Source organism: Streptomyces sp. NPDC044704 (assembly GCF_056433525.1).
This window is the reverse complement of the sequence record NZ_JBWKGY010000005.1, coordinates 25,599-82,082: the sequence shown is the minus strand read 5'-3', so window position 1 is coordinate 82,082 and position 56,484 is coordinate 25,599. Positions and strand designations below refer to the sequence as shown.

Below are 56,484 nucleotides of genomic sequence, written 5' to 3'. Positions count from 1 at the left end.
TCCGCGTCGTCGGTGAGGTCCGGTACGACGGCCACCGGGCCGTGCGCGTGCTGGAGGACGGCGTTGGCCACGGAGCCCATCAGCAGCGACCGCCGGCGGGGATGGTGGCGGCCCACGACGACGAGCGCGGCCGACCGGGAGGCCTCCACCAGCCGGCCCGCCGCGTCCCCGGGCACGGCCGCCTGCTCGACGGGCACGTCGGGCCGGCGGGCGCGCAGCGGTTCCAGTCGGCGCGTCTGGGAGCGCAGCATCTCCCGTTCGGCGGGCACCGCGTCCCCGTCGTCGGCGAGCGCCTCGGGCGGGATCACGGCGAAGGGGCTGTCGACCACCATGGTCGGCGTGGGCGGCAGATCGTACGCCGAGACCACCTGGACGGTGGTCCCCCGCGCGGCCGCTTCCGCGAACGCGAAGGTCAGTACGTCCTCGGGGGTCTCGGCGGCGTGCAGGCCGAGGACCACCCGGCCGGCGGAGGGCTCGGTCGCGGCGGCCCGCGCGTCGCGGTCGGCGTGCGGGACCACGACCACCGGGCAGGTGGCGGTGGTGGCGACGGCGCGGCTGTTCGAGCCGAGGAGCAGGGTCGCGAACCCGCCGCGCCCGCGCGAGCCCATGACCAGCATCAGCGGCCGGTTCTCGTCGGCGATCACCCGCAGGGCCTCGGGCACGGACCCTTCCAGGGCCTCGTAGCGGACCTCGCGGGGCAGCTCGGGGGCGGCCTCCAGGACGGTGCGGACGTGGTCGCCGATCGGGTCGGCGTACTGCGCGGGTTCGTTCGGATGGTGGAGGGCGGAGCGCCGGCCCGCGTACAACTGGGAGGCGTCGGGAAGCACATGGGCGACCATCAGGGCGGCGTCGTGCCGCAGGGCGGCCGTCCTGGCCCACTCCAGGGCCCGGAGGCTGTGCTCGGATCCGTCGACCGCCGCGATCACCAGTCCACTGCTCACCCGTCCAGCGTGCCGGGCGGCCGGGCGGGCCGCATCTCCGCCGTGCGACGCCGAGCGGTCGTGGCAGCGCGTAGCCTTTTGGGAGTGGGTCGCGAACAGCGGCCGTTGTCGCAGGTAGCAGGGTCGCAGGTCGCAGGTCGAAACCCGGCTGAGTCTTGGAGGATGTTGTGCGTTTGCAGGTAGTCGATCACCCCTTGGTGGCGCACAAACTCACCACGCTGCGCGACAAGCGCACCGACTCCCCCACGTTCCGGCGCCTGGCCGACGAGCTGGTGACCCTCCTCGCGTACGAGGCCACCCGCGACGTGCGCACCGAGCAGGCCGACATCGAGACCCCGGTGGGTCCGACGACCGGCGTGAAGCTGTCGCACCCCCGCCCGCTGGTCGTCCCGATCCTGCGCGCCGGTCTCGGCATGCTGGACGGCATGGTGCGGCTGCTGCCGACCGCCGAGGTGGGCTTCCTGGGCATGGTCCGCAACGAGGAGACCCTGGAGGCCTCCACGTACGCGACGCGCATGCCGGAGGACCTCTCCGGACGTCAGGTGTACGTCGTCGACCCGATGCTGGCCACCGGCGGCACGCTGGTCGCGGCGATCCAGGAACTCATCAAGCGCGGCGCCGACGACGTGACCGCCGTGGTGCTGCTGGCCGCGCCCGAGGGCGTCGAGGTCATGGAGCGCGAGCTGGCGGGCACGCCGGTGACGGTGGTGACGGCCGCGGTGGACGAGCGGCTCAACGAGCACGGCTACATCGTGCCGGGCCTGGGCGACGCGGGGGACCGCATGTACGGCTCCGCCGAGTAGGCAGCTGTCGGCTCCGCCGCATAGGCAACCGCCGGCTCCGCCGAGTAGGAGACTGCCGACTCCGCCGCATAGGCAACCGCCGGCTCCGCCGAGTAGACGCGCCCGGTCCCGGTCCCGGTCCGGTCCAGGGGACCGGACCGGGCCGGGATCAGCACTTTCCGGTGGGTGCGGGCGCGGGGTTGGCCAGGAGGGCCAGTGCCTTGTCCGCTTCTTCCTTGGGCTTCAGCTGCGTGAAGGCGTCGCCGATGATCAGGTCGATGTCCGCGCCCTCGCGCGTGTCGTGCTGCTGGGTGAGCCCGTCGACCTGGGTGCCGAGGACGGAGTAGGCCGCCTTGTCGGTCGTGGGCGCGCCGAGCAGTATCCCGGTGCCCGGGACCTTCTTGTCGAAGGTGGGCGGGGCGTTGCCGACCTGCCCGATGACGAAGCCGCGTTTCTCCAGCTCGTCTCGGACGGCCTTGGCGAGGCCCGCTCGCGGGGTCGCGTTGTAGACGTTGACGGTGATCTGGCCGGGCTGGGGGAGCACGACCGCGGGGGATGCGGAGGCGGCGGGTCCCGGTTGGGGAGCGGAGGCGGGTTGCGCGGCCTTGACGGGGCTGGCGGACGCGGTCGGGCAGTCCTTGCCGGCCGCCGCCGCATTCCGCTTACCGCCACCGTCGCCCCGGAACACCCCGATGAGCTGGAGCGCCCCGTAGCCGAGCAGGGACAGCGCGAGGAGCGAGCCGAGCAGGACGAGGACGACCTTCCGGCGTCGCGGCCGGCGGCTCATGCGGGGGTAGGCAGCTCCCGTAACGCGGTACTTTCCGCCCATGCCGGGGGGAGTGAGCATGCTCATGGGCGCAGCGTAGTGCCGCGCCGTGACGATGCCTACTAAATGATCTATTGATCGGGCAAGGCTGACCCGAAAGGCGCAATCAGTCCATTTCCAGGACGCGTGCGTGCAGCACCTGACGCTGCTGGAGCGCCGCGCGCACCGCGCGGTGCAGCCCGTCTTCCAGATACAGGTCGCCCTGCCACTTCACGACGTGCGCGAAGAGGTCGCCGTAGAAGGTGGAGTCCTCGGCCAGCAGGGTTTCGAGGTCCAGCTGTCCCTTGGTCGTGACGAGCTGGTCGAGCCGGACCGGGCGCGGGGCGACGTCCGCCCACTGCCGGGTGGTTTCCCTGCCGTGGTCGGGGTACGGCCGCCCGCTTCCGATGCGCTTGAAGATCACACGGAAAGCCTACCGGGCCCGCGCCTCCGGGCGCAGCCTCGCCGGGTGGGTGCAAAAGTGGCAGACAGGGCTATTCCGGGAGTGATGCATGAGCCAGAGCACCGACGCCGCCGTTCCCGCGGACCCCGCGGACCCGGCCGGAGCGATCGCCGCGGGGTACGCGTTCACCGGACCGGCGCTCGACCTGGGAGCCCTGATCTGGGACGGCGTCTGTCTGCCGGACCGGCAGATCCGCATCCCGCTCGCCATGCTCAACCGGCACGGGCTCGTCGCCGGTGCCACCGGCACCGGCAAGACGAAGACGCTCCAGCTCATCGCCGAGCAGCTGTCCGCGAACGGCGTGCCCGTCTTCCTCGCCGACGTCAAGGGCGACGTCTCGGGCATCTCCGCGCCCGGCACGGAGAACGACAAGGTCCGCGAACGGGCCGGCGAAGTGGCCCAGGACTGGCAGGCCACCGGCTTTCCCAGCGAGTTCTACTCGCTCGGCGGGATCGGCCCGGGCATCCCGCTCCGGGCGACGGTGACGGCGTTCGGGCCCGTCCTGCTGTCGAAGGTGCTCCAGCTGAACCAGACCCAGGAGCAGTCCCTCGGCCTGATCTTCCACTACGCCGACTCCAAGGGCCTGGACCTGATCGACCTCAAGGACCTGCGCGCGGTCGTCGCCTTCCTCGTGTCGGACCGGGGCAAGCCGGAGCTGAAGGGCATCGGCGGACTCTCCACGGTGACCGCCGGGGTGATCCTGCGGGCGCTCACCGCATTCGAGCAGCAGGGCGCCGCGCAATTCTTCGGCGAGCCCGAATTCGACAGCAGTGAATTCCTGCGGACGGCCGCCGACGGGCGCGGCACGGTTTCCGTACTGGAACTCCCGGCGGTTCAGGACAAACCGCAGCTCTTCTCCACCTTTCTGATGTGGCTGCTCGCCGACCTCTACACCGATCTCCCCGAAGTCGGCGATCTGGAGCGCCCGAAACTCGTCTTCTTCTTCGACGAGGCGCACCTGCTCTTCAACGGGGCTTCGAAGGCCTTCCTGGATTCCATCACCCAGACGGTCCGGCTGATCCGTTCGAAGGGAATCGGGGTGTTCTTCGTGACCCAGACGCCCAAGGACGTACCGGCCGACGTGCTCGCCCAGCTCGGCAACCGGGTGCAGCACGCGCTCCGCGCCTTCACCCCCGACGACGCGAAGGCCCTGAAGGCCACGGTGAAGACCTTCCCCAATTCCGCTTACGACCTGGAGGAGCTCCTCACCCAGCTCGGCACCGGCGAGGCGGTGATCACCGTACTCAGCGAGAAAGGCGCCCCGACGCCGGTCGCGGCGACCCGGCTGCGCGCCCCGCAGTCGCTGATGGGCCCCGTCGACGCGGCGGAACTGGACCGGGCGGTCAAGGCCTCCCTGCTGTACTCGCGCTACGCCGAGCCCGTCGACCGCGAGTCGGCGTACGAGAAGATCAGCGCCGAACAGGCGGCCGCCGAGGCCGAGGCGGAGGCCGCCGCCGCGGCGGCGGAGGCCGAGAAGCAGGCCAAGGAGGCGGAGAAGACGGCCCGGAAGGCCCCGAAGCCGGATCCCTCGCTGGCCGAACAGGTCGTGGGCAGCGGCATCTTCCGCTCGCTGGCCCGCTCGATCGGGACCCAGCTGGGCCGGGAGATCTCCCGCTCGCTCTTCGGAACGGCCCGGCGGCGCCGCTGACATGACGGGCCGTCCGCGCGGCCCCGCCCCCGGTCGAGCCGGAATCAAGTGCACCGGGTGCCGCTCGGGCGGCCGACGCTGACAGACTCGGGGGCATGCGGACCGAACTCACCGACACCACGTCCAGCAAGGTCGTCCGGGCCTTGCTCGAAGCGCGCCGAGCCGTCGGCAGCCCCGCCATGGGGCTGGTGCTGACCCTCGTCGTGGTCACCGACGAGGAGAACGCGTACGACGCCGTGCGCGCCGCCTCCGAGGCCTCCCGCGAGCACCCGTGCCGCATCATCGCGGTGATCAAGCGGACCAAGCGGGGCCCCAAGCGACTCCACCAGACCCGCCTCGACGCCGAGCTACGCGTCGGCACGGACGCCGGCTCCGGCGAGATCGTGCTGCTGCGCCTGCACGGCGAGCTCACCGACCAGGCGGGTTCGGTGGTGCTCCCGCTGCTGGTGCCCGACGCGCCGGTGGTGGCCTGGTGGCCGTCCGAGGCCCCGGCCGATCCGGCCCGCGACCAGCTGGGCGCGCTGGCCCAGCGCCGGATCACCGACTCCCAGGCGGCGCCCGACCCGGTCGGCGTGCTGGACCAGCGGGCGGCCTCGTACGCCCCCGGCGACACCGACCTGGCCTGGACCCGGCTCACCCCGTGGCGGTCCCTGCTGGCCGCCGCCTTCGACCACAAGCCGCTCCCGGTGACCGGCGTCGCCGTGGAGAGCGAGGCGGACAACGCGAGCGCCGAGCTGCTGGCCCGCTGGCTGGAAGACCGGCTCCGGGTGCGGGTGGAGCGGGTGCCGACGGACGGCCCGCTGATCACCCGCGTCCGGCTGGAGACCAGCGCCGGGGAGATAAGGGTGGACCGGCCCGCCGGAGTGCTGGCCACGCTGCTGCTGCCGGGCTGGCCCGACCGCAAGGTGGCCCTCAAGATCCGCAGCACGGCCGAGCTGCTCGCGGAGGAACTGCGGCGCCTGGACGCCGACGTGGTCTACGCGTCGGCGCTGCGCGGCCGGCCCGCCCAGGCCTCGCTCTCCGCGTAGTGGTTGTCGTAGACCGGTGAGCTGTCCTTGATGTCCTGGACGGTGGCCTCGCCCGCGCGGACCCGGCCGAGCAGGCGGTAGTAGTCGAAGCGGTGCATGCCGGGGGTGAAGCCGACGAACACCTCGGCCGTGTGGCCCGCGGCCGGGGCGAAGGCGTGCTTCACGCCGGGCGGGACGGTGATGAAGTCGCCCTTGCCGAGGGTGTGGACCTCGTCGCCGACCAGGACGTCGAGTCGCCCGTCGGTGACGTGGAAGAACTCGGTGGCCTTCGTGTGGAAGTGCACGGGCGCGCCGGCCGCCCCCACCTCGAAGCTCGCCGTGTTGCAGGTGAGCTCGTCGGTGTCGGTGAGCAGGGTGATGACGCTGCCCGGGCCGTCGGAGATCGATTCGGCGCCTGCCGCGCGCGTGAGGTTGCTGATCATCCGGCCGACCCTAAGGCAGGAACCTGCACCTCCGGTCCCCCGGCCGTACGGTCAACCCGGCCCGCGACCTGCTGCGACGCCCCTCACCCCGCGGCCTTCCCGGCCTTCGCCGCGGCCTTCATCTCCTGCTTGTACGCGCGTACCTTGGCCAGGGACTCCGGGCCGGTGATGTCGGCCGCCGACCGGTGGATGTTCGCCGGGCCGTAGCCGCCCGCGGCCTCCCGCCAGCCCTTGGGCCGCACCCCGAACCGCTTGCCGAGCAGCGCCAGGAAGATCTGTGCCTTCTGCTCCCCGAAGCCCGGCAGTTCCTTGAGCCGCTTCAGCAGTTCCTCCCCGGTCGCGGCGTCGGCCCACACGGCGGCCGCGTCCCCGTCGTAGTGCTCGACCAGGTACGCGCACAGCTGCTGGATCCGCTTCGCCATCGACCCGGGGTAGCGGTGCACGGCGGGCTTCTCGGAGAGCAGCGCCGCGAAGGCCTCCGGGTCGTGGGCGGCGATGGCGTGCGCGTCGAGGTCGTCGGCGCCGAGCCGCCGCGCGATCGTGTAGGGCCCGGAGAACGCCCACTCCATCGGCACCTGCTGGTCGAGCAGCATGCCGGTGAGCGCGGCGAGCGGGCTGCGGGCGAGCAGGGCGTCGGCCTCGGGCTGCTGGGCCAGCCGGATGGTGATGTCCATGCCTCCAGCCTCCCCCGCGCACGGGCTCCGCGCGCGGTCGGCGCGCGGTTGTCGGACCCCCCGCCTAGCGTGGGAACGACAGACGCGCATGCGGATACGACGACACGGGAGTCGATCGACCATGGCTGAGTTCCAGGAAGGCGCGCCCTGCTGGGTGGACGCGATGTTCACCGATGTGGAGGGCGCCAAGGAGTTCTACGCGGACGTGCTGGGCTGGACCTTCGGCGATTCCAGCAGCGAGTACGGCAACTACACGCAGGCCTACTCCGACGGGAAGGCGGTCGCCGCCGTCGTCCCGCCGATGCCGGGGGTCGACGCTCCCTCGCAGTGGTGTCTGTACTTCGCCTCGCCGGACGCGGCCGCCACGGCGGAGAAGATCAAGGCGGCGGGCGGCGAGCTGGTCATGGAGCCGATGCAGGTCGGCACGTTCGGCACGATGCTGATCGCGAAGGAGCCGGGCGGCGCGGTCTTCGGTGTCTGGCAGCCGGGCGAGCACAAGGGCTTCGAGAAGATGGGGGAGGCGGGTTCGTACGCCTGGGCCGAGGTCTTCAGCCGGGACGTGGCCAAGCCGGACGCCTTCCTGCCGAAGGTCTTCCCGTACGAGGCCCAGCAGATGGAGACGGGCGACGACCCGGAGACGGCCGGGATGGACTTCAAGGTCTTCAGCCTGGGCGGGACGAGCAACCCGGTCCTGGGCCGGATGGGCATGGGCGACGACTTCCCGCCCGAGGTCCCCTCTTACATCCAGGTCTACTTCGCGGTGCCCGACTGTGACGAGGCGGTCGCCAAGACGAAGAAGCACGGCGGGAAGCTGCACTTCGGCCCGATGGACAGCCCCTTCGGGCGGTTCGCGGCGGTGGCGGACCCGCAGGGCGCGGCGTTCGCGGTGATCGACCTGACGACGACGGTCGGGGAGATGCCGGCCTTCGAGTAGCGGGAGTTCCGTGGCCCGTGCCCACGCCGGTGATCACGGCGGGTCGCCGCAGTCGCCGCACCGGCGGGGGACCGGGCTGCGGAAGGCGCGGTCGCAGGCCGGGCAGGTCTGGAAGGGGTCCGGGGGGACGTACGCCGCCCGGACGAACTCGGGTTCCAGGAGGGGCGGCAGCTGATTTTCGAGCCGGTGGGCGATCAGGCCGGCCGGGTGGGCCGGGGGGTGGGGCAGGCGGGCCGTCAGCGCGGTGGTGATCGCGTCCGGGGTCGCCCCGCGTTCCAGCCAGGGCACGAGCCGCGGGGCGAGGCGGTCGATGTCCCGCTGCCCGAGGAGCAGCCGGGAATCGACGCGGCGCAGCCGGGCGAGGAGGTTCGCGGCCGCGCGCAGCAGCACCGGGTCGGGGGCGGGGTCCGGCAGCGGTTCGTCCTGGGGCTCTGGTTCCGGGTCCAGGTGCGGGAGCTGTTGCTCCTCCTGCTCCTGCTCCTGCTCCGGCGGGGGTGCGGCCTCCGGCTCCAGGTCGGGGCGGGGGTCCGGCTCGGGGGCCGGGTCCTGCTCAGGGTCCGGGGTGGGGTCCGGGGCGGGGTCAGGGGCCGCGGCCTGGGGGTCTGGTGGGGGCGGCGTGGTCGTGGTGGTCACCCCGCGGGGCTGGTTGTAGGACACCGTATGGGTGACGAACCGCCCGTCGGGCAGTTGTTCCACGGTCCGCTTCAGGTAGCCGTGGGCCTCCAGCTCGCGCAGGGCCGCCGCGATCCGGGCCGTCCCCTCGGGAACCTCCCTGGCCAGGTCCTTGATGCCGATGCCGGTGCCGGCGGGGAGGGACTGGATGTACGCGCCGAGGCCGCGGGCGGTCAGCGTCATCTTCGGGTTCTGGATCAGGTGGTTCCCGACGACGGTGAACCGGTTCTTGTGCCGGACGTTCGAGTGACGAACGCCGTACGGCGCGAGCGAGCGCGCGCTAACCTGCTGAGGAGCCATGGGAAGTGTGGACTTCCTACTTGGTCAGGCCCTCGTCCGGGATTGCCGTCCCGGCGGGGGCCGTCTTCGTTTGTGGGGTTGCGGGGCGAGCATATGCCCCGCAACCGGTCCGAAATCCAGCCGAGTTGGACTTGTTCACCCGTGTGAGTGAGCGAGCCTCGCGGGGAGGCTGGTGGGGTTGGGCAGGGGTTCTTTCTCCCGGTACTGCGAAGCAAAGAAACGTACGGGCCGACCGGAGTGCGTCCGGACGGAATCCGGTCGGCGCATCAGTGCGCGGGCAGCTGGTCGTAGGTCTTGTACGTGTATTCACCTGCCAGGGTGATCCGGTTCCCGGCGGCCGCCGGGAGGCCGAGGCGGTCGTTCACGAGCCGGGTCATCGGGCCGCAGCCGGTGGCGGCCGGGACGCCGAACGCGGTGTCGGTCGCGGCGTACTTGATGACCGGAGGGTTCTTGGACACCCGCTCGGAGTCGCCCACCCGCTTCAGGCGGATCTCGACGGGGGTGTCGCCGCCGCCGATGACGCAGTCCCGGGGCAGGAGCGGGCTCAGGACGCGGTAGCGCAGGGTGAAGAAGCCCATGCTGTCGCCGACGGAGTAGAAGTCGGACCGGCCGCCGTACTCCGGCTGCAGGGACAGCCCGAGCAGGGGGGACCGGTCGGCGGAGGCGTGGCCCAGGAGGCCGCCGGGGACGGGGGAGGGGGCGCTGCGCAGGGATCCCCAGACCTGGCCGGGGCTGCCGTCCGGCATCGGTCCCTCGGCGAAGGTGAGGGTCATCGGGGCCAGCGCGGGGACGTCGCGGCCGCCGAGGCGCAGCGAGCCGGAGGCGGTGTGCAACTCGCACTTCCAGCGTGCCGGGTCGACGTCGGAGGGGAGGGCCGGGCAGCCGGAGAAGTCATAGGAGGGTGCGGGTGCGGGCGCCGCAGACGCGCCGGCCGCGCCGGTGAGCGTGAGGACGGCGGCAGCGGCGAGGGCGAGCCCCGCGGTGGTGGTCTTCATGGCCCCTACGGTGCCGCCGGACGGGGTGCGGCGGCACCGGGGACGGCCCCCGCACGCCCCTGAGGTACCCCCGAGCCGGTGTCAGGGCCAACCGCGGTTCACCGTAGGGGTGGTTCGGCCCGCAGGGACGTGTGCGGGGCGGGTCAGCCGGCGGTCTCGTACACCCCCTGCGCGGTGAAGGCGGCGTACTCGTTCACCTGGAACGGCGCCGCGCCGGGCTGCGACTCCCGGTCCTTGCCGGTCCTGGCGTCCAGCACGATCGGGTCCGCGGGCCGGCCGTCCCGCACCACCCGGCCGTAGACGGCGCCGTGGAAGGCGGTCAGGAGCTCCGGTGCGCTGCGGCCCTCGGTGTCGGACGGCCCGCCCACCGTCCACAGGCGCGTGCCGCTCACGGCGTCGTATCCGGACAGCTCCCCGCCCTTGGTGGTGCGGGCGGAGCAGATCGTGGTCGCCCGCTGGTCGTGGACGCAGTCCTGGATCTCGTGGAGCCGCTCGCCGAAGCCCTCGATCTCCAGGGGCACGCCGTCGGAGAGGCGCACGACCTCGTCGGAGCCGTTGGCGTCGACGTTCCTGACGCGCGCCGCTTCCGGTGAGAAGGCGGTGATCCGGTACTGGGCGCCGGACCTCTCCAGTGCCTGCCACTGTTCCTTTCCGGTGGCCGCGTCCAGCGAGGTGACCCTGACGGAGCCGCCCGCCGAGTCCCTGCCGACGACGCGGCCGCCGAGGACGAGCTGACCCTCGAACCCGGGCCGGTCCCAGCTCACCCGGCCGGTCGCCAGGTCGACCCCGTACGTCGTGGGCGTACCGTCCTGGCTGCCGCCCAGGACGAGGACGGCCGTGGTGTCGGAGACCCCGCTGACCTGGCAGAAGTCCCCGCCCACGGCGATGCCGAGGGGGGCTTGGAGTACGGCCGTGCCGGTCGCGGCGTCCACCGTGACCAGTTCGTAGACCGAGGTGTCGGCGGTGGTCCCGCTCCCCTTGGACACGGTGGGGAAGACCCCGACGGCGACCCGCTTGCCGCCGGCCGTCCCGGCGCCCGGCCGCGTCCGCTCGCACAGCGGGGGCTTCTCCCCCAGGGTGTCCTCGCCGTAGTCCTCGGGCAGGTCCCCCTTGGGCCCGGCGCCGTCGCCGACGGCCTCGCCCGAGGCCAGGTCGGCGACCACGAGCTCGCCGTGGTCCTGCGCGTACCCGTACGCGTTCTTCCCGTCCAGGGTGGCCGCCGCGAGCCGCCGCGTGTCCAGGGCCCACATCCCTGCGGGCGCGAACTTCAGCGGTGGATCGTGCGCGACGAGCGGCGTCGGCGCCTCCTGCGGCCCGGCGGAACCGGACGCGCTCTGCGAGGGGGTGTCCTTCACCCCCTCCTGCCCGTCGTCCTCCGGCCCCCCGCCGCAACCGGCGACCAGCACCAGTCCCGCCAACGCGGCCGCCACGGCCGCCCTCCTGGGTAGCCCCCGGCGCATGCTTCCCCCTCCGACGCTCCGACTCGGTGTGCGCCGGGTCAGTTTCGGCGGTGGCGGCGCGGGAGGCCAGGGGGTGGGGCTCAGGAAACCCCGGCCAGCACCGGGACTTCGAGGGCGCCGAACCAGATGTGGGTGACCGCGCTGACGTACCGCGCTCCGCAGCGGTCCGTCGGGACGACGAGCTGGCAGCCGGCCTCGTCGAGGTCCTCGCCGTCGAGGCGGGTGGCCAGCAGGACCGGGCTGCCGCAGAAGTCGGGGTCCAACTCCGCCCAGGACAGCAGCGAGTGGTGGCCGTCCCCGCCGCTGACCGCCAGGACGAAGCGGCTGCGGTCCTTGCGGCGGCGGCCTTCGAGGTCCGGATGGGCGCGGGCGACCACGTCCCGCAGCAGGGCGCCTTCGAAGACGTGGCGCTGCGGGCCGTTCGTCGCGCAGTCGAAGGTGACCTCGGCCCGGTGGACGGGCCATTCCCGGAGGTCGGCGACGCTGAGGGCCGCCGGTCGGCCGAGGTCTCCGTGCAGCAAGAGTGTGGGCATGCCCCAGTGATGCCCGTCACGGCTCTTTCCGGAACCTCATCTGCAAGGTTCGGAGGTGTGTATGAGCCGCAGACCGGATGTCATTCGTGGGTTCCGCCTTGCAGCTTCCGGTTGATCTTCTGCCACACCACGTCACGGGTCACCGGCAGCTCCGTGAAGCGGACCCCCGTCGCGTCCCGCAGGGCGTTGGCGAAGGCCGGGGCGACCGGGTTGAAGGGGCTCTCGGACATGGACTTGGCGCCGAGCGGCCCGATCGCGTCCGAGGTCTCCATGAAGTGGACTTCCGTGCGCGGGACGTCCGCGTACTGCGGGAGGCGGTAGCGGCGGAAGGCGGCCGTGGTGACCTCCCCGCGCTCGTCCACCCGTACCGTCTCGAAGAGGGTCGCGCCCAGGGCCTGCGCGACGCCGCCCTCGACCTGGCCCCGGCACTGCATCGGGTTCATGACCTTGCCGGCGTCGGCTGCGTGCACGCTGCGCAGGATCTTCATCTCGCCGGTGTCCGGGTCGACGGCGAGGCGGAACCACTGGGCGTTGAAGGCCACCGAGCGGGGGGAGCCGCCCCAGTGGCCGTCCGCCGCGATCTCGTCGAGCCTGCCCTTGTCGTACGCGGCCTCGTACAGCTCCTTGAGGGTGAGGACGCGGCCCGCGCAGTCGAAGGACTCGGCCTGGAGCTCGCACAGGTGCCGGGCCACGCCCGTGTGCCGGGCGGCGAAGGTCCGCAGGCGTTCGGCGAGGGAGCCCGCGGCCAGCATCACGGCCTTGCCCGCCACCACCGTGCCGGCCGAGCCGAACGCGCCGGTGTCGTGGCGGACCACGTCCGTGTCCGACTGGCGGACCGTGATCCGGTCGACGGTGGTGTTCAGCGCCCCGGCGGTGATCTGCTTGTGGACGGTGGTGGTGCCGTTGCCGAACTCCGCCGTGCCCACCGCGATGTCGTACGTGCCGTCGCGCAGGAGGCTGACCCGCGCGTCGGCGAAGTGGCCGCCCGGGGGGCCGGTCGCGATCATCGCGACCGCCGAGCCCGTGCCGGTCAGCCAGCCCTCGGGGACGTCCTCGTGGCTGCGGTCTTCGGCGACGGCCTTGCGGACGACGTCCATGCACTGCTTCATCCCGTACGAGGCGATGAAGAGGTCCTCCTCGTGGCCGATCGGGGTGACCATGTGGTCTCCGGCGCCGATGACGTTCTTCTCGCGCAGGACCAGCGGGTCCATCCCGAGCCGGACGGCCAGCTCGTCCATCACCGATTCCAGGGCGAAGAGGACCTGGCCCAGGCCGTAGCCGCGGAAGGCGCCCGCCGGAACGCAGTTGGTGTAGACCGAGTACGCCTCCACCTCCTTGTTCGGCGCCTTGTAGACGGCGAAGGACTCGCCGACGCTGTGGAACATGACCGCCGGTCCGTGGTTGCCGTAGGCGCCGGTGTTGGAGAGCACGCGGATGCGCAGCGCGGTGAGGGTGCCGTCGGCCTTCGCGCCGATCTTGATGGTGATCTTGAAGGGGTGGCGGGTGGTGGCACCGTAGAACTGCTCGGCCCGGGTGAATTCGAGCTTCACCGGGCGCCGCAGCTTCAGGGCGGCGAGGACCACGATGTCCTCGGTCAGCATCTCCTGCTTGCCGCCGAACCCGCCGCCCACGCGGCCCGCGACGACGCGTACCTCGTCCTCACCCAGGTCGTACAGGGCGCACAGCGCCCGCCGGGTCAGGAACGGCGCCTGGGTGGAGGAGCGGACGGTGATGCGCTCGCCGTCGCCGTCCTCCTTGGGCTCGAAGTACGCGACGCTGCCGTGGGTCTCCAGGCTGGCGTGCTGCACGCGCTGGGTCCGGAACGTCTCCTCGTGGACGACGTCCGCCTCCGCGTACCCCTTCTCCATGTCGCCGAGGGTGTTGTGGACCTCGCCGCACACGTTGTTCTCGGCGCGGAAGATGCCCGCCTCGGGACCCTTGGGGTGGAGCACGGGGGCGCCCGGGAGCATGGCCTCCTCCGGGTCGATCACGTACGGCAGCTCCTCGTACGTGACGACCACGCGGCGGCAGCCCTCCTCGGCGGCCTGCTCGCTGTCGGCGACCACGGCCGCCACGCGCTGGCCGACGAAGCGCACCACGTCGTCCAGGACGCGGGTGTCCATCGGGTCCTCGGTGGGGTGCTCGTGGCGGGCGCTCGAATACAGCCGGTCGGGCGCGTCGTGGTGGGTGAGGACCGCGTGGACGCCCGGGACCTGGAGGGCGTCGGTGGTGTCGATGGAGACGATCCGGGCGTGCGGGTGCGGGGAGCGCAGCAGCTTCATGTGGAGCAGCCCGGGCACCTCCACGTCGAAGGTGTAGCGGGCCGTTCCGGTGACGACGAGCGGCCCGGCGGGGGCGCCCAGGGACTTGCCGACGGCCTGACCGGCCTCCGGGTCCTCCGTGTGCCGGACCCCGCGCACCGCGTCCTCGATGGCGCGGTAACCCGTACAGCGGCAGATGTTGCCCTTGAAGGCGCGCGGGAGGTCCTGGAGCTTGCCGTCGTCGTGGGCGGTGCCCTCCTCGGCCTGGAGGGCGGCGGTGGTCATCAGGAACCCGGCCGTGCAGAAGCCGCACTGGAAGCCCTGGGCGTCCAGGAACTGCCGCTGCGCCGGGTGGAGCTCACCGCCGGGCTTGGCGAGGCCCTCGACGGTGGTGACGCGGCGGCCCTCGGCGCGGACGGCCGGGTAGAGGCAGCTGTGCACCGGCTGCCCGTCGACGTGGACCGTGCAGGCCCCGCAGTCGCCCTGGTCGCAGCCCTTCTTCACACCGAACCAGCCGCGCTCGCGCAGGTAGGTGCGCAGGCACTGGCCGGCGCGGGGCTCGTCCTCGAAGTGCTGCTCGTTGATCTCGATCCGGTAGCTCATCGGGAGACCTCCTCGGGCGTGGAACCGGCCGTGAGTTCGCGGCGGATCTCCTCCGCCAGGAGCAGCGCCATGTGCCGGCGCCACTCGGGCAGCCCGTGGATGTCGTCGTACCACTCCTCGGGCCGGACGGCGTCGTCGATCACCGCCCGCAGCTCGCCGGCGGTGGGGGGCAGCGCGAACCAGAAGCGGAACGGGCGGGTGGTGGCGGCGCTGACCGTCACGGCCAGGGAGCCGTCCTGCGGGTCCGAAGCGCCGATCACGAGGGCGCCGGAGCGCCCGAGCCCGTAGAGGGAGGCCTGCCGGAAGGCCGTACGGGAGTCCAGGACGCGGGCGGGGATCCGTACGGAGCGCAGCAGCTCCCCGTCGCGGAGGTCCTTCACACCGGCGCCGCGGATGAACTCGGTGACGGGCAGCCGGCGGGTGGCGCCGTCCTGGCCCTGGAGCAGGACGGTGCCGTCGAGGGCGGCGGTGAGGGAGATCATCGGGCCGGCCGGCAGGCCGTTGCACAGGTTCCCGCCGACAGTGGCCATGTTCCAGATCTTGAAGCTGGCGAGGAAGGCCCGGCAGCACTGCTCGACGAGCGGGGCGGCGGTGGCGGGCAGGGTCCGGCCGAAGCGGGACAGCTCGGTGATCGTGCAGGTGGCGGAGATGTCGAGGGAGCCGTCCGGCTGCCAGGACAGCGGCGGCCAGCCCATCCGCGAGAGGTCGAAGAGGCGGCGGACGTGCGGCTGCGGTTCGGAGAAGAGGTAGGTCCCGCCGCCGAGCCACGCGTCGCCGGGCCGCCAGGGCTCCCGGCGGCGCGCGTCGCGCACGTCGAGCACCGTATTGAGGTCCATTTCGCGCCACCAGCCCTTCTCCGACGCGCTCCGTACATGTCTTCCGGCCAGTGAAGCAACGGGTGCGGGGGCGATACGACTGGTCTCGGCCACGGAAACGCACGGGGTTGCAGGGGTCCGCGCTGGATAATCATCCAAGAGCCTTAGGTGCCCATTGCCCTTGCATTTACGATGGGAATTCACGTATTCACCTGGCGAATGTGGGTCACCCCCACCGCAAGGAGTCCCCGCCATGCACGTCCTCGATCTGCTCCAGTCCGACGATCTCGGCCTCACCCTGCTCTGGGGCGAGGAAGCCCTTCTCGGCCAAGAGGTCAGCGGGGTCACCGCCACGGACCTGGAGGACCCGGGACGTTTCCTCGGCCCCGGCGAGCTGGTGCTGAGCGGGCTGGTGTGGTGGGCGGAGGGCGACCTGGCGAAGGCCGACCACTTCGTCTCCGCCCTCGCCCGGGCCGGCGCCACCGCCCTGTTCGCGGGCGAGGAGACCCACGGCCGGGTCCCCGACGAGCTGGTCGCGGCCTGCCGGACGCACCGGGTGCCGATCGTGGCCGTCCCGGCGAAGACCAGCTTCCGGGCCGTCACCGAGGCGGTGTACTTGCGCCAGTGGGGCGACCTCAGCCGCCGCCCCAACCGGATATTCGCCCTCCCCGAGAACGTGCGCGCCGAGCTCAGCCGGCTGCTCGAAGGCGGCGCCGGACCCGCCGAACTCCTCGACCGGGCCTGCGCGCACCTGGGCAAGGTGGCGTGCTACCTGCTGACCGCGAGCGGCCGCACGGTGGCCCGTACGCCCTCCGCTCCGCCGATCCCCGCCCAGCGGGCGGCCTCCGCGCGCGCCGGGCTCTCGCTGCGGATCGAGTCCGACAGCTCCCCGTACGACGCCTGGCAGCTCCACGTGCCCGACGCGGACGCCGCCCCGCCCCGCGTGCTGCACGAGATCGCCGAGGTCATCGCCCAGTACCGGGACGGACACACCCGCCACGGGGCCCCCGGGCGGGCGGCCGCCCGGGAGCTGGTCCGGCTGCTGTCGGCGGACGCCGACCCGGGGGCGCTGGAGGAGGCGCTGACCGCCGCCGGGCTGCCGGCCTCGGGCCCCTACCGGGTGCTGGTGGCCACCTCGGGCGAGGCGCTGGCCGAGGCGCTGGAACACCTGGAGGGCGTCCCGCGGGCGGCGGGCGGCCCCGTCGCGGTGCTGTACGAGGACCCGGGCGCGGCCGCCGACCACGTGGCCGCGCTGCGCGCGGTGTGGCCGCTGCTCCAGGCCTGCGGCGGCCCGGACGCGGACCTGCGCCTCGGCGCGGGCGCCCGGGCCGCGGGCCCCGACGCGCTGCGGTCCTCCCTCACCCAGGCCCGCTTCGCGCTGACGGCGGCCGACGCGGAGGGCCCGGTACGCGCCGTCGAGCAGCTGGACACCCTGGCGGAACTCCTGTCCGGGGTGCCGCCGGAGGTGCGCGGGGTGTTCGGCTCACGGACGCTGGGCGCGCTGGGCGACGGGATGCTGCGGGAGACCCTGGAGGTCTTCCTCGCCAACAACTGCTCGTGGGCCCGTACGGCCGAGGCCCTCCACCTGCACGTGAACACCGTGCACTACCGGATCGAGCGGGTGGAGGCGCTGACCGGCCGGGACCTGTCCCGCCTCGACCACAAGCTCGACCTGTACGCGGCGCTGCGCTGCGGTTGACCCGGGGCCTCCCCCGCCGCCGCACCGCCCCGCCGCGTACCGCGCCGGCTCACCAGATGCCGGTGACCCCGTCCTCGACCGGGCTGCCGACGGCCCGGCCGTCCCGCTCGACGGCGCGGACCTCCGGGTGCGCCCGCAGCGCGGCCAGCTGCGCCTCGTTCAGGTCGGCGGCGAAGCCCCGCACGACGCTGCGGTACACGAACCGGGCCTCGGTGACGCCGGTGTCGTCCATCACCCGCTGCGGATCGGCGTCCGGGACGAGGGTGACGATGTACGGCTCGCTCCGGCGGTCGTCACCCGCGCGCACCGACTCCACCCCCTGGGCGGCGTACGCGACGGGCGCCGCGCCCACCGGGGCGAGCAGGACGGCGGCGGCGATCAGAGCGGGACGCAGGAGCGGACGCATACGGGACTCCGTTTCGTAGCGGATCGGCTACCCGGTCCTTCGGCCACCACCCGCCGAACCTTGAACCCCCCTCCGAGCGTACGACGCCTCCCGCACGCGTGATCACCCGCCGCGGAGCCCGCCGACGCCCCGGTGCGCACCGGCTACGCGGGCATGACGCCCTCGATGCGCGACAGGCTGAAGGTCCGTTCGGCGCCCCGCAGGTGGCACCAGTCCTCCAGGAACGGCGGATCGAGCACGAGGCGGCTCAGACCCGCACGGTGCGTTCCCCCGAGGCGGCGACGTACTCGACGCTGACGGCCGATCCCTCGGAGATGGCATGGGCCAGCTGGCGGACGTCGCTGTACGTGAGCTGCTCCGTGTAGCCGGCCGTGATCTCCTCTCCTCGCCAGCCGCCGCGTCACGGCCGGGCCCGTGCGGCCAGCGGGACGATCCGCGCCGGGTCGCCGTGGTGCTCGCTCAGGGCGGCGAGCCGCTGCCGCCTGGTGGCGGGCGGCTTGACGCCCAACGCCACCAGCATCGCGCGCAGTTCGTCGGACGGGCTGTCGACCAGCAGCTCATCCAGCGGCAGGTCCAGCCCCAGTGGGGTCTCCCAGGCCCGCCGCAGCGGTGCGGCCGACCGGAGGTTCCCCTCGTCGTCCGGCCAGACGAGCGCGTGGTCCGCCAGCTCCCCCACCGTCCGCGGCTCCGGCGGGGCCGTCGCGTCCTTCCGGGCCGCGAGTACGCGCGCCAGCCGCGGCCCGTCGAGTCGGTACAGCCACGCCGCCAATGTGGATCCGGACACCACGCAGAACCCCTCCCCCGACCAAGTCCGCCCGGCGCCGCCCCCAACGCGTCGGCACCGCCCGCCCCCACGATGACGCACCGCCCCGCCCCCGCGCCCCGCTCCACGGCAGGTTCCACCTCACGGGGCACCCCCGCACCTGGACAACGCAGAAGGCCCCGGCCGGTTTCCCGGTCGGGGCCTTCAAGTGCCCGGTGAGGCACTGGCGGAGGATACGAGATTCGAACTCGTGAGGGGTTGCCCCCAACACGCTTTCCAAGCGTGCGCCCTAGGCCACTAGGCGAATCCTCCGCCGCAAACAATACAAGACGTTGAGGGGTGCTCGCGAACACGATCCGGATCACCCGTCCCGGGGTCCTCCCCGATCGGGTCGCGGGTGGATCCGGGTTCGGGGTCGGGTCGATTCCGGGGGCCGGGATCGGCTAGGGTGGGGCCAGCCCCTCACGTGGCGCTATCTCACCCAACTCCCCCAGGGCCGGAAGGCAGCAAGGGTAAGTGGGCTCTGGCGGGTGCGTGGGGGGCGCTTTGCGTTCCGGGACGGGTCCGGGGGCGTCGGCGGGCCGCCGTTGTCGGCGGGCCCGGATAACCTCGTAGACGTGTCGTCCCTTGCGCTGTACCGCCGCTACCGCCCCGAGTCGTTCGCCGAGGTCATCGGGCAGGAGCATGTCACTGTCCCGCTGATGCAGGCCCTGCGGAACAACCGGGTCAATCACGCGTACCTGTTCAGCGGTCCGCGCGGATGCGGGAAGACGACCAGCGCGCGCATCCTGGCCAGGTGCCTGAACTGCGAGAAGGGCCCCACCCCCGACCCGTGCGGGGAGTGCCAGTCCTGCCGCGACCTCGCCAGGAACGGCCCGGGTTCGATCGACGTCATCGAGATCGACGCCGCCTCGCACGGTGGTGTGGACGATGCCCGTGACCTGCGGGAAAAGGCCTTCTTCGGCCCCGCGTCGAGCCGCTACAAGATCTACATCATCGACGAGGCCCACATGGTCACCTCGGCGGGCTTCAACGCCCTCCTGAAGGTGGTCGAGGAGCCGCCGGAGCACCTCAAGTTCATCTTCGCGACCACCGAGCCCGAGAAGGTCATCGGGACCATCCGCTCCCGGACCCACCACTACCCGTTCCGGCTGGTGCCGCCCGGCACCCTGCGGGACTACCTGGGCGAGGTCTGCGGCCGCGAGGGCGCCACCGTCGAGGACGGCGTGCTGCCGCTCGTCGTGCGCGCCGGCGCCGGCTCGGTGCGTGACTCCATGTCCGTCATGGACCAGCTGCTGGCCGGCGCCGCCGATGACGGTGTGACGTACGCCATGGCGACCTCCCTGCTCGGGTACACCGAGGCGTCGCTCCTCGACTCCGTCATCGACGCCTTCGCCGCCGGGGACGGGGCCGCCGCCTTCGAGGTCGTGGACCGGGTGGTGGAGGGCGGCAACGACCCCCGCCGCTTCGTCGCCGACCTGCTGGAGCGGCTGCGCGACCTGGTGATCCTGGCCGCCGTGCCCGACGCCGGGGAGAAGGGGCTCATCGACGCCCCGGCCGACGTCGTGGAGCGGATGCAGGCCCAGGCGTCCGTGTTCGGGGCCGCCGAACTGTCGCGCGCCGCCGACCTGGTCAACACCGGGCTCACCGAGATGCGCGGCGCGACCTCGCCGCGGCTCCAGCTGGAGCTCATCTGCGCCCGGGTGCTGCTGCCCGCCGCCTTCGACGACGAACGCTCCTTCCAGGCCCGCCTCGACCGGCTGGAGCGCAGCGGACCCCCGGCCGGCGCCGCCGCCGCCTTCGCGGCCCCGCCCGCCATGGCCTACGTACCGTCCCCCGAGGCGCACGGCATGGCCCCGGCCGGCCCCGGCGGGGGCGTCGCCGCCGCGCGCGCCGCCGTACGGGCCGACGAGGCTCCCGCTCCGGCCGCTCCCGCCCCGGCTCCCGTGCAGTCCGCGCCGCCCGCCCAGGCCCCCGCGGCCCCGCCCGCCCCGGCGCCCGCTCCCGCTCCCGCCCCCGGCGCCTGGCCCGGCGCCGCGCAGCCCGGCAGCGGTACGCCCGGAGCCTGGCCCGGAGCCGCCGCCACCCCGCCGGCGGCCCCCGCGGCCCCCGCCGCGCCGGCCGCCCCCGCCGCCGGAGCCTGGCCCAGCGCCGCCGCCCCCGGCAGCGGGACCCCGGCCCCCGCACCGGCCCCCACCGCCACCGCCGCCCCGCAGGCATCCGCGCCCGCCGCCGCCGCGCCCTCCCCGGGCATGGCCGCCGGGGCCGGCCAGGTCCAGGCGATGTGGCCCGGGATCCTGGAGGCCGTCAAGAACCGGCGCCGTTTCACCTGGATCCTGCTCAGCCAGAACGCCCAGGTCACCGGCTTCGACGGGACCACCCTCCAGCTCGGCTTCCCCAACCCCGGCGCCCGCGACAACTTCGCCAGCAGCGGCAGCGAGGACGTCCTCAAGGCGGTTCTCGCCGAGCAGTTCCAGGTCAACTGGAAGATCGACGCCGTCGTCGGCCACGGCGGCGGCCCGGGCGGCGCCGCCCCCGTGGCGCAGGCTTCCTACGCGGCCCCGCCCGCCCCGGCCCACAACCCGCCGCCGCCCCCGCAGCCGCCCCAGGCGTCCGCTCCGCAGCAGCAGTACCAGCAGCCGCCGCGCCAGGAACCCCCCGCGCAGCAGCCCCCCGTACAGCAGGCGCCCCCGCCGGTGGCCCCCGAGGACGACGTCGCGGAGGCGGACGACCCCGACCTCGTGGAGAACGCCCTGACCGGACACGACCTGATCGTGCGCGAGCTCGGAGCCACCGTTGTGGAGGAATACACGAATGAGTAGCGCCCCGTAGTTGGGTGGCCGCACGAAACCGGCCGCGCCGTCCGGGCTACCCTGGGCGGCGTGAAGGTCCTCGTCATCGGCGGCGGCGCCCGCGAACATGCCCTGTGCCGCTCTCTGTCCCTCGACCCCGACGTCTCCGCGCTCTACTGCGCCCCCGGCAACGCCGGCATCGCCGAGGTGGCGGAGCTGTTCCCGGTCGACGCCCTCGACGGCGACGCCGTCGCCGCTCTCGCCACCGAACTCGGCGCCGGCCTGGTGGTCGTCGGCCCGGAGGCCCCGCTGGTCGCGGGCGTCGCCGACGCCGTCCGCGCGGCCGGCATCCCCGTCTTCGGCCCGTCCGCGGAAGCGGCCCGGCTGGAGGGGTCCAAGGCCTTCGCGAAGGACGTCATGGCCGCCGCCGGGGTCCCGACCGCCCGCAGCTACGTGTGCACCACCCCGGAAGAGGTGGACGAGGCCCTCGACGCCTTCGGCCCGCCCTACGTCGTCAAGGACGACGGCCTCGCGGCCGGCAAGGGCGTCGTGGTGACCGAGGACCTGGCCGCGGCCCGCGCCCACGCGCTGGCCTGCGACCGCGTCGTCATCGAGGAGTTCCTCGACGGCCCCGAGGTCTCCCTCTTCGCCATCACCGACGGCGTCACCGTGCTGCCGCTCCAGCCCGCGCAGGACTTCAAGCGCGCGCTCGACGGCGACGAGGGCCCCAACACCGGCGGCATGGGCGCGTACTCCCCGCTCCCGTGGGCCGACCCGAAGCTGGTCGACGAGGTCATGGAGCTGGTCCTGCAGCCCACCGTCGACGAACTCCGCCACCGCGGCACCCCCTTCTCCGGCCTCCTCTACGCCGGTCTCGCCATCACCAGCCGCGGCACCCGGGTCATCGAGTTCAACGCCCGCTTCGGCGACCCCGAGACCCAGGTGGTCCTCGCCCGGCTCCGCACCCCGCTCGCGGGCGTGCTGCTGGGCGCCGCCAACGGCACCCTGCACGCCGAGCCCCCGCTCACCTGGCGCGACGAGGCGGCCATCACGGTCGTCATCGCCTCGCACAACTACCCCGGGACCCCCCGCACCGGGGACCCGATCGAGGGCCTGGCCGAGGTGGCCGAGCAGGACGCCCCCGACGCCTACGTGCTGCACGCCGGGACCCGGCGCGAGGGCGAAGCCGTCGTCAGCGCGGGCGGCCGCGTGCTGTCGGTGACGGCGACCGGTTCCGATCTGGCGCAGGCCCGCGAGAAGGCGTATAAGGCCGTCGCGCGCATCCGGCTTGACGGCTCGCAGCACCGTACGGACATTGCGGCCAAGGCAGCCGAAGGCCGCTGACCAGCACGGCAGTGGCGAGGCGGGCCCGGCGCGCAGGACATGCGCACCGGGCCCGCGCGCACGTCCGCGTGCGACTGCATCCAGCCGCGTTCGAACGCACCCACCTTTGCCCAAAGCCATTCCATCGGGTGATCGTCACCCGGACCGCCTGACGTCCGCCCCCGCCCCAACTAGGGTGCGGCGCAAGCATTCCGGCACATGGCCCACCGGCATTGCGATGTCAGTGGCGGGTGTCACAGTGGGGGAGTGAGCTACGCCGCCGCAGGGCAGAGGGGGTGAGGTCCGGCCGTGTCCGGAACCGGTTCGATCGCAGAAGTGGGCGCGCCCTCCGCGCGTTCACGGGCCCTCGCCGTGCTGCGGGTCCGCAGCAGGGCGCTGGCCGCCGTACTGCTGCCCGCCGCCCTCGCGGTGGTGCTGGTGACCGCCCGGATGACGGGCCGGCTGGCCGGGGACCCCTGGCCCGTGGTGACCCTGGCCGTCTGCGCGGTCGCCGCGCTGGTGCTGCTGGCGGGCGGGGCCTTCGCCGCGGTGGTGCTGCGGGCGAGCCCCGCCGTGACGCCGACGGTGCCCCTCTCGGAAGCCGCCGCGCCCGACCTCTACCGGCTGGTGCGGGACCTGGCCGACCGGATGGACGTGCCCGCGCCCTCGGCCATAGCCCTCACCCCGGACTGTGACAGCTGGCTGGAGGACCGTACGCACGCGGCCCACCGCCGGGGCGCCATATCCGCCGGGCCGGAGACCGAGCCGGGCGCGGCACCGGTCCTGGTGATCGGCTCGCCGTTCCTGTGGTGGATGCGCGTCGCCGAACTCCGCGCCGTACTCGCCCCGGTCGTCGCCGGTACGGGCCCCTCCGCGCACCCGGACATAGCCGACGCGCGCGGCTTCGTCCGCGGGCTCGACGCCGCGGTGGACGTGGGCGGCCGCCCCGGCCTCGGCTGGATCGCCGCTCCGGCCCGGCTGCTGCTGCGGCTGTGCCGGACGGACGCCGCCGAGATGGAACGCGGCGTGGCCGCGGCCGCCTCGGACCGTGCACAGGGTGTGGACTACGGGCTGCGCATCGTCGCCCAGGAACAGGTCGGCCTCGCCTACGCGGGCTGGGACCGGCTGCTGACCCGTGTCGCCCTGCCCGCCTGGCGCATGGGCCGCTGGCCGGCGCACCTCGACGCCGGGGTGGTGTCCGCGCTGACCGAGCTGTCCCGCCGGGACCGGCTCGCCGACGGCTTCACCTCGCGCCTCGGCGAGCGCCCCGCCTGCGACCTGCTGGAGCAGCCCGGCGCGGTCGACGAGGCCGCCTCGCTGCTGGCAGCCCGGCTCTTCCACGGCGGCCCCGCCGAGACCGGCCCGGACTGGTCGCCGGTGGACTGGGCGGCGTACCCGGAGGAAGTCGTGGACCGCAAGTGGCGTACGGAGGCGGCCCGGCTGCACGCCGCCCTGGACGCACTGGCCGTCCCCGCGGGCCCCCCGTCGCCCGCACCGGCCCCGAACCCCGCCGACCCGGCACCCGCCGGCGCGCCCGGCGCGCCCGGCCCCACGAGCGCCGCCGGCTCCACCGCAGCCACGGCCGCCCGCACCGGCTCCGCCAACCCCGCCTCCGCCCGGAGCGCCCCGGCCGCCTACGCCTCCGCGTCCGCGTCCGGCCCGAAGGCATCCGCTCCGGCAGCCCCGGCCACGCTGCCCCCGGCCGTCCCCGCCGGGGACGTCTTCGCCGGCCCCACCCTGGAACGGGTCCTGGCCCACCTGACCGACCCGGCCGGCGACTGCGCGGCCGCCGAGGCCCTCGCCGGGCGCCTCAGCGGCGACCTGGCCCGCGAGGAGCACGCCGCGGGCACCCGCGCGGGTTCCGGCAAGACCCGGGGCGCCGACACGATGCCGCTGTTCCCGCTCCAGCCCCCGCGCAGCGGCCGGGACCTGCTCGCCGACCACGTCACGGCGCTCGTCTGCTGCGCCGCGGTGGACTCGGCCGGGGCCGGCCCCGGCCTGGACTGGCTGGACGGCCCCGTCCTGCTGGTCGGCGGCGAGCGCCGCGCCGACCTCGCGCCCCGGGTGCTGTCCCTCGTGGAGGACGGTGACCCGGAGCCCCTGCGCGACTGGCTCGCGGAGCTCGGCGTACGCCCGGAGAAGCCCGTCCGCCTGGTCTGACCGGCCGGCGAGGGCCCGGGCGGGCCCCCGCACGCCCGCCCGAAGCGGGGGCTGGCCTTCCACTCCCGTTCCGGCCACGTCAATTCACGACGAACGGTGACGGAGTGCGTGCGTAATGTGATGTGCTGGGACCGGTGGCGGCAGGGTGTCCGAAAGCTGTCGGCCACGGAAGCGAATTCGGAAGCGTTCGGGGGAGCGAGGGAGGGGAGCGGAATGGGTGCGGACCAGATCCGGCGTTGGGAGTCAGGTGCGCTCGCGCACGCGGTGAACGACCCCTTCGGACAGGGCCCCCTGCCCTGGTTCCGGGGCAGCGAGCTCTACTTCGACGACACCGGCCAGGTCGTGCCCTGGTACGTCGACCCGGCGGTCGCCGCCGGCCAGATCCCGCGCGCCCGCACCGGCGGCCCCCGTACCGCCGACGACGTGCACCGCCAGATCAAGGGGTTCGCCTCCACCGGCGCCGTCTCCCCCGGCGAGGCGATCGACTTCCACATCACGGTCGACCCGCCCCAGCAGTTCTCGGTCGACGTCTACCGGATCGGCCACTACGGCGGCGACGGCGCCTCCAAGATCACCACCAGCCCACGGCTGTCGGGGATCGTCCAGCCGCCCCCGCTCACCGCCGACCGCACGGTCTCCTGCCACCACTGGTGGCTTTCGTGGCGGCTCCAGGTCCCCTCGTACTGGACCGTCGGGGCCTACGTCGCCGTCCTCACCACCGCCGACGGCTACCGCTCCCACATCCCCTTCACCGTCCGCGACGACCACCCCGCCGACCTCCTGCTGCTGCTCCCCGACATCACCTGGCAGGCCTACAACCTCTACCCCGAGGACGGCCGTACCGGCGCCAGCCTCTACCACGCCTGGGACGAGGACGGCCGGCTGCTCGGCGAGCGGGACGCCGCCGTCACCGTCTCCTTCGACCGCCCGTACGCGGGCGCCGGCCTGCCCCTGCACGTCGGCCACGCCTACGACTTCATCCGCTGGGCCGAGCGCTACGGCTACGACCTCGCCTACGCTGACACCGCCGACCTGCACGCGGGCCGCATCGACCCCACCCGCTACCGCGGCCTCGTCTTCCCCGGCCACGACGAGTACTGGTCGGCCCCCATGCGCCGCACCGTCGAACGGGCCCGCGACCACGGCACCTCCCTCGTCTTCCTCTCCGCCAACACCATGTACTGGCAGGTCGAACTGGGCCCCTCCCCCTCCGGAGTGCCCGACCGCCTCCTCACCTGCCGAAAACGCCGCGGCCCCGGCCGCCCCAGCCTCTGGCGCGAGGTCGACCGCCCCGAGCAGCAGCTGCTCGGCATCCAGTACGCGGGCCGCGTCCCCGAACCCGCCCCCCTGATCGTCCGCAACGCCACGCACTGGCTCTGGGACTCCACCGGAGCCGCCGAGAACGACGAGCTCGACGGCCTCGTGGCGGGCGAGGCCGACCGGTACTTCCCGCGCACCCAGCTCCCCGAGCACCAGGACCGGATCCTGCTCGCGCACTCCCCGTACCTGGACAGCGAGGGAGCCAAGCGCCACCAGGAGACCTCCCTCTACCGGGCACCGAGCGGGGCACTGGTCTTCGCCTCCGGCACCTTCGCCTGGTCCCCCGCCCTGGACCGCCCCGGCCACGTCGACGAGCGGGTCCAGCGGGCGACCGCGAACCTCCTCGACCGGATCTGCAAGCGCGACTGAGGGGCCCGCGGCACCCCCTGGGCCGGGCACGGGGCCCCGTACGGGAGAATGAGTACGCGCTCGTACAGAACCACAGGGAGACCCCGTGTCCGGATTCGTCGAAAAGCCCGAGCCGGTCCAGGTGCCCGGCCTCGTCCACCTCCACACCGGCAAGGTCCGCGACCTCTACCGCGACGAGGACGGCCGGCTCGTCATGGTCGCCAGCGACCGCATGTCCGCCTTCGACTGGGTGCTGCCCACCGAGATCCCGGACAAGGGCCGCGTCCTGACCCAGCTGTCCCTGTGGTGGTTCGACCAGCTCGCGGACCTCGTCCCGAACCACGTCATCAGCACCGACCTCCCCGCCGGCGCCCCCGCCGACTGGGCCGGCCGCACCCTGATCTGCCAGAACCTCGACATGGTCCCCGTCGAGTGCGTGGCCCGCGGCTACCTCACCGGCTCCGGCCTCGCCGAGTACAAGGAGACCCGTACGGTCTGCGGACTCGGCCTCCCCGAGGGCCTCGTCGACGGCTCCGAACTGCCCGCCCCGATCTTCACCCCGGCCGCCAAGGCCGCCGTCGGCGAGCACGACGAGAACGTCTCCTACGAGGAGGTCGCCCGCACCACCGGCCCCGAGACGGCGGCGCTGCTGCGCCAGGCCACCCTGGCCGTCTACGGGCGCGCCCGGGACATCGCCCGCGAGCGCGGCATCATCCTCGCGGACACCAAGTTCGAGTTCGGCTTCGACGGGGACGGCACGCTCGTCGCCGCCGACGAGGTCCTCACCCCGGACTCCTCCCGCTTCTGGCCCGCCGACCAGTGGGAGCCGGGCCGCACCCAGCCCTCCTTCGACAAGCAGTACGTCCGCAACTGGCTGTCCTCCCCGGCCTCCGGCTGGGACCCCAAGGGCGAACTCCCGCCGCCCGCGCTGCCGCAGGACGTCGTCGAGCAGACCCGCGCCAAGTACGTCGAGGCGTACGAGCGGCTCACCGGCCAGACCTGGTCCTGAGGAACGACGAAGGCCCCGATCGGTGATCGGGGCCTTCGTCTTCTGAGCGGACAACGCGACTCGAACGCGCGACATCCACCTTGGCAAGGTGGTGCTCTACCAACTGAGCTATGTCCGCCTGTGCGCCGTAGCGCGAGGACAACTATACCCAACCCCGCTGGCGTGCGAGACGCACCGCCGTGTGCCGGTTCTCGGCCCCCAGCTTCGTCGCCGCCGAGGACAGGTAGTTCCGGACGGTCCCCTGCGACAGCGAGGCCCGTTCCGCGATCTCCGCGATCGGCGCCCCGTCCGCCGCGAGCTCCAGGACCTCCGCCTCCCGGGCGGTCAGCGGCGAGTCCCCCGCGCTGATCGCGTCGGCCGCCAACTCCGGGTCCACGTAACGGCCTCCGCCGTGCACGGTCCGGATCAGCTCGGCCAGCCGCTGTGCCGACACCGTCTTCGGAGCGAAGGCCCGCACCCCGGCGGCCAGGGCCCGCTTCAGGTGACCCGGACGCCCGTGGCTGGTCACGATCATGGTCTTGCAGTCGGGGAGTTCCGTCCGCAGCGATGTGGCCACACTCACACCGTCCGCGCCCGGCATCTGGAGGTCCAGGACCGCCACGTCCGGCCGGTGCGCGCGCGCCATCGCCAGCGCCTCCGGCCCCGAGGCCGCCTCCGCGACGACCACCAGATCGTCCTCCAGGGCCAGCAGCGCGGCCAGCGCGCCCCGGATCAGGTGCTCGTCGTCCGCCAGCAGTACTCGTACGGGATTCACGCCCGCGCCTCCACTCGTCGCAGTCCAGGACCGGGGACCTCGGCGCGCAGCCGGAACCGGCCGCCGTCCGCCGGCCCGGCCAGCAGGGTTCCGTCCACGGCCGCCAGCCGCTCCCGCAGCCCGGCGAGCCCGGATCCGGGCGGCCCGGCCGGGGCGTCGGGCGCCCCGTCGTTCTCCACCAGCAGCGTCACCGTGCCCGAGTCCCGCGGCGCCGTCAGCCGGATCAGGCAGCTGCGCGCGTCCCCGTGCCGCAGGACGTTCGTGGTCGCCTCCCGGACCACCCAGCCCAGCGCCGACTGCACCTCGGCCGGCAGGCTCCGCCCATCCGCGTCGAACTCGACGCGGCAGTCCATCCCGGCCGCGCTCAGCACCCCGCGCGCGCCCTCCAGCTCCACCGCGAGATCCGCCTCCCGGTAACCGCGCACGACGTCGCGGACCTCCCGCTGCGACTCGCGGGCGATCCGCTGCACCTCGATCATCTGGTCCACCGCCTCCGGGCGCTCCCGCCGCGCCAGCTGTACCGCGAGCTCGCTCTTGAGGGCGATCACCGCCAGGTTGCGGCCCATCACGTCGTGCAGGTCCCGCCCGAACCGCAGCCGTTCCTCGGCGACGGCCAGCTGCGCCTGGAGCTCGCGCGCGTGGTCCAGCTCGTACACGGTCTTCAGCAGCCACCCGGAGAACCCGCAGGCCATGGTCAGCAGCAGCGTGATGAACAGCAGCCCCACCCCGAGCCCGGCGGCCTCCCCCACGGGCCGTCCGGCGGCCAGGGCCAGACTCGTCAGCGCGGCCGTCGCGACCGGGGTGACCAGCGCCATGTGCCGGACCTTGCGCAGGGCCAGCGTCAGCGAGCCGGACGCGAAACCCGCCAGGTTGATCACGAGCATCGGGGCGACGTTCTCGTTGGGGAGGTCCCCGCTCGTCCGCAGGACCAGCACCGCCAGACAGACCGCGGACGTGACCGCCACCATCGCCACCGCGAGCCGCACCGGCCGCTCCCGCCGGCCCAGTACCCAGTCCAGCGCCCGGGAGGACAGCAGCCCGCACAGCCCGATCTGCGCGACCAGCGGCGGCACCAGCGCGGCGGTGACGGCCCCGCCGCCCGCCGGCACCAGTCCGATGAGGACGGCGAGGCTCTCGATCAGCACGAAGGAGTGGAAGGACCACCGCGTGTACAGCTCGATCTTCCCCGCGCTGCTGCGGTTCCTCCACCATCCGGTCAGCTTCGACACGTCGTTCCCACGTCCCCCGGTCGTGCGCCAGGTCCCCTGGTCGAAGGAGCTAGCGGCGCGGTTCCCAGCGGAACCACCGCTGGACAGCAAACACCGTCACCATGATCCAGGCCAGCGTGGTGACCGCGGCCGTCAGCATCTCCCCGCCCTCGACGCCGCCGCTCCAGCCGGCCCGGACGAGGGTCATCACGCCGCTGAGCGGCAGCAGTTCGCACACCGAGGCCACTGCGTCCGGCAGCGAGTCCAGCGGCAGGAACAGCCCCGACCCGAGCGCCGTGATCAGGAACAGCGGCAGCGTCGTGATCCCGGCGGTCTCCACGTTGCGGGTGACGACGCTGGTCGCGGCGGCCATCCCGGCGAGCAGCGGCAGCGCCGCGAGCACGGCCGCGGCCAGCAGCAGCGGGTTGGCCGGCAGGGGCGCGCCGAGGGCGGCCGCCCCGGCCAGGGCGAGGACGGTGATCTGCGCGAGGGCGATGACGGCGGCGGGCAGCGCGGTCCCGACGAGGATCTCCAGGTCACCGGCCTCACCGGTGCGCAGCCGCTTCAGGACGAGTTCCTCGCGCCGGGCGACGTAGGCGGAGACCAGGTTCATGTAGACGACGAGGACGAGCACCATGCCGATGCCGCCGGTCAGCGTGGCCTCGGCCACCGAGCCCACGGTGTCCTCGTCGAGCGAAGAACGCAGGACGAAGACCATCATCAGCGGCATGAGCAGGGCCACGCTCAGCGCGGCGCGGTTGCGCACGAGCAGCGTCAGCTCGGAGCGGCCGAGCGCCGCCAGCCGGCCGGGGTTCAGGGTCAGCGTGCTCATCGGTTCCCCGCCATCTCGTCGTTGCCGATGCTGATCTCGCCGCCGTGGTCCGCGGCGGCCTCGCGCCGGCTGCGCGCGATGTCCAGGAAGGCCTCCTCCAGGGAGGCGGAGCGGGCGTCCAGCCCGGCCAGTTCCACCCCGGTTTCCTCGGCCCACCGCAGCAGTTCGCCGAGCGACTGCTGGATGCGGTCCGTACGGATCTCCACGTGGGGCCCGTCCGCCGCCGCGCGCAGCCCCAGCGGCAGCCGCCCGGCGGGCACCCCGTCGGGCAGGGTGAAGCGGATCCGGGAGGGCCGGGTCGCGGTCACCTCGGCGGGGGTGCCGGTCAGGACGAGTTCCCCCTCGTGCAGGATCGCCAGGCGGTCCGCGAGGGCCTCGGCCTCCTCCAGGTAGTGCGTGGTCAGCAGCACCGTGGTGCCCTGCGCCCGCAGTTCCCGTACGAGGGCCCAGGTGTCCCGGCGCCCCTCCGGGTCCATGCCGGTGGTGGGCTCGTCCAGGAACAGCACCTCGGGCCGCCCGAGCAGGGCCAGCGCCAGGTCGAGCCGCCGCCGCTCGCCCCCGGACAGCTGCTTGACCCGTACGGAGGACCGCCCGCCCAGGCCGACCAGCTCCAGCACTTCCCCGGCCGGGCGGGCACCGGAGGTGACCCCGCTCCACATCCGGACGGTCTCGGCGACCGACAGGTCCGAGGGGAAGCCGCCCTCCTGGAGCATGACGCCGGTCCGCGGCCGGACCTCGGCCCGCCGGGCGTACGGGTCCAGGCCGAAGACGCGGACCTGCCCGCCGGTCGGCGCGGTCAGCCCCTCCAGGAGTTCCACCGTGGAGGTCTTGCCCGCCCCGTTGGTGCCGAGCAGCGCGAAGATCTCGCCGCGCGCCACGGAGAAGGAGACGCCCCGTACGGCCTCGAACCCGCCGGCGTAGCCGCGGCGCAGTCCCTCTGCCCGGATCACTGTGTCGGTCATGTCCCCAGCCTCGCGGCGCCCGGACCGGCCGGTCAGTGCGCGCTGTCATCGCCCCGGATGACATTTGTCATCGGAGGTGACCTGTGACACACAGCGGGAAGACGGGGGAAAGTGGTGTGACGGCATACGACGAAGGCCCCGATCAATGATCGGGGCCTTCGTTCGCTGAGCGGACGACGCGACTCGAACGCGCGACATCCACCTTGGCAAGGTGGTGCTCTACCAACTGAGCTACGTCCGCATGCTTGCACGGCACGAGTGCCGTGTGCTGCGAGCATCACTCTACCTGATCCACAACCGTGGCCGTCAAAGCGATGCAGAGCGGGTGACAGGGATTGCACACTGCGCCTCCCCCCTGGAAGGGGGGTGTTCTGCTACTGAACTACACCCGCACGACTTCGGGTTCCGGCCTTCCGGCTGGCCCCTCGGCGTGATCCACACACTAGCCGATCGGTGGGGGTGGTTGGCAAATCCGCTCTCAGTGGGCTGCGTTGTAGGCCTCGTAGACGCGCTTGGGGATGCGCCCCCGGGGCGGCACGTCGTGCTGGTTGGCCCGGGCCCAGGCCCGCACGACCGCCGGGTCCGGGGCGACCGCTGTGTGACGGAACACCTTCCCCGAACGGGACTGGCGGCGGCCGGCGGCCACGAAGGGGGCCAGGCCCTTCCGCAGTTTCTTTGCGTTGGCCACATTGAGGTCGATCTCGTACGACTTACCGTCCAGAGCGAACACGACCGTTTCCACCGCTTCTCCACCGTCGAGGTCGTCGGAGAGCGTGACTACTACGCGCTGCGCCACGGATATCGGTCCCTTCGTGCGCGGTCACCACTCGCTGACGTGCGGTGATGTCGCGTCTGTGGATGTTTCGGTGGAATGCATCAAACCGCCGGAATCCCGGCTGATTCCTTTGTACCGCGATTCTCATTGAATTGCGAAGCCCAGTTAATTCTCCCCGCGTGTCCCACCGCAATGCCGGGCGCGTGGTTTTCCGGTGGATTTTGCGAAGCGTTGGTGAAGCCGAAACGGCGGGGTGTCGGAGGGCTTCCGATATCTACCCGCGTAGAAATTTCGGCCGGGTACGCTGAGGGAACCGCCTTCGCACCAACCACCACACGGGAGTGCCAGTGGCACGCGTCGTAGTCGACGTCATGCTCAAGCCGGAGATCCTCGACCCCCAGGGCCAGGCGGTGCAGCGTGCACTGCCGCGTCTGGGCTTCGATGGGATCGCCGACGTCCGCCAGGGGAAGCGTTTCGAACTGGAGGTGGAGGGACCGGTCGACCAGGCCGCCCTCGACCGCATCCACAAGATGGCCGAAACCTTCCTCGCCAACACCGTCATCGAAGACTTCACCGTGAAGGTCGAGGCCTGAGGGTGACCACTCGCATCGGAGTCGTCACGTTCCCCGGAACGCTCGACGACCGTGACTCGCTGCGCGCCGTCCGCCTCGCGGGGGCCGAGCCGGTCTCGCTGTGGCACCGCGACAAGGACCTGCACCAGGTCGACGCGGTCGTCCTCGCGGGCGGCTTCTCCTACGGGGACTACCTGCGCGCCGGGGCCATCTCCCGCTTCTCGCCGGTGATGGAGACCATCATCGAGCAGGCCAAGGGCGGCATGCCCGTCCTCGGCATCTGCAACGGCTTCCAGGTCCTCACCGAGGCCCACCTGCTGCCGGGGGCGATGCTCCGCAACAACCACCTCCACTTCATCTGCCGCGACCAGAAGCTGCGGGTGGAGAACACGGAGACCGCGTGGACCGGCGACTACACCGCCGGCCAGGAGATCTCCGTACCGCTCAAGAACATGGACGGCCGGTACGTCGCCGACGAGCGCGTGCTCGACGAACTGGAGGCCGAAGGCCGAGTGGCCTTCCGCTACGTGGTCGGCGGCGACGCCGCTGACGGCTCCGGCAACCCGAACGGTTCGCTGCGCGACATCGCCGGCGTCACCAACGCCGCGGGCAACGTCGTCGGGCTCATGCCCCACCCCGAGCACGCGGTCGAGCCGCTGATCGGGACGGGCCGCACCGACGGCCTCCCGTTCTTCACCTCGGTCCTGAAGAAGCTGGTCAGCGCATGAGCCTCGACACCGTCAAGAACGCCACCGAGACCCCGGACGCGGCACAGCCCTGGCAGGAACTCGGCCTCAAGGAGGACGAGTACGCCCGGATCCGCGAGATCCTCGGCCGCCGCCCCACGGGCGCCGAGCTCGCCATGTACTCGGTCATGTGGTCCGAGCACTGCTCGTACAAGAGCAGCAAGGTCCACCTGAAGCAGTTCGGCGAGAAGGTCCCGCAGAACGACGCCATGCTCGTCGGCATCGGCGAGAACGCCGGCGTCGTCGACGTGGGCCAGGGCTACGCGGTCACCTTCAAGGTCGAGTCGCACAACCACCCGTCGTACATCGAGCCCTACCAGGGCGCGGCCACGGGCATCGGCGGCATCGTCCGCGACATCCTCGCGATGGGCGCCCGCCCCGTCGCCGTCGTGGACCCGCTGCGCTTCGGCGCGGCCGACCACCCCGACACCAGGCGCGTCCTGCCGGGCGTCGTCGCCGGCATCGGCGGCTACGGCAACTGCCTGGGCCTGCCCAACATCGGCGGCGAGGTCGTCTTCGACGCCTGCTACCAGGGCAACCCCCTCGTGAACGCCGGCTGCATCGGCGTCATGAAGCACGAGGACATCCACCTCGCCAAGGCCTCCGGCCCCGGCAACAAGGTCATCCTCTACGGCGCCCGCACCGGCGGCGACGGCATCGGCGGCGTCTCGGTCCTCGCGTCCGAGACCTTCGACGACACCAAGCCGACCAAGCGTCCGGCGGTCCAGGTCGGCGACCCCTTCCAGGAGAAGCTCCTCATCGAGTGCACCCTGGAGATCTTCAAGGAGAAGCTGGTCGCGGGCATCCAGGACCTCGGCGGCGCCGGGCTCTCCTGCGCGACGAGCGAGCTGGCCTCCGCCGGTTCCGGCGGCATGCGCGTCGAGCTGGACACCGTCCCGCTGCGCGACGCGACGCTCTCGCCCGAGGAGATCCTCATGAGCGAGTCGCAGGAGCGCATGTGCGCGATCGTGGAGCCGCAGTACGTCGAGCGCTTCATGGAGATCTGCGAGAAGTGGGACGTCATCGCCACCGTCATCGGTGAGGTGACCGAAGGCGAGCGCCTGGAGATCTTCTGGCACGGCGAGCAGATCGTGGACGTGCCCCCGGGCACCGTCGCCCACGAGGGCCCCGTCTACCACCGCCCCTACGCGCGCCCCTCCTGGCAGGACGCGCTCCAGGCGGACGACGCCGGCCGGCTGCCCCGCCCGCAGACCTCCGAGGAGCTCCGCGCGCAGGTCCTGGCGCTGGTCTCGTCGCCGAACCAGGCGTCGAAGTCCTGGGTCACCGACCAGTACGACCGCTTCGTGCAGGGCAACACCGTGCTGTCGCAGCCCGAGGACGCGGGCATGGTCCGCATCGACGAGGAGACCAACCTCGGCGTGGCCATGGCCACCGACGGCAACGGCCGCTTCGCCAAGCTCGACCCCTACACGGGTGCGCAGCTCGCGCTGGCCGAGGCCTACCGCAACGTCGCGGCGACCGGCGCGAAGCCGCTCGCGATCTCCGACTGCCTGAACTTCGGCTCCCCCGAGGACCCGGACGTCATGTGGCAGTTCGCCGAGGCCACCCGCGGCCTCGCCGACGGCTGCCTGGAGCTGGGCACCCCGGTGACCGGCGGCAACGTCTCGCTCTACAACCAGACGGGCGAGACCGCGATCCACCCGACCCCGGTCGTGGCGGTCCTCGGCGTGATCGACGACGTCAACCGCCGTACGCCGATGGCGTTCGCGGAGGCCGGCCAGCTGCTGTACCTGCTGGGCGACACGGCCGAGGAGTTCGGCGGTTCGGCCTGGTCCCAGGTCGTCCACGACCACCTCGGCGGCATGCCGCCCAAGGTGGACCTGGGCCGCGAGAAGCTGCTCGGCGAGATCCTGATCTCCGCCTCGCGCGACGGCATGGTCGACGCCGCGCACGACCTGTCCGACGGCGGCGTCATCCAGGCGCTCACCGAGTCCTGCCTGCGCGGCGGCAACGGCGCGCGCGTCGTGGTGCCGGAGGGCCTGGACGCGTTCACGTTCCTGTTCTCCGAGTCCGCGGGCCGCGCCATCGTCGCCGTCCCGCGCAGCGAGGAGCTCCGCTTCACCGACATGTGCGGTGCGCGGGGCCTGCCGGCCGCCCGGATCGGTGTGGTCGACGGTGACGCGATCGAGGTCCAGGGCGAGTTCACGCTCCCGCTGGCCGAGCTCCGCGAGGCCCACGAGGCGACGATCCCGGCGCTGCTCGCCTGATCCCGCCCCGCCCGCTCCACCTACGAGCCCCCGTCCGGTCCCTCCGGGCGGGGGCCCGTACGTTCCGGCCGGCGAAGGCCGCCCACGAGTAGGGTCAGGGCCATGCCGCCTGGGAAGAAGAAGCCGCGTACCTACGACCCCGCGAAGATCCGCGCGGCCGTCACCGCGCAGTTCGGGCACGTCGCCGAAGCCGTACGGGACCTCACGCCGGAGCAGCTCGCACGGCCCAGCGGGCTCGGTGACTGGACCGTGGCCGACCTCGCCGCGCACGTCGCGTGGATCGCCGACTCCCTCGCCGCCGGCCTCGCCCGGCCGCCCGCCGCCGTCGCCGAACTCCCGGCCGTCGAGTGGCCCTTCGCCACCGCGTCCCTCGCCGGGAAGATCTCCGAGGCCGCCCGCGAGACCCTGGACGGCGCCCCGCTGCCCGAGCTGTACGAGCGGGCCGCCGCCCGCATGGCCGACCAGCTGGAACGCAACCCCGGCGGCCGGGTGCTGGACCTGTGGATCGGGGACATGACCCTCGCCGACTTCCTGGTCACCCGGACCGTCGAACTGGTCGTCCACACCGATGACCTGAACCGCGCCGCAGGACTGGAGATCCCCGTCGAACGCCAGGCGCTGGCCGCCTGTACCCGGCTGCTCGCCGACGCCCTCGCGGTCAAGGCCCCCGGCGGCTCGGTGGAGGTACGGATCCCGCCGTTCGCGGTCGTCCAGTGCGTCGAGGGGCCCCGCCACACCCGCGGCACCCCGCCCAACGTGGTGGAGACCGACCCGCTCACCTGGATCCGGCTGGCCACCGGCCGTACGGGCTGGGCCGAGGCCCTGGACTCCGCGCGGGTCAGCGCCAGCGGGGAGCGGGCCGACCTGTCCGCCCTGCTGCCCCTGATGAGCTGACCGGAGCCGGCCGGAGCGGAGCGGCGGGGAAACCGTCCGGGCCCCCGGGGGAACCGTCCGGCCGGTCGCTCCGTCCCAGGAGCATGCGTACCCTCAGGCACCTCACGACCGGCCTGGCCCTCCTCGGCCTCGCCGCCTGCGGCCAGCCCGCGCAGAACGGGAGCCGGCTGCTCCCCGACCCCACGGGCTCCTGGGCCGTCGAGTCCCTGACCATCGGCGGCCGCACCCTCCACGCGCCCGCTGCCGCCCGCGTCGACCTGGCCCCGGACGAGGCCACCGGCAACTACGGATGCAACGGCTTCACGGCGAAGGTCGTCTCCGACGGCGCCTCCGCCCTCACCGTCACGCCCGGCGCCTCCACCACGATGGCCTGCGAGAACATGGAGTTCGAGACGGCCTTCGCCAAGCTGTTCACGGGCCGCCTCACCGTCGACCGCGGCCCCGACCGGCTGACCCTGAAGACCGCCGACGGGAGCACCATCGCCATGAGCTCCAAACCCCCGGTCCCGGACGCCCCGCTCGTCGCGTCCCAGTGGATCGTCGATTCGCTGATCAGCGGCGAGAGCGCCTCCTCCCTCGACGCGGAGGCCGCCGGCAAGGCCCGGTTCACCCTCGCCGCCGACGGCGCAGCGAGCGGCAGCCTCGGCTGCAACCGGTTCAGCGCCAAGGCCACCGTCGACGGCCCCTCCGTCACCTTCGGGCCGCTCACCGCGACCCGGATGGCCTGCGAGGGCCCGACGGGCGAGGTCGAGCGGACGCTGACCGCACTCTTCGGCAGCGGCCCGCTCGCCTGGAAGATCCAGGGCCAGTCCCTGACCCTGACCGCTCCCGACGGCAAGGGCCTCGGCGCGAAGGCGGCCACGGCCGTCGAATGACCGCCCGGGCGGAGCGGCGTCAGGCCGGGTAGGGCAGCAGTCCCGCGTCCGTCCTCTCCCACGCCGCCCGCAGCTCCGCCAGCCGGGCCGGCTCCACGGCCGCCTTGTCGGCCTGCTCCCGGATGTCCCCGGCCAGGTTGAACAGCTGGTCCCGGCCCGTCTTGCCCCGGTAGTACTTCCAGTCGCCGCGGCGCAGCGCCCGCTCCCCGCGGACCCGCCAGAAGATGTCCCGCTGCGCGGGCTTCTCGCCCCGCAGCAGGTACCCGGCGAGGCTCACCCCGTCCAGCGGGTACGCGCGGTGCGGCCGGGTGCCGGCCAGCTCCAGCAGCGTCGCCGTCCAGTCCGGGCTGAACACCGGGAAGTGGCTGACCTGCCCGCCGTCCACCCGGGCCGGCCAGCGCAGGATGTTCGGCACCCGGATCCCGCCCTCCTGGAGCGAGGCCTTGTTGCCCGACAGCGGCCAGTTGTACGAGAACCGCTCGCCGCCGTTGTCGCTGGAGAACACCACCACCGTGTCGTCCTCCTGCCCGGAACGCTTGAGGGCCTTCAGCACCTCGCCCACCGACCGGTCCAGGTCCTCCACCATCTGCCGGTACTTCTCGACCGAGCCGCCGTCCTGGTGCCACAGCGCGCGCCCGTCGCCCGCCTTGATGCGCCGGACGATCTCGGCGCTCTCCCGGGTGTCGCCCTCGGCGATCCACGGCCAGTGCGGGGTGGTGAAGTTCAGGTTCAGCAGCCAGGGCTTGCCGTGGTGGTCGCGGGAGACGTACTCGCTCGCCCGCTCGGTGATGATCTTCGTGTAGTAGCGCAGGTCCTTGTACTCGGCGTCGCCCTCGTAGAGGTCGTACTCGCCGCCCAGGCCCAGCTTGGAGTAGTACTCCAGGGCCCCGCCGAAGTTCCCGAAGAACTCGTCCCAGCCCGACTTGGTCGGGCTGTAGTCCGGCAGGTAGCCCGCGTGCCACTTGCCGATCAGCGCCGTGGCGTAGCCCGCCTCCTTCAGCAGGGAGGCCAGCGTCGGATGCGTCGGCTCCAGCCCCGCCGACTTGTCGGCGATCGGCTCCGCCAGCCCGCCCCTGGTCCGCGCCGGGTAGCGCCCGGTGTACAGGCTGAACCGGGTCGGCGAGCAGGTCGCGGAGCCCGAGTAGGCGTCGGTGAAGCGGACCCCCTGGCGGGCGAGCCGGTCCAGGTTCGGGGTCTTGATGTGCGGGGCGCCGTACGAGGACAGGTCGGACCAGCCGAGGTCGTCACCCAGGATGAACAGGATGTTCGGGCGCCGCGACTGCCGCCCGCGGGCGGCCCGGAACTCCCGCTCCTCGGGTCCGGCGTGCTGCGCCTCGACGGCCGCCGCCGGGGTCGCGCCCAGGCCCACCGCAGCGGCGGCCGCGGTCACCCCGACGGCGCCGCCGAAGGCGCGCCGGGACAGGTTCGATTCGTGCGAAGTCACAGGTACTCCAAGGCATGGCCGCCGGCCTGCCCGGAGGCGGCGCGGGACGGCGCGCGGCACGGCGGGGCAGGCTCGGTCAGGGCGGGAGGGCAGAGCGGAAGGGGCCGGCGCGGAACGCCGCAACTGGACTCAGCACGACGGGAAAAGCCGGAAGAACGGGAAACGCGCGCCGCGGCGCGCGGCGGTGCCTACGCGCAGCTGCGACAGATGGCGCTCGCGACACGGACCAGGTCCACGTGCCGGCGCTCGACGAGGGTGACGGTGCTGTCACCGAAAGGCTGCATGAGTCGGAACCTTGTACGAACCCACAGGCACCTGTCAACCAGGGCATTCCGGATATCGAGACGGCTCCCACCAGGCCTCTTTCCGGTCACCCTCCGCAGGTGTTACCCGACTGTCCGCACTGTGACGTTTCCGGGCGTTCCTCAATTCGGACCAGTGGTCGATCTCGCCTACACTCGGAGCCGTGCCTCGTGGTGATGGACGACTCAACCACGACCTGCTCCCCGGTGAGAAGGGCCCCCAGGACGCTTGCGGCGTCTTCGGTGTCTGGGCTCCGGGTGAAGAGGTCGCCAAGCTCACCTACTTCGGACTGTATGCACTGCAGCACCGCGGACAAGAGTCCGCGGGAATCGCTGTGAGCAACGGTTCCCAGATCCTCGTCTTCAAGGACATGGGCCTCGTTTCCCAGGTCTTCGACGAAACCTCTCTCGGCTCGCTCCAAGGTCATATCGCGGTCGGTCACGCCCGCTACTCGACCACCGGAGCCTCCGTCTGGGAGAACGCGCAGCCCACCTTCCGCGCGACCGCCCACGGCTCCATTGCCCTGGGTCACAACGGCAACCTGGTGAACACCGCCGAGCTCGCCGAGATGGTCGCCGACCTCCCCCGTCAGGACGGCCGCGCCACCCAGGTGGCGGCCACCAACGACACCGACCTGGTCACCGCCCTGCTCGCGGGGCAGACCGACGAGGACGGCAAGCCCCTGACGATCGAGGAGTCGGCCACCAAGGTCCTCCCGAAGGTCAAGGGCGCCTTCTCCCTCGTCTTCATGGACGAGGGAACCCTCTACACCGCCCGTGACCCGCAGGGCATCCGCCCGCTGGTCCTCGGCCGCCTGGAGCGCGGCTGGGTGGTCGCGAGCGAGACCGCCGCCCTCGACATCTGTGGCGCCAGCTTCGTCCGCGAGGTCGAGCCGGGCGAGCTCATCGCGATCGACGAGAACGGCCTCCGCACCTCGCGCTTCGCGGAAGCGAAGCCCAAGGGCTGTGTCTTCGAGTACGTCTACCTGGCGCGCCCGGACACCGACATCGCGGGCCGCAACGTCTACCTCTCGCGCGTCGAGATGGGCCGGCGCCTCGCCAAGGAAGCCCCCGTCGACGCCGACCTGGTGATAGCGACACCGGAATCCGGTACGCCCGCCGCCGTCGGCTACGCGGAGGCCAGCGGGATCCCGTACGGCTCCGGCCTGGTCAAGAACGCCTACGTCGGCCGGACCTTCATCCAGCCCTCGCAGACGATCCGCCAGCTCGGCATCCGCCTGAAGCTCAACCCCCTCAAGGAAGTCATCCGGGGCAAGCGCCTGGTGGTCGTCGACGACTCGATCGTCCGCGGCAACACCCAGCGCGCCCTCGTGAAGATGCTCCGCGAGGCCGGCGCGGCGGAGGTCCACATCCGGATCTCCTCGCCGCCGGTGAAGTGGCCGTGCTTCTTCGGCATCGACTTCGCCACCCGGGCCGAGCTGATCGCCAACGGCATGACGGTCGACGAGATCGCCACGTCCCTCGGCGCGGACTCCCTCTCGTACATCTCGCTCGACGCGATGATCGAGGCGACCACCATCCAGAAGCCCAACCTCTGCCGGGCCTGCTTCGACGGCGAGTACCCGATGGAACTGCCCGACCCGCAGCTCCTCGGCAAGCAGCTCCTGGAGACCGAGCTCGCCGGCGGCACGGACGCCGCCGACGCGCTGCGCCGCCCGTAGCCGGATCCCCGCGCGCGCCCGCTCAACCTGCGCGGGGCCCTGTCTTTGAAGCTTCTCCCAGGGCCCTGCACCACCCGCAGTAACGACACGAAAGCTCTCTCCTGTCATGACAGAGAAGACCACCGGTGCCAGCTACGCAGCCGCAGGCGTGGACATCGAAGCGGGCGACCGCGCCGTCGAGCTGATGAAGGAGTGGGTGAAGAAGACGCAGCGCCCCGAGGTCCTCGGCGGCCTCGGCGGCTTCGCCGGCCTCTTCGACGCCTCCGCCCTCAAGCGCTACGAGCGCCCCCTCCTGGCCTCGGCCACGGACGGCGTCGGCACCAAGGTGGACATCGCCCGCCAGCTGGGCGTGTACGACACGATCGGCCACGACCTGGTCGCGATGGTCATGGACGACATCGTCGTCTGCGGCGCCGAGCCGCTCTTCATGACGGACTACATCTGCGTCGGCAAGGTGCACCCCGAGCGTGTCGCGGCCATCGTCAAGGGCATCGCCGAGGGCTGCGTCCTCGCCGGCTGCGCCCTAGTGGGCGGCGAGACCGCCGAACACCCGGGTCTCCTGGGCCCGGACGACTTCGATGTGGCGGGCGCGGGCACGGGCGTCGTCGAGTACGACCGGCTCCTGGGCGCGGATCGCATCCGTACGGGTGACGCCGTCATCGCGATGGCATCGTCCGGCCTTCACTCGAACGGGTACTCGCTCGTCCGGCACGTCCTCTTCGACCGGGCCGGGATGTCCCTGGACCAGCACGTCGAGGAGCTCGGCCGGACCCTCGGCGAGGAACTCCTGGAGCCGACCAAGATCTACTCGCTGGACTGCATGGCCCTCACCCGTACGGCCGAGGTCCACGCCTACTCGCACATCACCGGCGGCGGCCTCGCGGCGAACCTCGCCCGGGTCATCCCGGACCACCTGCACGCGACGGTCGACCGAGGCACCTGGACCCCCGGCGCGATCTTCGACCTGGTCGGCAAGGCCGGACAGGTGGAGCAGCTGGAGCTGGAGAAGACCCTGAACATGGGCGTCGGCATGATGGCCGTGGTCCCGCAGCAGTCGGTGGAGGTGGCCCTGACCGCCCTCGCGGACCGGGGCGTCGACGCCTGGGTCGCCGGCGAGATCCTGGACCGGGGCGACCACGCCGAGGGTGCGACCCTGACCGGTTCCTACGCGGGCTGAGCAGCACGGAAACCCGGTCCGGGGCGATGCCCTGGACCGGGTTTCGATGTTTCGTCAGCTGACGCGGACGCTGCTGGTGCAGAAGATCTGCGCGTCAAGCCCCGCGACGGTGCGCCGACGGACCGGACTCTTCGTCCTCGTCCTCGTCGTCATCGCTGTTGTACAGAGCCGCGTACTTGGCGTACGGGTCGTCGTCGTCATCATCCTGATCGTCATCGACTTCGACCGGCGCGCTGATTGGCAGCGGCTCTGTCGGCGATGCGCCCAGCTCATTGGCCAGACGCGAGAGGTCAGTCCCGCCGCTGTTGTACTTCAGCTGGCGGGCGACCTTTGTCTGCTTGGCCTTGGCCCGGCCGCGCCCCATGGCTCGACCCCCTCGGTGACGGGGCTCGACGGCCCCAGAGTCTGACACGCGTTCATGGTTCGGAGCGGGCTCTCCGTGGAGAGACCGTCCGTAGGGGTTTAACGGTACCTGCTTCCGCGGCCATACGGTACGCCGCCCGCATGACGCGCCCCGGTGCAGAACCAGCGGGACACCCCGTACTCGCTGGTCAGCTGCGATTTTAACCCTTTCCTGGCGGGCGACCCGCCGAAGTGCAGTGAGTTCCGTCTCGCCGCACCCCGGCGGGTCCCCCTGCCGGATTAGGCCGTACGGGCGCCGCCGGCCCGGGCGGCGGCGCGCGCGGCGAGCGCCTCGGACATCCGCTGCTCGGCGATCCGGTCGGCCGCCGCGGCCGGCGGGATCCCGTCAGCCTTCGCACGTGCGAATATGGCCAGGGTGGTGTCGAAGATCTTCGACGCCTTGGCCTTGCAGCGGTCGAAGTCGAAGCCGTGCAGCTCGTCGGCGACCTGGATGACACCGCCGGCGTTGACCACGTAGTCCGGCGCGTAGAGGATCCCGCGGTCGGCGAGGTCCTTCTCGACGCCCGGGTGGGCGAGCTGGTTGTTGGCCGCGCCGCACACGACGGTGGCGGTGAGCACGGGCACGGACTCGTCGTTCAGGGCCCCGCCGAGCGCGCACGGGGCGTAGATGTCCAGACCCGGGGTGCGGATCAGGGCGTCCGTGTCCGCGGCCGCGGTGACCTTGCCGCCCGGGTGCTTGTCGAGGATCTCCTGGACGGATTCCGCGCGGACGTCGGTGATGACGACCTCGGCCCCGTCTTCGAGGAGGTGCTCGACCAGGTGGCGGCCGACCTTGCCGACGCCGGCGACGCCGACCTTGCGGCCGCGGAGCGTCGGGTCGCCCCACAGGTGCTGGGCGCTGGCGCGCATGCCCTGGAAGACGCCGAAGGCGGTGAGGACCGAGGAGTCGCCGGCGCCGCCGTTCTCGGGGGAGCGGCCGGTGGCCCAGCGGGTCTCGCGGGCGACGACGTCCATGTCGGCGACGTACGTGCCCACGTCGCAGGCGGTGACGTAGCGGCCGCCGAGCGATTCCACGAAACGGCCGTAGGCCAGCAGCAGTTCCTCGGTCTTGAGGACGGCCGGGTCGCCGATGATCACGGCCTTGCCGCCGCCGAGGTCGAGGCCGGCGAGGGCGTTCTTGTACGACATGCCGCGGGCGAGGTTCAGCGCGTCGAGCACGGCCTCCTCGTCGGAGGCGTACGCGTGGAAGCGCGTGCCGCCGAGGGCGGGGCCCAGGGCGGTGGAGTGGATCGCGATGACGGCCTTGAGGCCTGAGGCTCGGTCCTGGCACAGCACGACTTGCTCGTGGCCGCCCTGTTCCGTGCGGAACAGGGTGTGCAGGACGCCGTCGGTCATTTCGGTCACGGTGGTGACTCCCATGGAAGAGATGCGGCGGAAAGACGCCCGCCCTGCGGGTGGGGGAGGGCGCACTGGGAGCAGAGTAAGACCTGCGGGCCGCCCGGGTAGGGCCTGTCCGGGGATCGGAACACTCCCGTGTCCCGCCGCTTTCCGCACCTCCGGGCACCCCGGAGGTGAAGGAGCCCCGAAAAAGGGGGAGTACGACTGCGTGAGCGAATCCCCCGAGTTGCGGCCGCCGGCGGCGCGGCCTGCGCCGATCGTCCCGTACGCCTCCTACCTGCGTGTTTACGAGCCCCTCGCGGCCTTCGCGGAGCCGGAGCGTACGCACTGGGCGGACTACGCCCGGCGGGGGGTGGTGGCGACGGCGCAGGACGAACTGCGTCGGTCGCTGGCGGACTTGGTGCGGGTTCCGCTGGTCGGGGTTCCGGCGCACGAGAGCGCGGACGCGTTCACCGTGGTGCGGGACGGGGCGGTGCTGGTCTGTCCGTGGCGGACGCGGCTGCGGGGCTGGCTGGCGCTGCGCGAGCTGACGGAGTCGTTCCCGTTGCCGGTGCTGGACGCGGCCCTGCCGGCGGCGGCGCGGCGGCGGGCGGCGCGGGAGTACGAGGCGTGGCGGGAGCGGAACCCGGATGCGCGGCCGTGGATCCGTACGGGGGTCTGGCAGGTGCCGTTGCGCTGGTTCGTGCTGGTGGGGGACGAGGAGCGGGAGTACGTGCCGGGTGAGCGGCTGCGCTACCGGACGCCGATGGTGCAGGCGCGGCGGCGGCTGGCGCGGGGGTTGCGGACGTTACGGGAGGCGGAGGGGTACGGGCCGTTGGCGGAGGGGCTCGTGGAGGTCGGGAGCTGGCTGGAGGAGTTCCATCCGCGGTCGATGGTCGAACTGGATTACGGGGGGCTGCTGCACGCGTTGCCGGCTGACGCGCTGGCGGGCGACCGGTCGGCCCGCGATCTGGCGGCGGGGCTGGAGGCGCTGCGGGCGGGTGACCGGGAGGGGGCCACGGAGGTCTACGCGGAGCTGGCGCTCCGCTGGCGGGCGGTCCGGGAGAGACTGTTCGCGAACTGACGGCGTGCCGGGGGTGTCCTTCGCCACGGCCGTCGGGGGCCCCGTTCGGGCGCGGGGCGTATCGCCCGTATCGGTTGTATCGGTTGTATCGGCCGATCGGGCATAAGTTGCAGATCAGCGGCTTGATCGCCACATTAGGGTCTTAGTTCCAGGACCTTCGTCCCGATACGGGCCATTGGCCCAAGCGTGACGGACCGCACTATCTACACCCTTGCGCCCTTCCCCTACCCTCGTGCCAAAATAGGACAAGGAGTCCGGGGAGGGTTCCTTCCGTCCAACTAAGGGCGGAATGCTCGGTATTGCACTCTATGGGGGGTCTGACGACTCCTGATCGCTCTGTGACTGATCGTCACAGTGGGGTGACTGTCCGTTATGGGGCGGTCCATCGGCTTCCGCCGCTGATGAACACCTCGGAGGGCAATTCCATCGGTTTGGCCCTTGGGGCTGGACGGATGGTGTAGTTGTAGTGCCGAGGACAAGCCGTTCGTCCTATAACCGACTCGGCCTGCGTATGTCCATTTCGGGCAACGTGGGCCAAGGTGCAGAATTTAGAGGAAAGAACCGAGATGGTTCGGTTCTCCCGAGGAGGCCGCTCATGACCGCTCGCACCCCTGATGCCGAGCCGCTGCTGACCCCGGCTGAGGTTGCCACGATGTTCCGCGTGGACCCGAAGACGGTCACCCGCTGGGCCAAGGCTGGCAAGCTCACGTCCATCCGCACCCTGGGTGGACACCGCCGTTACCGCGAGGCCGAGGTTCGCGCACTGCTCGCGGGAATTCCGCAGCAGCGCAGCGAGGCCTGAGGTCCCGCAGCACCACCGCTTTAACCGGGTCTATATCGGGTCCCCCAATCCGATGAAACCCACAAGGCTTCAAGCGGCTGGGCCTGCCCCAACAGGCTCATCGCCGTTCGATCGCGCTGGACTCCGCCGGGTCCAGCGCGATCTTTTTTATGCCCGGACGGGGCGGTTTCGCGTGGACGTGCGGAGACTGCGGGGGTGGGGTGCCATTGCACATATTAAATCGAGGGGGCGTAGGTGTGCGATAAACGTGCGAGTCTCAAAAACTCGTGTGGTGACTCCCGTCACAGTTGATCACTCTTGTACATCCGGCAATGCACCCGTAAGGGGATGTCCACCGCAGAGCAACTCATGCGGACGGGGGATTTTGCCCCGTGCGGGCCGCGCGCGGACCGGGCCCCGCTGGAGGCCCGCTGAGGGCTTCGCCGGGCCGGTGGGGGGTCGGGGGCCGAACGGGGCCGCCGGGGCGCCCTGGAGGCCCTCCAGAGGCTTCGAGGGTGGCCGGATGATCATGGGGCGGGGCCGGCCGTCCTGCCGCCGCCCGCCCGGCCCCGGGAACGCGTCAGGGCCCGTATCCCCTGAAGGGATACGGGCCCTGACGTTTCTGCGAACCTGACGGGACTTGAACCCGCGACCTCCACCTTGACAGGGTGGCGAGCTAACCAACTGCTCCACAGGTCCTCGTTCGCGGCCGGTTTACCCGGCTGCGAATGACACTGTACAGCAGCTCAGGGGGTGTGGTCTAACCCGATCACGGGGCGAGGGCGTCGACCGCCTTCACGATCCTCTTGTCGGAGATCGGGTACGCCGTCCCGAGCGCGTGCGCGAAGTAGGAGACCCGGAGTTCCTCCAGCATCCAGCGGATCTCGGTGACCTCCTCGGGCACCGGCCGGCCCTTCGGGAGCTGCTCCAGGAGCCACAGGTACTCGTCCCGCATCTCGTGGACCTTCTCCATGCGTGTGGTGTCGCGCTGGGCGCCCGTCGGCATCTGCTGGAGCCGCCGGTCGGCCGCCACCAGGTAGCGCATCAGGTCCGGCAGCCGGCGCAGGCCCGTCAGGGTCACGAAGCCGGCCGGCACCAGCGCCGCCAGCTGGGCCTTCACGTCCGCGACGTTGGCCATCAGGGCCAGGCTGTTGGTCCCCTTCAGCCGCCGCTCGCAGGCCTGCCACGCGGCCAGCACCTGCTGCACCTGGCCCACGGTCCGTACGGTCGTGTCCACCAGGTCGGCCCGTACGGCGTCGTAGAGCTTGCGGAAGCCCGCCTCGTCCCAGGCGGGGCCGCCGTGGTCGGCGATCAGCTTGTCGGCGGCCGCCGTCGCGCAGTCGTCGAACAGCGCCTGGATGGACCCGTGCGGGTTCCGGGAGAGCGCCAGCTTCGCCTGGTTGGTGAGCTTGTCCGAGGCGAACTTCGCCGGGTTCACCGGGATGTTCAGCAGGATCAGCTTCCGGGTGCCGAGCCACATCGCCCGCCGCTGCTCGGCCTCGGTGTCGAAGAGCCGTACGGAGACCGTCGTCCCCTCGTCCACCAGCGCCGGGTACGCCTTCACCGGCTGGCCGGCCCGGCGGGTCTCGAAGACCTTCGTCAGGGTGCCGATCGTCCAGTCGGTCAGCCCGGAACGCTCCAGGGACTCCCCGCCCGCACGTTCGGCCGTCGCGGCGGCGGCCTTGGAGAGGGCCTGGCGGGCCTTGGGCTTCAGGCGCAGCCGCAGGGCTTCCAGGTCCTTGTCCTCGGCGAGGTTCTTGCGCCGCTCGTCCACGATCCGGAAGGTGATCTTCAGGTGGTCCGGGATCCGCGACAGGTCGAAGTCCTCGGCCGAGACCGGCACTCCGACCATCCGGTGCAGCTCGCGCGCCAGGGTGACCGGCAGCGGCTCCTGGAGCGGCACGGCCGTGTCCAGGAAGCGGCCCGCGAAGTTCGGCGCGGGCACGTAGTGCCGGCGGATCGGCTTCGGCAGCGAGCGGATCAGCTCGGTGACGACCTCCTCGCGCAGCCCGGGGATCTGCCAGTCGAAGCCCTCGTCGGTGACCTGGTTCAGCACCTGGAGCGGGATGTGGACGGTCACGCCGTCCGCGTCCGCGCCCGGCTCGAACTGGTAGGTCACCCGGAACTTCAGCTGCCCCTGCCGCCAGCTGTCCGGGTAGTCGGCCTTGGTGACCCCGGCCGCCTTCTCGGTCAGCAGCATCTCGCGCTCGAAGTCGAGGAGTTCGGGCTCCTCGTGCTTCTTGTGCTTCCACCAGGAGTCGAAGTGCGCACCCGAGACCACGTGCTCCGGGATGCGCCGGTCGTAGAAGTCGAAGAGGGTCTCGTCGTCCACGACGATGTCGCGGCGCCGGGCCCGGTTCTCCAGCTCCTCGACCTCGGTCAGCAGCTTGCGGTTGTCCGCGTAGAACTTGTGGTGGGTCCGCCAGTCGCCCTCGACCAGCGCGTTGCGGATGAACAGTTCGCGCGAGACCTCGGCGTCGATCCGGCCGTAGTTGATCTTCCGCTGGGCGACGATCGGCACGCCGTACAGCGTGACCTTCTCGTACGCCATCACCGCCGCCTGGTCCTTCTCCCAGTGCGGCTCGCTGTACGTGCGCTTGATCAGGTGCTGCGCGAGCGGCTCCACCCACTCGGGCTCCACCTTCGCGTTCACCCGCGCCCACAGCCGCGAGGTCTCCACCAGCTCCGCCGACATCAGGAACTTCGGCTGCTTCTTGAACAGCGAGGAACCGGGGAAGACCGCGAACTTCGCCGACCGGGCGCCCAGGTACTCGTTCTTGTCGGTGTCCTTCAGCCCGATGTGCGAGAGCAGGCCGGCCAGCAGGGAGACGTGGACGTTCTGCTCCGGGGCGTCGGCCTCGTTGACGTGGATGCCCATCGTCTTGGCGACCGTGCGCAGCTGCGAGTAGATGTCCTGCCACTCGCGGATCCGCAGGAAGTTCAGGTACTCCTGCTTGCACATCCGGCGGAACGAGGAGGAGCCCCGCTCCTTCTGCTGCTCCCGGACGTAGCGCCACATGTTCAGGAACGAGAGGAAGTCGCTGGTCTCGTCCTTGAAGCGGGCGTGGTTCTGGTCGGCCTGGGTCTGCTTGTCCGAGGGCCGCTCGCGCGGGTCCTGGATCGACAGGGCCGCCGCGATGACCATGACCTCGCGGACGCAGTTGTTCTTGTCCGCCTCGACGACCATGCGGGCCAGGCGCGGGTCCACCGGCAGCTGCGAGAGCTGGCGTCCCATGGGCGTCAGCTTCTTGCGCGGGTCCTTCTCCGCCGGGTCGAAGGCGCCGAGCTCCTGGAGCAGCTGCACGCCGTCGCGGATGTTGCGGTGGTCCGGCGGGTCGATGAAGGGGAACTTCTCGATCTCGCCGAGCCCGGCCGCGGTCATCTGGAGGATCACGGAGGCCAGGTTGGTGCGCAGGATCTCGGCGTCCGTGAACTCCGGACGGGAGAGGAAGTCGTCCTCCGAGTACAGCCGGATGCAGATGCCGTCGCTGGTACGGCCGCAGCGGCCCTTGCGCTGGTTGGCGCTCGCCTGCGAGATCCGCTCGATGGGCAGCCGCTGCACCTTGGTGCGGTGGCTGTAGCGCGAGATGCGGGCGGTGCCCGGGTCGATCACGTACTTGATGCCCGGAACGGTCAGGGAGGTCTCCGCGACGTTCGTCGCCAGGACGATCCGGCGCCCGGTGTGCTGCTGGAACACCCGGTGCTGCTCGGCGTGCGAGAGCCGCGCGTACAGGGGGAGCACTTCGGTGAAGCGCAGCTTGCGCTTCTCCAGGGCGTCGGCGGTGTCGCGGATCTCCCGCTCGCCGGAGAGGAAGACCAGGACGTCGCCCGGCCCCTCGGACTGGAGTTCGTCGACGGCCTCGCAGATCGCCGTGATCTGGTCGCGGTCGGAGTCCTCGGAGTCCTCTTCGAGGAGCGGGCGGTAGCGCACCTCCACCGGGTACGTACGGCCGCTGACCTCGACGATCGGGGCGTCCCCGAAGTGGCGGGAGAAGCGCTCCGGGTCGATGGTCGCCGAGGTGATCACGACCTTCAGGTCGGGACGCTTCGGCAGCAGCTGGGCCAGGTAGCCCAGCAGGAAGTCGATGTTCAGGGACCGCTCGTGGGCCTCGTCGATGATGATCGTGTCGTAGGCGCGCAGCTCGCGGTCGGTCTGGATCTCGGCGAGCAGGATGCCGTCGGTCATCAGCTTCACGAAGGTCGCGTCCGGGTTCACCTGGTCGGTGAAGCGGACCTTCCAGCCGACGGTCTGCCCGATCTCGGACTTCAGCTCCTCGGCGATCCGCTCCGCGACCGTGCGGGCCGCGAGCCGGCGGGGCTGGGTGTGCCCGATCATGCCCCGGACGCCGCGGCCCAGCTCCATGCAGATCTTGGGGATCTGCGTGGTCTTGCCGGACCCGGTCTCGCCCGCGACGATCACGACCTGGTGGTCGCGTATCGCCTCGGCGATCTCGTCCTTCTTCTGGCTGACGGGCAGGTTCTCGGGATACGTGACCTCCGGCATGCGCGAGGCACGGCCGGCGAGCCGCTCGGCGGCCTTCGTGGCCTCCGCGGCGATCTCGTCGAGCACGGCCTGCTTGGCCTCGGGCTTGCGGATGCGGCGGGCGCCTTCGAGGCGGCGGCCGAGGCGGTGCGCGTCGCGGAGGGAGATCTCACCGAGAAGCGTCTGCAGGGCGGCGAAGGAAGTAGACATACCTGGTCGAGGATCTCACCTGGGCCCTCCGGGTGGCGAACGCATTTGTGCCCCTCCCCGTACCATTTCGGGACGAGTCCCCCGTCGTGCCAGTGAGAGGCAGCCCACCTTGTCCCGCCGTCGCCGTGTGTGCTGCCTGCTGGCGGCGGTACTCGCGGTGCTGCTGGCCGCGGTGACCCCGGCGGCCGCCGCCCCGGACCCGGGCCGGACCGTTCCGGTTCCGGTCGCCTCGGCGGCCCCGGCCGGCCCCGCGGCACCGGCGGCCTTCGCGGCCCCGGACGGGCAGCGGGGACCCTCCTGCGCCCCCGCCGCCCCCGGCCACGGGAAGACCCCGGCCGTGCCGCCGCGCGCCGGGCAGGACCACGCCCCGCTCCCGGCGGCGCGCCCGGCCCCCGAGGCGGCCCGGCCGCAGGGCACGGTGCCCGTACGGGTCCTCGTACGCGGACCCGGCCGGCCCGCGCCGGACCCGGTGGAGCTCTCCGTGATGCGGGTGTAGGAGGGGCCGCCCGCCGGTCCCGCCCACCACCCGTACCTCTGGAGCACCCGTATGTCTTCTTCCGCCCGCAAGCCCCTGCTCGCCGCCGCCGGAGTGGCCCTCGCCGCGATCACCCTCGGCCTGGTCTCCTGGCAGGCCACCGCCCCCGAGGACAAGCCCCGCGACACCTCCGCCGGCTCCCCCGCGGCCTCCGCCCACGCCGGGCCCCGCACCGGCCCCGCCCCGGAGCTGCTGGCGCTGGCCCGCCGCGAGCCCGGCGACAAGCTCGCGACCGGCCGCGCCGACGCGCCCGTCGTCCTCATCGAGTACTCCGACTTCAAATGCGGCTACTGCGGCAAGTTCGCCCGGGACACCGAACCCGAACTGGTGAAGAAGTACGTCGAGGACGGCACCCTGCGCATCGAGTGGCGCAACTTCCCGATCTTCGGCGCCGAGTCCGAGGCCGCCGCGAAGGCCGCCTGGGCCGCCGGGCAGCAGGACCGCTTCGCCGCCTTCCACGCGGCCGCGTACGCCGACGGGGCCAAGGAGAAGGGCTTCGGCGAAGCGCGTCTGACCGAGCTGGCCCGGCAGGCCGGGGTCCCGGACCTGGAGCGCTTCACGAAGGACATGGCCGGCGAGGAAGCGGCGGCGGCCCTGAGGAAGGACCAGGACGAGGGCTACCGCATCGGCGTCACCTCCACCCCGTCCTTCCTGGTCAACGGCAGGCCGATCGCCGGAGCCCAGCCCCTCGACGCCTTCACCGCCGCCATCGCGCGGGCGAAGACCGAGGCGGGGGCCCGGCGGTGACCGGCATCGGATACCTGGCCGCCCTGCTGGGCGGCCTCCTCGCCCTGCTCAGCCCCTGCAGCGCGCTGCTGCTGCCCGCCTTCTTCGCGTACTCGATCGACTCCCGCTCCCGCCTCCTCGCGCGCACCGGGATCTTCTACGCGGGCCTCGCGAGCACCCTCGTACCGCTGGGCGCGGCCGGCTCCTACGCGGGGCGGTTCTTCCACTCCCACCGGGACGGGCTGGTCCTCGCCGGAGGCTGGCTGATCATCGCGCTCGGCCTCGCCCAGGTCCTCGGCCTCGGCTTCGCCCCCAAGCGCCTGGCCGAGCTGTCCGGGCGGATCCGCCCGACCACCGCCCTGTCCGTGTACGCGCTCGGCGCGGTCTACGGGCTGGCCGGCTTCTGCGCCGGCCCGATCCTGGGCAGCGTCCTGACGGTCGCGGCGGTCAGCGGCAGCCCGGTCTACGGAGGACTGCTGCTGGCGGTGTACGCGCTGGGCATGGCCGTACCCCTGTTCCTGCTGGCCCTGCTCTGGGAGCGCTTCGACCTGGGCGGGCGGCGCTGGCTGCGCGGCCGGGCCTTCCGGGCGGGCCGCCTCGAACTGCACACCACCTCGCTGCTGTCCGGGCTGTTCTTCATCACCCTGGGCACCCTGTTCCTCGTCTACGACGGGGCGAGCGCACTGCCGGGGCTGCTCGACGTGGACGACTCGTTCGCGGTGGAGCAGTGGGTGGGCTCCGTCGCCGGAGCCGTACCGGACTGGGCGCTGCTGGGGCTGGCCGGATCGGCGGCGACGGCCTTCGCACTGACGCGGTGGCGGCGCGCGGTCCGCGCGGAGCGGCCGCGGCCGGACTCCGAGGTGGCGGAGGGGTGACGCACAGAAGGCCCCGTCCAGAGGACGGGGCCTTCTTCTTGTGGCTGGGGCCGGGGTCGAACCGGCGACCTATCGCTTTTCAGGCGATCGCTCGTACCAACTGAGCTACCCAGCCACGAGACTGTTTCCAGCCTCAGCGAACCTGACGGGACTTGAACCCGCGACCTCCACCTTGACAGGGTGGCGAGCTAACCAACTGCTCCACAGGTCCTTGCAATGTGCGAGAACAAGTCTCGCACACAGGTGTTGCGTACCCCCAACGGGATTCGAACCCGTGCTACCGCCTTGAAAGGGCGGCGTCCTGGGCCACTAGACGATGAGGGCTAAAGGCCCGCCGGGCACTTCTCAGCGCGTCGGGGACGTGAGAAGCATATGGGATCCGGGGAGCTATCGCCAAAACGGTTTCCTCCGGAGCGACAATGGCCGGGTGCTGGAGATGACGCGCGAGGAGTTCGAAGAGCTCGTCGCAGAGGCCCTGGACCGGATTCCGCCGGAGCTGACGCGGCTGATGGACAACGTGGCGGTGTTCGTCGAGGACGAACCACCGGCCGACGACCCCGAGCTCCTCGGGCTCTACGAGGGGACCCCCCTCACCGAGCGCGGCGAGTGGTACGCCGGGGTGCTGCCCGACCGCATCACGATCTACCGGAACCCCACGTTGCGGATGTGCGAGGACCGGGAGAGCGTGGTCGCGGAGACGGAGGTGACCGTCGTGCACGAGATCGCCCACCACTTCGGCATCGACGACGAACGGCTGCACGCCCTGGGCTACGGGTGACCGGACCGGAGCCCGTCGACCCGGACGTGGACCTCCACGTACCCGCCCAGCGGACCGAACCGCGGGGCCGGGTGCTCGCCGCCGTCGCGGCGGGAGGGGTGGCCGGGGCCTGCGCGCGGTACGGCGCGGGGCTGCTGTGGCCGGCCCGCCCCGGGGCCTTCCCGTGGACGACCTTCTGGATCAACGTGGTGGGCTGCGCGCTGATCGGCGTGCTGATGGCGCTGATCGCCGAGGGCGGCCGCACCGCGCACCCCCTGGTGCGGCCCTTCGCCGGGACCGGCGTGCTCGGGGGCTTCACCACCTTCTCCGCCTACGCGCTGGACGTGTCGCGGCTGCTGGACGAGGACGCGGCCGCCGTCGCGCTCGCGTGCGCCGGGCTCACGGTCGCGGGGGCGCTGGCGGCGGTCTGGGCCGGGGCGTCCGCGACCCGACGGGCGGTACGGGGCCGGGGCGCCGGCCGGGGGCGGGGATGAACTGGCTGCTCGTGGCCCTGGGCGCGGCCGTGGGCGCACCGCTGCGCTACCTGACCGACCGGGCCGTGCAGGCGCGCCACGACTCCGTCTTCCCGTGGGGGACCTTCACGGTCAACGCCGGCGCCTGCCTGCTGCTGGGCGCGCTGGCCGGGACGGCGCTGGCCGGGGCGGGCTCCTCGCGGCTGGGGCTGTTTCTCGGGACGGGGCTGTGCGGGGCGCTGAGCACGTACTCGACCTTCTCCTACGAGACCCTGCGGCTGGCCGAACGCGGCCGGCCCCTCCTCGCCGCCGCGAACGTCCTGGCATCGGTGCTGGTCGGGCTGGGTGCCGTGCACCTGGGTTCGCAGGTGGCCCGGCAGCTGTTCGCATAAGGGGCGTGTCTCTTACGGGGTAAAGGGAGTTGGGCAACTTGACCCGCTCATCGCGGACCCCGCCGCCGTGCTCCGGAGGTGCCCCCGTGCGCCAGTTGTCCGCTTCCCTGAGACTGGCCGTCACCGCGCTCGCGGTGGCGGCGTCGGCGGGCTGCATGAGTGTCGGCGAGGACGCCGCGAAGCCCGGGCCGGGCGCACCGGTGGGTGCCAAGGAAGCCGCCGGGACGGGTACGGCCGCGGGCGCCGGGCGGGGTTCCGGCGTCCACGGCAACGGCCACGGGGTGAAGGACGCCGCGGGGAACCAGGCGGGCAAGGCCGGCGAACCCGGCAAGGCGTCCGGCGCGACCGGAGCCTCGCCCAGCCCGGGCGCCCCGGCGGGCCGGCCGGGCCAGCCCTCGCCGTCGGCCGGGCCGGGCGGCGGAGCGGGCGGGCAGGGGCCGCAGGAGCCGTCCGGGGGCGGCTCGGGCGGCTCGGGAGGCGGTTCGGGATCCGGAGGTTCCGGCTCGGGGTCGGGTTCCGGCGGCTCGGGTTCCGGTGGCTCCGGCTCGGGTTCCGGGTCGGGCGGCTCCGGGTCCGGCGGGTCAGGCTCGGGCGGTTCCGGCTCGGGCGGTACGGGGGGCTCGACCACCCCGCCCGTCGACCCTCATCCGGAACCTTCTGTGACGGAACCCACTCCGCCCGGACCCGTCGATCCGGGTCCCGATCCGACCGCCGGAACGGGCACCACGCCGTAGTCCCGGGCGGCTCGGGGTGGGGCGGCCGCCCTTCTCCCGGAACCCGCGCCAGAGGCATCGTCCCAGGTCAGAGGCGTTTCTGCGGGAGCGACTTGCCAGACCCCCGGGAGGGTGCGTATGGTTATAGATCGTTTGATCCCATTGCCCGGCGCCGAATCCGAAGAGCGCCGCGTGGCGCGTACTCTCCCTAGCCGTGGCTGACCGCATTGAGGCGGTCGATTTGCGATTCACGGAGTTTGGGCGCGTGCCGAGACTCCGGAAGGTTTCGCATTTCGCATGTCCATTTCCAGTTCTGACCGTTCCGTCATGCCCGAGAACGACTCCAACGAGATCGTCGACGCCGAGACCCTCGCGGTCACCGAGGCCATGGAGGCCATCGAGGCGGAGGAGATCATCGAGGCCCTCGAGGCCGACGTGACCGCCGACAGCTCGTACTCCGACGACGAGGCCGACGCGGCCGACGCGGAGCCCACCATCACCTTCGGCGACCTCGGTCTGCCCGACGGCATCGTGCGCAAGCTCGCCCAGAACGGCGTCACCGCCCCCTTCCCGATCCAGGCCGCGACCATCCCGGACGCCCTGGCCGGCAAGGACATCCTGGGCCGTGGCCGCACCGGCTCCGGCAAGACCCTCTCCTTCGGTCTGCCGACCCTGGCCTCGCTGGCCGGCGGCCACACCGAGAAGAAGAAGCCCCGCGCGATCATCCTCACGCCGACCCGTGAGCTCGCGATGCAGGTCGCGGACGCCCTCCAGCCCTACGGCGACGTCCTCGGCCTGAAGATGAAGGTCGTCTGCGGCGGTACCTCCATGAGCAACCAGATCTACGCCCTGGAGCGCGGTGTCGACGTCCTCGTCGCCACCCCCGGCCGTCTGCGCGACATCATCAACCGCGGCGCCTGCTCGCTGGAGAACGTCAAGATCGCCGTCCTCGACGAGGCCGACCAGATGGCCGACCTGGGCTTCCTGCCCGAGGTCACCGAGCTGCTCGACCAGATCCCCGGCGGCGGCCAGCGCATGCTCTTCTCCGCCACCATGGAGAACGAGATCGGCACCCTGGTCAAGCGCTACCTGTCCAACCCCGTCACGCACGAGGTCGACAGCGCCCAGGGCAACGTCACGACCATGACGCACCACGTGCTCGTCGTGAAGCCGAAGGACAAGGCGCCGGTCACGGCCGCCATCGCCGCCCGCAAGGGCCGCACCATCATCTTCGTCCGCACCCAGCTGGGCGCCGACCGCATCGCCGAGCAGCTCATCGAGTCCGGCGTGAAGGCCGACGCGCTGCACGGCGGCATGACGCAGGGCGCCCGTACCCGCGTCCTCGCGGACTTCAAGGACGGCTACGTCAACGCGCTCGTCGCGACCGACGTCGCCGCGCGCGGCATCCACGTCGACGGCATCGACCTGGTCCTCAACGTGGACCCGGCCGGCGACCACAAGGACTACCTGCACCGCTCGGGCCGTACCGCCCGCGCCGGCAAGTCCGGTGTCGTCGTGTCGCTGGCGCTCCCGCACCAGCGCCGCCAGATCTTCCGCCTGATGGAGGACGCGGGCGTCGACGCCTCGCGCCACATCGTCCAGGGCGCCGGCGCGTTCGAGCCCGAGGTCGCCGAGATCACCGGTGCGCGTTCGCTCACCGAGGTCCAGGCCGACTCCGCGAACAACGCCGCCAAGCAGGCCGAGCGCGAGGTCGCCGACCTCACGAAGCAGCTGGAGCGCCTGACCCGCCGCGCCGCGGAGCTGCGCGAGGAGGCCGACCGCCTCGTCGCCCGTTCCGCCCGTGAGCGCGGTGAGGACCCGGAGGCCGCCGTCGCCGAGGTCGTCGAGGCCGCCGAGGCCGAGGTCGCGGCTGCCGTCGCCGCCGTCGCCGAGCCCGTCGCCCAGGAGCGCACGTTCGAGCGTCGCGACGACCGCGGCAACTTCGAGCGCCGCGACAACCGCCGTGACGACCGCGGTGACCGTGGTGGCGACCGTGGTGGCTTCCGCCGTGACGACCGTCCGTCGGGTGGTTTCCGTTCCGGTGGTGACCGTCGTGATGACAACCGTGGTGGCGGCTTCCGTCGCGACGACCGTCCGTCCGGTGGTTT

Annotated in this window: 49 protein-coding genes, 8 tRNA genes and 1 other RNA gene (1 of these 58 cut by a window edge); 27 read left to right on the top strand and 31 right to left on the bottom strand. The window is 72.3% G+C overall.

Annotated features, from left to right (window positions below):
* Positions 1–941, bottom strand: the 5' portion of a protein-coding gene (locus AC07B0_RS14215; RefSeq protein ID WP_356876203.1) for a universal stress protein. The gene continues 7 nt to the left of window position 1, outside the view; 941 of the gene's 948 nt are visible here — the first part of the coding sequence; the start codon lies at positions 939–941; its stop codon lies beyond the left edge, outside the window.
* 167 nt (positions 942–1,108) lie between these two features.
* On the opposite strand from AC07B0_RS14215, the gene upp reads away from it, so the two are divergent.
* Positions 1,109–1,744 carry a uracil phosphoribosyltransferase gene (gene upp / locus AC07B0_RS14210; protein ID WP_214353071.1) on the top strand — a complete coding sequence of 212 codons (636 nt, stop codon included), beginning with the start codon at positions 1,109–1,111 and terminating at the stop codon, positions 1,742–1,744.
* Between the two features lie 148 nt (positions 1,745–1,892).
* Here upp and AC07B0_RS14205 read toward each other — a convergent pair whose 3' ends face one another.
* A complete protein-coding gene (locus AC07B0_RS14205; RefSeq protein WP_356876205.1) occupies positions 1,893–2,576 on the bottom strand; it encodes a LytR C-terminal domain-containing protein in 684 nt (227 codons plus the stop codon).
* A gap of 79 nt (positions 2,577–2,655) precedes the next feature.
* A complete protein-coding gene (locus AC07B0_RS14200) occupies positions 2,656–2,952 on the bottom strand; it encodes a type II toxin-antitoxin system VapB family antitoxin (RefSeq protein WP_008740979.1) in 297 nt (98 codons plus the stop codon).
* Between the two features lie 88 nt (positions 2,953–3,040).
* Between AC07B0_RS14200 and AC07B0_RS14195 the strand changes: the two genes are divergently transcribed.
* The gene (locus AC07B0_RS14195) at positions 3,041–4,639 is read left to right on the top strand and encodes a helicase HerA-like domain-containing protein (RefSeq protein ID WP_478898226.1); all 1,599 of its coding nucleotides are present in this window, start codon (positions 3,041–3,043) and stop codon (positions 4,637–4,639) included.
* 95 nt (positions 4,640–4,734) lie between these two features.
* Positions 4,735–5,667 carry a glucose-6-phosphate dehydrogenase assembly protein OpcA gene (opcA, locus tag AC07B0_RS14190; RefSeq protein ID WP_467295856.1) on the top strand — a complete coding sequence of 311 codons (933 nt, stop codon included), beginning with the start codon at positions 4,735–4,737 and terminating at the stop codon, positions 5,665–5,667.
* On the opposite strand, the gene AC07B0_RS14185 is transcribed toward opcA, so the two are convergent.
* Both AC07B0_RS14185 and AC07B0_RS14180 read right to left on the bottom strand, forming a co-directional pair.
* A complete protein-coding gene (locus AC07B0_RS14185) occupies positions 5,616–6,089 on the bottom strand; it encodes a cupin domain-containing protein (RefSeq protein WP_356876211.1) in 474 nt (157 codons plus the stop codon). The two genes, opcA and AC07B0_RS14185, sit on opposite strands and share 52 nt — an antisense overlap.
* Positions 6,090–6,172: 83 nt before the next feature.
* Positions 6,173–6,763 carry an HhH-GPD-type base excision DNA repair protein gene (locus AC07B0_RS14180; protein ID WP_356876213.1) on the bottom strand — a complete coding sequence of 197 codons (591 nt, stop codon included), beginning with the start codon at positions 6,761–6,763 and terminating at the stop codon, positions 6,173–6,175.
* A gap of 121 nt (positions 6,764–6,884) precedes the next feature.
* On the opposite strand from AC07B0_RS14180, the gene AC07B0_RS14175 reads away from it, so the two are divergent.
* Entirely contained in the window at positions 6,885–7,697 is an 813-nt protein-coding gene (locus tag AC07B0_RS14175; RefSeq protein ID WP_469377024.1) for a VOC family protein, read from the top strand.
* A 33-nt stretch (positions 7,698–7,730) separates the two neighbouring features.
* On the opposite strand, the gene AC07B0_RS14170 is transcribed toward AC07B0_RS14175, so the two are convergent.
* The 6 genes from AC07B0_RS14170 to AC07B0_RS14145 form a co-directional block, all read right to left on the bottom strand.
* Positions 7,731–8,669, bottom strand: a complete 939-nt coding sequence (locus AC07B0_RS14170) for a helix-turn-helix domain-containing protein (protein ID WP_469377022.1) — start codon at positions 8,667–8,669, stop codon at positions 7,731–7,733.
* A 266-nt stretch (positions 8,670–8,935) separates the two neighbouring features.
* Positions 8,936–9,664, bottom strand: a complete 729-nt coding sequence (locus AC07B0_RS14165) for a hypothetical protein (RefSeq protein WP_478898223.1) — start codon at positions 9,662–9,664, stop codon at positions 8,936–8,938.
* A gap of 143 nt (positions 9,665–9,807) precedes the next feature.
* Entirely contained in the window at positions 9,808–11,094 is a 1,287-nt protein-coding gene (locus AC07B0_RS14160) for an outer membrane protein assembly factor BamB family protein (RefSeq protein ID WP_478898221.1), read from the bottom strand.
* Positions 11,095–11,204: 110 nt separating this feature from the next.
* Positions 11,205–11,657, bottom strand: a complete 453-nt coding sequence (locus tag AC07B0_RS14155) for a molybdopterin-dependent oxidoreductase (protein WP_478898219.1) — start codon at positions 11,655–11,657, stop codon at positions 11,205–11,207.
* Positions 11,658–11,737: 80 nt separating this feature from the next.
* A complete protein-coding gene (locus AC07B0_RS14150; protein WP_478898217.1) occupies positions 11,738–14,521 on the bottom strand; it encodes a molybdopterin-dependent oxidoreductase in 2,784 nt (927 codons plus the stop codon).
* Positions 14,518–15,357, bottom strand: coding sequence for an FAD binding domain-containing protein (locus AC07B0_RS14145; protein ID WP_469377014.1), 840 nt, complete (start codon positions 15,355–15,357; stop codon positions 14,518–14,520). The genes AC07B0_RS14150 and AC07B0_RS14145 overlap by 4 nt, the downstream gene beginning before the upstream one ends.
* Positions 15,358–15,589: 232 nt before the next feature.
* Between AC07B0_RS14145 and AC07B0_RS14140 the strand changes: the two genes are divergently transcribed.
* The gene (locus tag AC07B0_RS14140) at positions 15,590–17,035 is read left to right on the top strand and encodes a PucR family transcriptional regulator (protein WP_469377012.1); all 1,446 of its coding nucleotides are present in this window, start codon (positions 15,590–15,592) and stop codon (positions 17,033–17,035) included.
* 49 nt (positions 17,036–17,084) lie between these two features.
* On the opposite strand, the gene AC07B0_RS14135 is transcribed toward AC07B0_RS14140, so the two are convergent.
* The 3 genes from AC07B0_RS14135 to AC07B0_RS14125 form a co-directional block, all read right to left on the bottom strand.
* Positions 17,085–17,441: a protease inhibitor I9 family protein gene (locus AC07B0_RS14135; protein WP_469377010.1), complete on the bottom strand. Its 357-nt coding sequence runs from the start codon at positions 17,439–17,441 to the stop codon at positions 17,085–17,087.
* 400 nt (positions 17,442–17,841) lie between these two features.
* Positions 17,842–18,225, bottom strand: coding sequence for a hypothetical protein (locus AC07B0_RS14130; protein WP_469377008.1), 384 nt, complete (start codon positions 18,223–18,225; stop codon positions 17,842–17,844).
* A gap of 203 nt (positions 18,226–18,428) precedes the next feature.
* Positions 18,429–18,516: transfer RNA gene (locus AC07B0_RS14125), tRNA-Ser, on the bottom strand.
* A gap of 141 nt (positions 18,517–18,657) precedes the next feature.
* Here AC07B0_RS14125 and ffs point away from each other — a divergent pair.
* The 6 genes from ffs (at position 18,658) to AC07B0_RS14095 (ending at position 27,156) form a co-directional block, all read left to right on the top strand.
* Positions 18,658–18,756, top strand: an RNA gene (gene ffs / locus AC07B0_RS14120) — signal recognition particle sRNA small type.
* Between the two features lie 65 nt (positions 18,757–18,821).
* Positions 18,822–21,026: a DNA polymerase III subunit gamma and tau gene (locus AC07B0_RS14115; RefSeq protein WP_469377006.1), complete on the top strand. Its 2,205-nt coding sequence runs from the start codon at positions 18,822–18,824 to the stop codon at positions 21,024–21,026.
* Between the two features lie 60 nt (positions 21,027–21,086).
* Entirely contained in the window at positions 21,087–22,340 is a 1,254-nt protein-coding gene (gene purD / locus AC07B0_RS14110) for a phosphoribosylamine--glycine ligase (RefSeq protein WP_478898214.1), read from the top strand.
* Positions 22,341–22,628: 288 nt separating this feature from the next.
* Entirely contained in the window at positions 22,629–24,479 is a 1,851-nt protein-coding gene (locus tag AC07B0_RS14105; RefSeq protein WP_469377002.1) for a M48 family metalloprotease, read from the top strand.
* 213 nt (positions 24,480–24,692) lie between these two features.
* A complete protein-coding gene (locus AC07B0_RS14100) occupies positions 24,693–26,168 on the top strand; it encodes a N,N-dimethylformamidase beta subunit family domain-containing protein (protein ID WP_356881432.1) in 1,476 nt (491 codons plus the stop codon).
* An 85-nt stretch (positions 26,169–26,253) separates the two neighbouring features.
* On the top strand, positions 26,254–27,156 hold the full coding sequence (locus AC07B0_RS14095) for a phosphoribosylaminoimidazolesuccinocarboxamide synthase (RefSeq protein ID WP_356881430.1): 903 nt from the start codon (positions 26,254–26,256) through the stop codon (positions 27,154–27,156).
* 45 nt (positions 27,157–27,201) lie between these two features.
* On the opposite strand, the gene AC07B0_RS14090 is transcribed toward AC07B0_RS14095, so the two are convergent.
* From AC07B0_RS14090 to AC07B0_RS14055, 8 genes are all read right to left on the bottom strand, one after another.
* Positions 27,202–27,274: transfer RNA gene (locus AC07B0_RS14090), tRNA-Gly, on the bottom strand.
* Between the two features lie 24 nt (positions 27,275–27,298).
* Positions 27,299–27,910: a response regulator transcription factor gene (locus AC07B0_RS14085; RefSeq protein ID WP_356881428.1), complete on the bottom strand. Its 612-nt coding sequence runs from the start codon at positions 27,908–27,910 to the stop codon at positions 27,299–27,301.
* Positions 27,907–29,139, bottom strand: coding sequence for a sensor histidine kinase (locus tag AC07B0_RS14080; RefSeq protein ID WP_356881426.1), 1,233 nt, complete (start codon positions 29,137–29,139; stop codon positions 27,907–27,909). Before AC07B0_RS14080 ends, AC07B0_RS14085 begins: the two co-directional genes overlap by 4 nt.
* 49 nt (positions 29,140–29,188) lie before the next feature.
* The gene (locus tag AC07B0_RS14075) at positions 29,189–29,950 is read right to left on the bottom strand and encodes an ABC transporter permease (RefSeq protein WP_356881424.1); all 762 of its coding nucleotides are present in this window, start codon (positions 29,948–29,950) and stop codon (positions 29,189–29,191) included.
* Positions 29,947–30,912 (bottom strand): ABC transporter ATP-binding protein, encoded by a 966-nt coding sequence (locus AC07B0_RS14070; protein ID WP_478898211.1) that lies wholly within the window; start codon positions 30,910–30,912, stop codon positions 29,947–29,949. Before AC07B0_RS14070 ends, AC07B0_RS14075 begins: the two co-directional genes overlap by 4 nt.
* A 168-nt stretch (positions 30,913–31,080) precedes the next feature.
* A tRNA-Gly gene (locus tag AC07B0_RS14065) sits at positions 31,081–31,153 on the bottom strand.
* A gap of 79 nt (positions 31,154–31,232) precedes the next feature.
* Positions 31,233–31,304 (bottom strand) — tRNA-Gly (locus AC07B0_RS14060).
* 86 nt (positions 31,305–31,390) lie between these two features.
* Positions 31,391–31,708, bottom strand: a complete 318-nt coding sequence (locus AC07B0_RS14055) for a histone-like nucleoid-structuring protein Lsr2 (protein WP_356881420.1) — start codon at positions 31,706–31,708, stop codon at positions 31,391–31,393.
* Positions 31,709–32,034: 326 nt separating this feature from the next.
* On the opposite strand from AC07B0_RS14055, the gene purS reads away from it, so the two are divergent.
* The 5 genes from purS (at position 32,035) to AC07B0_RS14030 (ending at position 37,002) form a co-directional block, all read left to right on the top strand.
* A complete protein-coding gene (purS, locus tag AC07B0_RS14050) occupies positions 32,035–32,280 on the top strand; it encodes a phosphoribosylformylglycinamidine synthase subunit PurS (protein ID WP_042801325.1) in 246 nt (81 codons plus the stop codon).
* A 2-nt stretch (positions 32,281–32,282) separates the two neighbouring features.
* Positions 32,283–32,987 carry a phosphoribosylformylglycinamidine synthase subunit PurQ gene (purQ, locus tag AC07B0_RS14045; protein ID WP_356881418.1) on the top strand — a complete coding sequence of 235 codons (705 nt, stop codon included), beginning with the start codon at positions 32,283–32,285 and terminating at the stop codon, positions 32,985–32,987.
* Positions 32,984–35,233, top strand: coding sequence for a phosphoribosylformylglycinamidine synthase subunit PurL (gene purL, locus AC07B0_RS14040; RefSeq protein WP_356881416.1), 2,250 nt, complete (start codon positions 32,984–32,986; stop codon positions 35,231–35,233). Before purQ ends, purL begins: the two co-directional genes overlap by 4 nt.
* Positions 35,234–35,335: 102 nt before the next feature.
* Entirely contained in the window at positions 35,336–36,127 is a 792-nt protein-coding gene (locus AC07B0_RS14035) for a maleylpyruvate isomerase family mycothiol-dependent enzyme (protein WP_356881414.1), read from the top strand.
* An 83-nt stretch (positions 36,128–36,210) separates the two neighbouring features.
* Positions 36,211–37,002, top strand: coding sequence for an META domain-containing protein (locus AC07B0_RS14030; protein ID WP_356881412.1), 792 nt, complete (start codon positions 36,211–36,213; stop codon positions 37,000–37,002).
* Between the two features lie 19 nt (positions 37,003–37,021).
* On the opposite strand, the gene AC07B0_RS14025 is transcribed toward AC07B0_RS14030, so the two are convergent.
* The gene (locus tag AC07B0_RS14025) at positions 37,022–38,446 is read right to left on the bottom strand and encodes a sulfatase family protein (protein WP_478898208.1); all 1,425 of its coding nucleotides are present in this window, start codon (positions 38,444–38,446) and stop codon (positions 37,022–37,024) included.
* A gap of 188 nt (positions 38,447–38,634) precedes the next feature.
* Positions 38,635–38,730 (bottom strand): putative leader peptide, encoded by a 96-nt coding sequence (locus AC07B0_RS14020; RefSeq protein ID WP_356881408.1) that lies wholly within the window; start codon positions 38,728–38,730, stop codon positions 38,635–38,637.
* A gap of 182 nt (positions 38,731–38,912) precedes the next feature.
* Here AC07B0_RS14020 and purF point away from each other — a divergent pair, with 182 nt between their 5' ends.
* Positions 38,913–40,430, top strand: coding sequence for an amidophosphoribosyltransferase (purF, locus tag AC07B0_RS14015; protein WP_356881406.1), 1,518 nt, complete (start codon positions 38,913–38,915; stop codon positions 40,428–40,430).
* A 106-nt stretch (positions 40,431–40,536) separates the two neighbouring features.
* Positions 40,537–41,607 carry a phosphoribosylformylglycinamidine cyclo-ligase gene (purM, locus tag AC07B0_RS14010; protein WP_356881404.1) on the top strand — a complete coding sequence of 357 codons (1,071 nt, stop codon included), beginning with the start codon at positions 40,537–40,539 and terminating at the stop codon, positions 41,605–41,607.
* A 94-nt stretch (positions 41,608–41,701) separates the two neighbouring features.
* Here the strand turns inward: purM and AC07B0_RS14005 are convergent, their stop codons facing one another.
* Together AC07B0_RS14005 and AC07B0_RS14000 are read right to left on the bottom strand one after the other, a co-directional pair.
* Positions 41,702–41,971 carry a DUF3073 domain-containing protein gene (locus AC07B0_RS14005; RefSeq protein WP_267088905.1) on the bottom strand — a complete coding sequence of 90 codons (270 nt, stop codon included), beginning with the start codon at positions 41,969–41,971 and terminating at the stop codon, positions 41,702–41,704.
* Positions 41,972–42,249: 278 nt separating this feature from the next.
* Positions 42,250–43,389 (bottom strand): Leu/Phe/Val dehydrogenase, encoded by a 1,140-nt coding sequence (locus tag AC07B0_RS14000; protein WP_469376990.1) that lies wholly within the window; start codon positions 43,387–43,389, stop codon positions 42,250–42,252.
* Between the two features lie 187 nt (positions 43,390–43,576).
* Here AC07B0_RS14000 and AC07B0_RS13995 point away from each other — a divergent pair, with 187 nt between their 5' ends.
* Together AC07B0_RS13995 and bldC are read left to right on the top strand one after the other, a co-directional pair.
* Entirely contained in the window at positions 43,577–44,431 is an 855-nt protein-coding gene (locus AC07B0_RS13995) for a DUF8083 family protein (protein WP_469376988.1), read from the top strand.
* A 595-nt stretch (positions 44,432–45,026) separates the two neighbouring features.
* Entirely contained in the window at positions 45,027–45,233 is a 207-nt protein-coding gene (gene bldC / locus AC07B0_RS13990) for a developmental transcriptional regulator BldC (RefSeq protein WP_003949541.1), read from the top strand.
* A gap of 604 nt (positions 45,234–45,837) precedes the next feature.
* Here bldC and AC07B0_RS13985 read toward each other — a convergent pair.
* Both AC07B0_RS13985 and hrpA read right to left on the bottom strand, forming a co-directional pair.
* Positions 45,838–45,911, bottom strand: a tRNA-Asp gene (locus AC07B0_RS13985).
* Between the two features lie 70 nt (positions 45,912–45,981).
* Positions 45,982–49,905: an ATP-dependent RNA helicase HrpA gene (gene hrpA, locus AC07B0_RS13980; RefSeq protein ID WP_469376986.1), complete on the bottom strand. Its 3,924-nt coding sequence runs from the start codon at positions 49,903–49,905 to the stop codon at positions 45,982–45,984.
* 109 nt (positions 49,906–50,014) lie between these two features.
* On the opposite strand from hrpA, the gene AC07B0_RS13975 reads away from it, so the two are divergent.
* The 3 genes from AC07B0_RS13975 to AC07B0_RS13965 are packed head-to-tail and all read left to right on the top strand — an operon-like array spanning position 50,015 to position 52,041.
* Complete coding sequence (locus AC07B0_RS13975) at positions 50,015–50,401, top strand: hypothetical protein (RefSeq protein ID WP_469376984.1); 387 nt, start codon at positions 50,015–50,017, stop codon at positions 50,399–50,401.
* Positions 50,402–50,452: 51 nt separating this feature from the next.
* Entirely contained in the window at positions 50,453–51,187 is a 735-nt protein-coding gene (locus AC07B0_RS13970; RefSeq protein ID WP_356881393.1) for a DsbA family protein, read from the top strand.
* Positions 51,184–52,041, top strand: a complete 858-nt coding sequence (locus AC07B0_RS13965) for a cytochrome c biogenesis CcdA family protein (RefSeq protein WP_356881391.1) — start codon at positions 51,184–51,186, stop codon at positions 52,039–52,041. The genes AC07B0_RS13970 and AC07B0_RS13965 overlap by 4 nt, the downstream gene beginning before the upstream one ends.
* A 41-nt stretch (positions 52,042–52,082) precedes the next feature.
* Here the strand turns inward: AC07B0_RS13965 and AC07B0_RS13960 are convergent.
* From AC07B0_RS13960 to AC07B0_RS13950, 3 genes are all read right to left on the bottom strand, one after another.
* Positions 52,083–52,156, bottom strand: a tRNA-Phe gene (locus AC07B0_RS13960).
* Positions 52,157–52,178: 22 nt separating this feature from the next.
* Positions 52,179–52,252, bottom strand: a tRNA-Asp gene (locus AC07B0_RS13955).
* A 40-nt stretch (positions 52,253–52,292) separates the two neighbouring features.
* A tRNA-Glu gene (locus AC07B0_RS13950) sits at positions 52,293–52,365 on the bottom strand.
* Positions 52,366–52,468: 103 nt separating this feature from the next.
* Here AC07B0_RS13950 and AC07B0_RS13945 point away from each other — a divergent pair.
* The 4 genes from AC07B0_RS13945 to AC07B0_RS13930 all read left to right on the top strand — a co-directional run.
* A complete protein-coding gene (locus AC07B0_RS13945) occupies positions 52,469–52,819 on the top strand; it encodes a metallopeptidase family protein (RefSeq protein ID WP_030225620.1) in 351 nt (116 codons plus the stop codon).
* The gene (locus AC07B0_RS13940; RefSeq protein ID WP_469376982.1) at positions 52,816–53,292 is read left to right on the top strand and encodes a FluC/FEX family fluoride channel; all 477 of its coding nucleotides are present in this window, start codon (positions 52,816–52,818) and stop codon (positions 53,290–53,292) included. Before AC07B0_RS13945 ends, AC07B0_RS13940 begins: the two co-directional genes overlap by 4 nt.
* Entirely contained in the window at positions 53,289–53,663 is a 375-nt protein-coding gene (crcB, locus tag AC07B0_RS13935) for a fluoride efflux transporter CrcB (RefSeq protein WP_469376980.1), read from the top strand. Before AC07B0_RS13940 ends, crcB begins: the two co-directional genes overlap by 4 nt.
* 1,040 nt (positions 53,664–54,703) lie before the next feature.
* Positions 54,704–56,484, top strand: a 1,781-nt coding sequence (locus tag AC07B0_RS13930) for a DEAD/DEAH box helicase (RefSeq protein WP_478898203.1), incomplete at its 3' end; no start/stop codon positions are given.

Excerpts from the sequence above, each read along its gene's own strand:
- purL (WP_356881416.1), top strand. The coding sequence starts at position 32,984 with ATGAGCCTCGACACCGTCAAGAACGCCACCGAGACCCCGGACGCGGCA.
- AC07B0_RS14145 (WP_469377014.1), bottom strand. The coding sequence starts at position 15,357 with ATGGACCTCAATACGGTGCTCGACGTGCGCGACGCGCGCCGCCGGGAG.
- AC07B0_RS14205 (WP_356876205.1), bottom strand. The coding sequence starts at position 2,576 with ATGAGCATGCTCACTCCCCCCGGCATGGGCGGAAAGTACCGCGTTACG.
- AC07B0_RS14000 (WP_469376990.1), bottom strand. The coding sequence starts at position 43,389 with ATGGGAGTCACCACCGTGACCGAAATGACCGACGGCGTCCTGCACACC.
- AC07B0_RS14035 (WP_356881414.1), top strand. The coding sequence starts at position 35,336 with ATGCCGCCTGGGAAGAAGAAGCCGCGTACCTACGACCCCGCGAAGATC.
- AC07B0_RS14175 (WP_469377024.1), top strand. The coding sequence starts at position 6,885 with ATGGCTGAGTTCCAGGAAGGCGCGCCCTGCTGGGTGGACGCGATGTTC.
- AC07B0_RS14005 (WP_267088905.1), bottom strand. The coding sequence starts at position 41,971 with ATGGGGCGCGGCCGGGCCAAGGCCAAGCAGACAAAGGTCGCCCGCCAG.
- AC07B0_RS14020 (WP_356881408.1), bottom strand. The coding sequence starts at position 38,730 with ATGCAGCCTTTCGGTGACAGCACCGTCACCCTCGTCGAGCGCCGGCAC.
- AC07B0_RS14180 (WP_356876213.1), bottom strand. The coding sequence starts at position 6,763 with ATGGACATCACCATCCGGCTGGCCCAGCAGCCCGAGGCCGACGCCCTG.
- AC07B0_RS14030 (WP_356881412.1), top strand. The coding sequence starts at position 36,211 with ATGCGTACCCTCAGGCACCTCACGACCGGCCTGGCCCTCCTCGGCCTC.
- crcB (WP_469376980.1), top strand. The coding sequence starts at position 53,289 with ATGAACTGGCTGCTCGTGGCCCTGGGCGCGGCCGTGGGCGCACCGCTG.
- AC07B0_RS14150 (WP_478898217.1), bottom strand. The coding sequence starts at position 14,521 with ATGAGCTACCGGATCGAGATCAACGAGCAGCACTTCGAGGACGAGCCC.
- AC07B0_RS14195 (WP_478898226.1), top strand. The coding sequence starts at position 3,041 with ATGAGCCAGAGCACCGACGCCGCCGTTCCCGCGGACCCCGCGGACCCG.
- AC07B0_RS14165 (WP_478898223.1), bottom strand. The coding sequence starts at position 9,664 with ATGAAGACCACCACCGCGGGGCTCGCCCTCGCCGCTGCCGCCGTCCTC.
- AC07B0_RS14185 (WP_356876211.1), bottom strand. The coding sequence starts at position 6,089 with ATGATCAGCAACCTCACGCGCGCGGCAGGCGCCGAATCGATCTCCGAC.
- AC07B0_RS13970 (WP_356881393.1), top strand. The coding sequence starts at position 50,453 with ATGTCTTCTTCCGCCCGCAAGCCCCTGCTCGCCGCCGCCGGAGTGGCC.
- AC07B0_RS14155 (WP_478898219.1), bottom strand. The coding sequence starts at position 11,657 with ATGCCCACACTCTTGCTGCACGGAGACCTCGGCCGACCGGCGGCCCTC.
- purM (WP_356881404.1), top strand. The coding sequence starts at position 40,537 with ATGACAGAGAAGACCACCGGTGCCAGCTACGCAGCCGCAGGCGTGGAC.
- AC07B0_RS14075 (WP_356881424.1), bottom strand. The coding sequence starts at position 29,950 with ATGAGCACGCTGACCCTGAACCCCGGCCGGCTGGCGGCGCTCGGCCGC.
- AC07B0_RS14135 (WP_469377010.1), bottom strand. The coding sequence starts at position 17,441 with ATGCGTCCGCTCCTGCGTCCCGCTCTGATCGCCGCCGCCGTCCTGCTC.
- AC07B0_RS14170 (WP_469377022.1), bottom strand. The coding sequence starts at position 8,669 with ATGGCTCCTCAGCAGGTTAGCGCGCGCTCGCTCGCGCCGTACGGCGTT.
- hrpA (WP_469376986.1), bottom strand. The coding sequence starts at position 49,905 with ATGTCTACTTCCTTCGCCGCCCTGCAGACGCTTCTCGGTGAGATCTCC.
- AC07B0_RS14140 (WP_469377012.1), top strand. The coding sequence starts at position 15,590 with ATGCACGTCCTCGATCTGCTCCAGTCCGACGATCTCGGCCTCACCCTG.
- AC07B0_RS14100 (WP_356881432.1), top strand. The coding sequence starts at position 24,693 with ATGGGTGCGGACCAGATCCGGCGTTGGGAGTCAGGTGCGCTCGCGCAC.
- bldC (WP_003949541.1), top strand. The coding sequence starts at position 45,027 with ATGACCGCTCGCACCCCTGATGCCGAGCCGCTGCTGACCCCGGCTGAG.
- opcA (WP_467295856.1), top strand. The coding sequence starts at position 4,735 with ATGCGGACCGAACTCACCGACACCACGTCCAGCAAGGTCGTCCGGGCC.
- AC07B0_RS14070 (WP_478898211.1), bottom strand. The coding sequence starts at position 30,912 with ATGACCGACACAGTGATCCGGGCAGAGGGACTGCGCCGCGGCTACGCC.